At 64.3% G+C, this 56,134-nt stretch carries 58 protein-coding genes and 1 tRNA gene (2 of these 59 running past the window's edge); 31 read left to right on the plus strand and 28 right to left on the minus strand.

The features are described from left to right. Positions 1–118, minus strand: partial view of an SHOCT domain-containing protein gene (locus FOY53_RS05125; RefSeq protein WP_222435222.1) — the 5' end (the start) only. 206 nt of this gene lie to the left of the window's left edge; the window shows 118 of its 324 coding nt (coding positions 1–118); the start codon lies at positions 116–118; its stop codon lies beyond the left edge, outside the window. 184 nt (positions 119–302) lie between these two features. Here FOY53_RS05125 and FOY53_RS05130 point away from each other — a divergent pair, with 184 nt between their 5' ends. From FOY53_RS05130 to FOY53_RS05190, 13 genes are all read left to right on the plus strand, one after another. Continuing rightward, positions 303–788 (plus strand): VOC family protein, encoded by a 486-nt coding sequence (locus FOY53_RS05130; protein ID WP_146586403.1) that lies wholly within the window; start codon positions 303–305, stop codon positions 786–788. Between the two features lie 62 nt (positions 789–850). Then, entirely contained in the window at positions 851–1,717 is an 867-nt protein-coding gene (locus FOY53_RS05135) for a branched-chain amino acid aminotransferase (RefSeq protein ID WP_146586405.1), read from the plus strand. A 4-nt stretch (positions 1,718–1,721) separates the two neighbouring features. Continuing rightward, entirely contained in the window at positions 1,722–2,792 is a 1,071-nt protein-coding gene (locus FOY53_RS05140) for a hypothetical protein (protein WP_146586407.1), read from the plus strand. Between the two features lie 65 nt (positions 2,793–2,857). After that, on the plus strand, positions 2,858–3,313 hold the full coding sequence (locus FOY53_RS05145; RefSeq protein WP_146586409.1) for a universal stress protein: 456 nt from the start codon (positions 2,858–2,860) through the stop codon (positions 3,311–3,313). A gap of 822 nt (positions 3,314–4,135) precedes the next feature. Beyond that, complete coding sequence (locus FOY53_RS05150; protein WP_146586411.1) at positions 4,136–4,702, plus strand: NifU family protein; 567 nt, start codon at positions 4,136–4,138, stop codon at positions 4,700–4,702. A 92-nt stretch (positions 4,703–4,794) separates the two neighbouring features. Next, positions 4,795–5,229, plus strand: a complete 435-nt coding sequence (rimI, locus tag FOY53_RS05155; protein WP_146586413.1) for a ribosomal protein S18-alanine N-acetyltransferase — start codon at positions 4,795–4,797, stop codon at positions 5,227–5,229. Between the two features lie 136 nt (positions 5,230–5,365). Next, positions 5,366–6,370 carry a BMP family lipoprotein gene (locus tag FOY53_RS05160; protein WP_146586415.1) on the plus strand — a complete coding sequence of 335 codons (1,005 nt, stop codon included), beginning with the start codon at positions 5,366–5,368 and terminating at the stop codon, positions 6,368–6,370. Positions 6,371–6,452: 82 nt separating this feature from the next. After that, the gene (locus tag FOY53_RS05165; RefSeq protein WP_146586417.1) at positions 6,453–8,057 is read left to right on the plus strand and encodes an ABC transporter ATP-binding protein; all 1,605 of its coding nucleotides are present in this window, start codon (positions 6,453–6,455) and stop codon (positions 8,055–8,057) included. Positions 8,058–8,095: 38 nt separating this feature from the next. Further along, the gene (locus tag FOY53_RS05170; RefSeq protein WP_146586419.1) at positions 8,096–9,190 is read left to right on the plus strand and encodes an ABC transporter permease; all 1,095 of its coding nucleotides are present in this window, start codon (positions 8,096–8,098) and stop codon (positions 9,188–9,190) included. Next, positions 9,190–10,155, plus strand: a complete 966-nt coding sequence (locus FOY53_RS05175; RefSeq protein WP_146586421.1) for an ABC transporter permease — start codon at positions 9,190–9,192, stop codon at positions 10,153–10,155. The genes FOY53_RS05170 and FOY53_RS05175 overlap by 1 nt, the downstream gene beginning before the upstream one ends. Before the next feature lie 229 nt (positions 10,156–10,384). Continuing rightward, the gene (locus FOY53_RS05180; RefSeq protein WP_146586423.1) at positions 10,385–11,296 is read left to right on the plus strand and encodes a sulfite exporter TauE/SafE family protein; all 912 of its coding nucleotides are present in this window, start codon (positions 10,385–10,387) and stop codon (positions 11,294–11,296) included. Then, on the plus strand, positions 11,296–12,054 hold the full coding sequence (locus FOY53_RS05185) for a TIGR02186 family protein (RefSeq protein WP_146586425.1): 759 nt from the start codon (positions 11,296–11,298) through the stop codon (positions 12,052–12,054). The genes FOY53_RS05180 and FOY53_RS05185 overlap by 1 nt, the downstream gene beginning before the upstream one ends. Next, the gene (locus FOY53_RS05190) at positions 12,054–12,485 is read left to right on the plus strand and encodes an acyl-CoA thioesterase (protein ID WP_146586428.1); all 432 of its coding nucleotides are present in this window, start codon (positions 12,054–12,056) and stop codon (positions 12,483–12,485) included. Before FOY53_RS05185 ends, FOY53_RS05190 begins: the two co-directional genes overlap by 1 nt. A gap of 117 nt (positions 12,486–12,602) precedes the next feature. On the opposite strand, the gene uvrC is transcribed toward FOY53_RS05190, so the two are convergent. The 6 genes from uvrC to FOY53_RS05215 all read right to left on the minus strand — a co-directional run bounded on the left by uvrC (position 12,603) and on the right by FOY53_RS05215 (position 19,865). Continuing rightward, positions 12,603–14,477 (minus strand): excinuclease ABC subunit UvrC, encoded by a 1,875-nt coding sequence (uvrC, locus tag FOY53_RS05195; protein WP_146586430.1) that lies wholly within the window; start codon positions 14,475–14,477, stop codon positions 12,603–12,605. Between the two features lie 305 nt (positions 14,478–14,782). Further along, positions 14,783–15,550: an SDR family oxidoreductase gene (locus tag FOY53_RS05200; RefSeq protein ID WP_186766523.1), complete on the minus strand. Its 768-nt coding sequence runs from the start codon at positions 15,548–15,550 to the stop codon at positions 14,783–14,785. A 19-nt stretch (positions 15,551–15,569) separates the two neighbouring features. Beyond that, positions 15,570–16,517 (minus strand): calcium/sodium antiporter, encoded by a 948-nt coding sequence (locus tag FOY53_RS05205; RefSeq protein ID WP_146586434.1) that lies wholly within the window; start codon positions 16,515–16,517, stop codon positions 15,570–15,572. A gap of 1 nt (position 16,518) precedes the next feature. Continuing rightward, positions 16,519–16,686, minus strand: coding sequence for a hypothetical protein (locus FOY53_RS22995; protein ID WP_186766517.1), 168 nt, complete (start codon positions 16,684–16,686; stop codon positions 16,519–16,521). Position 16,687: 1 nt separating this feature from the next. Then, entirely contained in the window at positions 16,688–17,485 is a 798-nt protein-coding gene (locus FOY53_RS05210) for a S49 family peptidase (protein WP_146586436.1), read from the minus strand. Positions 17,486–17,672: 187 nt separating this feature from the next. Beyond that, on the minus strand, positions 17,673–19,865 hold the full coding sequence (locus FOY53_RS05215) for a primosomal protein N' (protein WP_146586438.1): 2,193 nt from the start codon (positions 19,863–19,865) through the stop codon (positions 17,673–17,675). Positions 19,866–19,968: 103 nt separating this feature from the next. On the opposite strand from FOY53_RS05215, the gene fsa reads away from it, so the two are divergent. From fsa to FOY53_RS05240, 5 genes are all read left to right on the plus strand, one after another. Continuing rightward, entirely contained in the window at positions 19,969–20,622 is a 654-nt protein-coding gene (gene fsa / locus FOY53_RS05220) for a fructose-6-phosphate aldolase (RefSeq protein ID WP_146586440.1), read from the plus strand. A 292-nt stretch (positions 20,623–20,914) separates the two neighbouring features. Next, positions 20,915–21,625, plus strand: a complete 711-nt coding sequence (locus tag FOY53_RS05225) for a DUF484 family protein (protein WP_146586441.1) — start codon at positions 20,915–20,917, stop codon at positions 21,623–21,625. Continuing rightward, a complete protein-coding gene (locus FOY53_RS05230; protein WP_146586442.1) occupies positions 21,622–22,545 on the plus strand; it encodes a tyrosine recombinase XerC in 924 nt (307 codons plus the stop codon). Before FOY53_RS05225 ends, FOY53_RS05230 begins: the two co-directional genes overlap by 4 nt. A 3-nt stretch (positions 22,546–22,548) precedes the next feature. Then, a complete protein-coding gene (locus FOY53_RS05235; RefSeq protein ID WP_146586443.1) occupies positions 22,549–23,169 on the plus strand; it encodes an FMN-binding negative transcriptional regulator in 621 nt (206 codons plus the stop codon). Between the two features lie 72 nt (positions 23,170–23,241). After that, complete coding sequence (locus FOY53_RS05240; protein WP_146586444.1) at positions 23,242–23,847, plus strand: glutathione S-transferase; 606 nt, start codon at positions 23,242–23,244, stop codon at positions 23,845–23,847. 115 nt (positions 23,848–23,962) lie between these two features. Here FOY53_RS05240 and FOY53_RS05245 read toward each other — a convergent pair whose 3' ends face one another. Next, the gene (locus tag FOY53_RS05245) at positions 23,963–24,628 is read right to left on the minus strand and encodes an outer membrane protein (RefSeq protein ID WP_146586445.1); all 666 of its coding nucleotides are present in this window, start codon (positions 24,626–24,628) and stop codon (positions 23,963–23,965) included. A 245-nt stretch (positions 24,629–24,873) separates the two neighbouring features. Between FOY53_RS05245 and petA the strand changes: the two genes are divergently transcribed. Genes petA through FOY53_RS05260 form a run of 3 tightly spaced genes read left to right on the plus strand, consistent with a single transcriptional unit; the run spans position 24,874 to position 27,609 of the window. After that, positions 24,874–25,437 carry a ubiquinol-cytochrome c reductase iron-sulfur subunit gene (gene petA, locus FOY53_RS05250; protein WP_146586446.1) on the plus strand — a complete coding sequence of 188 codons (564 nt, stop codon included), beginning with the start codon at positions 24,874–24,876 and terminating at the stop codon, positions 25,435–25,437. A gap of 11 nt (positions 25,438–25,448) precedes the next feature. Continuing rightward, a complete protein-coding gene (gene petB, locus FOY53_RS05255) occupies positions 25,449–26,795 on the plus strand; it encodes a cytochrome b (RefSeq protein WP_146586447.1) in 1,347 nt (448 codons plus the stop codon). 19 nt (positions 26,796–26,814) lie between these two features. Beyond that, the gene (locus FOY53_RS05260) at positions 26,815–27,609 is read left to right on the plus strand and encodes a cytochrome c1 (protein ID WP_146586448.1); all 795 of its coding nucleotides are present in this window, start codon (positions 26,815–26,817) and stop codon (positions 27,607–27,609) included. 83 nt (positions 27,610–27,692) lie between these two features. Here the strand turns inward: FOY53_RS05260 and FOY53_RS05265 are convergent, their stop codons facing one another. Genes FOY53_RS05265 through FOY53_RS05275 form a run of 3 tightly spaced genes read right to left on the minus strand, consistent with a single transcriptional unit; the run spans position 27,693 to position 30,845 of the window. Further along, positions 27,693–28,388: a thiamine ABC transporter ATP-binding protein gene (locus FOY53_RS05265; RefSeq protein WP_146586449.1), complete on the minus strand. Its 696-nt coding sequence runs from the start codon at positions 28,386–28,388 to the stop codon at positions 27,693–27,695. Next, complete coding sequence (locus tag FOY53_RS05270; protein ID WP_146586450.1) at positions 28,375–29,889, minus strand: thiamine/thiamine pyrophosphate ABC transporter permease ThiP; 1,515 nt, start codon at positions 29,887–29,889, stop codon at positions 28,375–28,377. Before FOY53_RS05270 ends, FOY53_RS05265 begins: the two co-directional genes overlap by 14 nt. Further along, positions 29,865–30,845 (minus strand): thiamine ABC transporter substrate-binding protein, encoded by a 981-nt coding sequence (locus FOY53_RS05275; RefSeq protein ID WP_146586451.1) that lies wholly within the window; start codon positions 30,843–30,845, stop codon positions 29,865–29,867. Before FOY53_RS05275 ends, FOY53_RS05270 begins: the two co-directional genes overlap by 25 nt. A gap of 342 nt (positions 30,846–31,187) precedes the next feature. On the opposite strand from FOY53_RS05275, the gene aroC reads away from it, so the two are divergent. Continuing rightward, positions 31,188–32,288 carry a chorismate synthase gene (gene aroC / locus FOY53_RS05280; protein ID WP_146586453.1) on the plus strand — a complete coding sequence of 367 codons (1,101 nt, stop codon included), beginning with the start codon at positions 31,188–31,190 and terminating at the stop codon, positions 32,286–32,288. A gap of 80 nt (positions 32,289–32,368) precedes the next feature. On the opposite strand, the gene FOY53_RS05285 is transcribed toward aroC, so the two are convergent. The 4 genes from FOY53_RS05285 to FOY53_RS05300 all read right to left on the minus strand — a co-directional run bounded on the left by FOY53_RS05285 (position 32,369) and on the right by FOY53_RS05300 (position 36,390). Further along, positions 32,369–33,238, minus strand: coding sequence for a DMT family transporter (locus FOY53_RS05285; protein ID WP_146586455.1), 870 nt, complete (start codon positions 33,236–33,238; stop codon positions 32,369–32,371). 456 nt (positions 33,239–33,694) lie between these two features. Beyond that, positions 33,695–34,810 carry a site-specific DNA-methyltransferase gene (locus FOY53_RS05290; RefSeq protein ID WP_146586457.1) on the minus strand — a complete coding sequence of 372 codons (1,116 nt, stop codon included), beginning with the start codon at positions 34,808–34,810 and terminating at the stop codon, positions 33,695–33,697. Positions 34,811–34,915: 105 nt separating this feature from the next. Then, positions 34,916–35,533, minus strand: coding sequence for a ribonuclease HII (rnhB, locus tag FOY53_RS05295; RefSeq protein WP_146586459.1), 618 nt, complete (start codon positions 35,531–35,533; stop codon positions 34,916–34,918). A gap of 230 nt (positions 35,534–35,763) precedes the next feature. Next, positions 35,764–36,390: a hypothetical protein gene (locus FOY53_RS05300; protein ID WP_146586461.1), complete on the minus strand. Its 627-nt coding sequence runs from the start codon at positions 36,388–36,390 to the stop codon at positions 35,764–35,766. Between the two features lie 198 nt (positions 36,391–36,588). Between FOY53_RS05300 and FOY53_RS05305 the strand changes: the two genes are divergently transcribed. From FOY53_RS05305 to FOY53_RS05315, 3 genes are all read left to right on the plus strand, one after another. Further along, positions 36,589–36,879 (plus strand): hypothetical protein, encoded by a 291-nt coding sequence (locus FOY53_RS05305; RefSeq protein ID WP_146586463.1) that lies wholly within the window; start codon positions 36,589–36,591, stop codon positions 36,877–36,879. Then, positions 36,851–37,555: a winged helix-turn-helix domain-containing protein gene (locus FOY53_RS05310; protein WP_146586465.1), complete on the plus strand. Its 705-nt coding sequence runs from the start codon at positions 36,851–36,853 to the stop codon at positions 37,553–37,555. Before FOY53_RS05305 ends, FOY53_RS05310 begins: the two co-directional genes overlap by 29 nt. 66 nt (positions 37,556–37,621) lie before the next feature. Further along, a complete protein-coding gene (locus FOY53_RS05315; protein ID WP_146586467.1) occupies positions 37,622–38,839 on the plus strand; it encodes an AGE family epimerase/isomerase in 1,218 nt (405 codons plus the stop codon). A gap of 260 nt (positions 38,840–39,099) precedes the next feature. On the opposite strand, the gene FOY53_RS05320 is transcribed toward FOY53_RS05315, so the two are convergent. Then, positions 39,100–39,176: transfer RNA gene (locus tag FOY53_RS05320), tRNA-Arg, on the minus strand. Positions 39,177–39,531: 355 nt separating this feature from the next. On the opposite strand from FOY53_RS05320, the gene FOY53_RS05325 reads away from it, so the two are divergent. From FOY53_RS05325 to FOY53_RS05340, 4 genes are all read left to right on the plus strand, one after another. Then, positions 39,532–40,557, plus strand: a complete 1,026-nt coding sequence (locus FOY53_RS05325; protein WP_146586469.1) for a LacI family DNA-binding transcriptional regulator — start codon at positions 39,532–39,534, stop codon at positions 40,555–40,557. Positions 40,558–40,560: 3 nt separating this feature from the next. Next, positions 40,561–41,769, plus strand: a complete 1,209-nt coding sequence (locus FOY53_RS05330; protein ID WP_146586471.1) for a winged helix-turn-helix domain-containing protein — start codon at positions 40,561–40,563, stop codon at positions 41,767–41,769. 148 nt (positions 41,770–41,917) lie between these two features. Then, positions 41,918–42,625 (plus strand): DUF1045 domain-containing protein, encoded by a 708-nt coding sequence (locus tag FOY53_RS05335; protein WP_146586473.1) that lies wholly within the window; start codon positions 41,918–41,920, stop codon positions 42,623–42,625. A gap of 234 nt (positions 42,626–42,859) precedes the next feature. Beyond that, entirely contained in the window at positions 42,860–43,975 is a 1,116-nt protein-coding gene (locus FOY53_RS05340; RefSeq protein ID WP_186766518.1) for an amidohydrolase family protein, read from the plus strand. A gap of 255 nt (positions 43,976–44,230) precedes the next feature. On the opposite strand, the gene FOY53_RS05345 is transcribed toward FOY53_RS05340, so the two are convergent. Genes FOY53_RS05345 through FOY53_RS05380 form a run of 8 tightly spaced genes read right to left on the minus strand, consistent with a single transcriptional unit; the run spans position 44,231 to position 51,194 of the window. Further along, positions 44,231–45,232, minus strand: coding sequence for an ABC transporter substrate-binding protein (locus FOY53_RS05345; protein WP_372834424.1), 1,002 nt, complete (start codon positions 45,230–45,232; stop codon positions 44,231–44,233). Between the two features lie 33 nt (positions 45,233–45,265). After that, positions 45,266–46,111, minus strand: a complete 846-nt coding sequence (locus FOY53_RS05350) for an ABC transporter permease (RefSeq protein ID WP_146586477.1) — start codon at positions 46,109–46,111, stop codon at positions 45,266–45,268. Further along, positions 46,108–46,968, minus strand: a complete 861-nt coding sequence (locus tag FOY53_RS05355; protein ID WP_146586479.1) for an ABC transporter permease — start codon at positions 46,966–46,968, stop codon at positions 46,108–46,110. Before FOY53_RS05355 ends, FOY53_RS05350 begins: the two co-directional genes overlap by 4 nt. Next, positions 46,965–47,417, minus strand: coding sequence for a GNAT family N-acetyltransferase (locus FOY53_RS05360; RefSeq protein WP_146586481.1), 453 nt, complete (start codon positions 47,415–47,417; stop codon positions 46,965–46,967). The genes FOY53_RS05355 and FOY53_RS05360 overlap by 4 nt, the downstream gene beginning before the upstream one ends. Beyond that, positions 47,417–48,214: an ABC transporter ATP-binding protein gene (locus FOY53_RS05365; protein ID WP_146586483.1), complete on the minus strand. Its 798-nt coding sequence runs from the start codon at positions 48,212–48,214 to the stop codon at positions 47,417–47,419. Before FOY53_RS05365 ends, FOY53_RS05360 begins: the two co-directional genes overlap by 1 nt. 14 nt (positions 48,215–48,228) lie before the next feature. Next, positions 48,229–49,683 carry a dihydropyrimidinase gene (gene hydA, locus FOY53_RS05370; protein ID WP_146586485.1) on the minus strand — a complete coding sequence of 485 codons (1,455 nt, stop codon included), beginning with the start codon at positions 49,681–49,683 and terminating at the stop codon, positions 48,229–48,231. A gap of 24 nt (positions 49,684–49,707) precedes the next feature. Further along, entirely contained in the window at positions 49,708–49,947 is a 240-nt protein-coding gene (locus tag FOY53_RS05375) for a hypothetical protein (RefSeq protein WP_146586487.1), read from the minus strand. Continuing rightward, complete coding sequence (locus FOY53_RS05380; RefSeq protein ID WP_146586489.1) at positions 49,944–51,194, minus strand: Zn-dependent hydrolase; 1,251 nt, start codon at positions 51,192–51,194, stop codon at positions 49,944–49,946. The genes FOY53_RS05375 and FOY53_RS05380 overlap by 4 nt, the downstream gene beginning before the upstream one ends. A 189-nt stretch (positions 51,195–51,383) precedes the next feature. Between FOY53_RS05380 and FOY53_RS05385 the strand changes: the two genes are divergently transcribed. After that, complete coding sequence (locus FOY53_RS05385) at positions 51,384–52,016, plus strand: TetR family transcriptional regulator C-terminal domain-containing protein (protein WP_146586491.1); 633 nt, start codon at positions 51,384–51,386, stop codon at positions 52,014–52,016. Between the two features lie 22 nt (positions 52,017–52,038). Here FOY53_RS05385 and FOY53_RS24045 read toward each other — a convergent pair whose 3' ends face one another. The 3 genes from FOY53_RS24045 to FOY53_RS05400 form a co-directional block, all read right to left on the minus strand. Beyond that, positions 52,039–52,302, minus strand: a complete 264-nt coding sequence (locus tag FOY53_RS24045) for a hypothetical protein (protein WP_222435223.1) — start codon at positions 52,300–52,302, stop codon at positions 52,039–52,041. A gap of 110 nt (positions 52,303–52,412) precedes the next feature. Then, positions 52,413–53,720, minus strand: a complete 1,308-nt coding sequence (gene preA / locus FOY53_RS05395) for an NAD-dependent dihydropyrimidine dehydrogenase subunit PreA (protein WP_146586493.1) — start codon at positions 53,718–53,720, stop codon at positions 52,413–52,415. Between the two features lie 34 nt (positions 53,721–53,754). Beyond that, positions 53,755–55,098 (minus strand): NAD(P)-dependent oxidoreductase, encoded by a 1,344-nt coding sequence (locus tag FOY53_RS05400; protein ID WP_146586495.1) that lies wholly within the window; start codon positions 55,096–55,098, stop codon positions 53,755–53,757. 281 nt (positions 55,099–55,379) lie between these two features. Here FOY53_RS05400 and FOY53_RS05405 point away from each other — a divergent pair, with 281 nt between their 5' ends. Beyond that, positions 55,380–55,595: a DUF1127 domain-containing protein gene (locus FOY53_RS05405; protein WP_146586497.1), complete on the plus strand. Its 216-nt coding sequence runs from the start codon at positions 55,380–55,382 to the stop codon at positions 55,593–55,595. Positions 55,596–55,709: 114 nt separating this feature from the next. On the opposite strand, the gene rpsD is transcribed toward FOY53_RS05405, so the two are convergent. Then, positions 55,710–56,134, minus strand: partial view of a 30S ribosomal protein S4 gene (rpsD, locus tag FOY53_RS05410; protein WP_146586499.1) — the 3' portion only. The gene runs 196 nt beyond the window's last position; only the last 425 of its 621 coding nucleotides appear in the window; the start codon falls outside the window, past its right edge; its stop codon occupies positions 55,710–55,712.

The raw sequence follows: 56,134 nt of genomic DNA on the forward strand, positions 1-56,134 counted from the left end.
CCATGCCAAATCCTCCGTCGAACATGTGCGGGTGGTAGCCCCCGCTCTCGAAACCCTGCGCAGCTGCGGCTGTCCCCAGCAGGACACCTGCGCCGATCATCCCGACAAATCTGTACATAGCGATTCTCCTGTTGCACTGGTCGGACGTTAGGCAAACGCCGGTCATGCTTCCTTGACCTGTGTCAAACCCCGCGCCGTTTGCCCGCGACAACCTGTGCGCCAGCGCACCCCAAGGGTCCGAAAACCGCAAATATACAGAGCGGGCCGGCACCCCTATGTTTCCTGCAGCGAAAGGACACATCATGCCACACACCACCCACCCTCAGACCAGCATCGGTCACGTCCACCTCAAGGTTTCGGATCTGGAACGCGCCATCGCCTTTTACCGCGACGTGATGGGCTTTGAGCTCCAGGTCAGATACGGCGCGCAGGCGGCATTCCTGTCGGCAGGCGGTTATCACCACCATATCGGCCTGAACACCTGGGAAAGCCGCGGCGGCACCCCACCGGCGCCGGGCACGACCGGTCTGTATCATGTTGCGTTCCTCTACCCGGACCGGGCCGCGCTGGCCGCCACCTTCAGGAGCGTGCTGGACGCCGGGGTCGAAATCTCGGGGGCCGCCGATCACGGTGTTTCCGAAGCCATCTATTTCAATGACCCCGACGGCAACGGCATCGAAATCTACCGCGACCGCCCGCAGCACGAATGGCCGCGCGAACCCTCGGGCGAGATCCGGATGTCGAACAGCCGCCTGGACCTTGATGCCCTTCTGACCGAGGCGCCCTGAGCCTCTGGACCTCGCTCTCTGCCGGGCTTAGTTTGCATGCCAACAGACCCAGGAGAGGCAGCATGGCGACAGGCACCCAGATCCGTACGTATTTCAACGGCCAGTGGCACGATGGCGACATCCCGGTCATCCGGGGTGCCGATCACGGTGCATGGCTGGGCTCCAACGTCTTTGACGGCGCGCGGTATGTAAACGGGCTGGCGCCGGACCTGCTGGCACATTGCGCCCGGGTCAACCGTTCTGCCGAGGCGCTGATGGTGACCCCGACCGTCACCCCGGAAGAGATGGTCGCGATCGTGTGGGACGGACTTGCCGTCTTTGCGAAAGAGACCGCCGTCTATATCCGGCCGATGTACTGGGCGCTGGACGGCGATGCGACGGCCATCGTGCCGAAACCCGGTGGCGGCACCGGCTTTGCCATCTGCCTCGAAGCCATTCCGATGGCGCCCGAGAGTGCCTCGACCACGCTGACCCGCACCCGGTTCCGCCGACCTGTGATGGAAGATGCGGTGGTCAACGCCAAGGCCGCCTGTCTGTATCCCAACAACGCCCGGATGCTGGCCGAGGCCCGCGCCAAGGGGTTTGGCAACGCTCTGGTCGCCGATGCCATGGGCAATGTCGCCGAATCCGCCACGGCGAACGTGTTTATGGTCAAGGACGGAACCGTTCTGACCCCGATCCCCAACGGCACTTTCCTCTCCGGCATCACCCGCGCCCGGCACATCACAAACCTGCGTGCCGATGGCACCGAGGTGATCGAGACGATCCTGACCTTCGACGATTTCCATGCCGCAGACGAAATCTTTCTGTCCGGCAACATGAACAAGGTCACCCCCGTCACCGCCTTTGACGACACCCAGTACCAGATTGGCCCCGTCACCCGCAGGGCGCGACAGCTGTACTGGGACTGGGCACGCTCTGAAAGTTAGGGCGATGCGGCGCTGGCTGTATCACCTGTTCATCGCCGCACAGATCCTGGTATTCCTGCTGGGCCTGCTGTGGTTCTGGCACACCAGTCCGTTTTCCGACCCGATCATCGAGCGCAGCCAGTCCGAAGTGCGTCAGGCGCTGGACCGCGCCATGGCCCGCAGGGTCGATCAGGACTGGCTGGACAACCGGCTGTCCGCGGCCCTGGCCGAAGCCGACATCGACCGCGCGTCCCTGCTCATCGCGATCGGTGCCGACAGGACACCGGCGGTGCTGCCCTCGCAACAGCTGCGCGACGAATATGACCGCCAGGCAAGGGTCGCGGGCAGTTATTGGGCTGCCGCCGGCGCATGCAGTCACTGCGCCGTGGATGCGACCTCGTGCAAAAGCGTCACCTATCTTGCCACCTGCCTCATTCCGTTCGAGCTTACCCCGCTGGGCGACCTCAATGCGCTGCGCGCCGAGGCCTGGGCCGCCCTGTCGGGCCAGGAGATCGATGAGCTCAACGCCGGGCTGGCAATTCTGGGTCTTGGCGCGACGACATTGATCGTGGTCAGCGGACCGGTGTCCGCCACCGCCAAGGTGGGTGCCACGACGCTGCGCATCGCGCGCAAGATCGGCAGCCTCACCACGCGGATGGCCGGCGAGCTGAGCGACATGGCACGGCTCGACATCAAGGCGGGCGGTCTGTTGCGCTGGGCGCGTGGCAGCGGGCCGCTGGAAGACGCACTGGATGTTGGTCGGCTGGCGCGGCTGGAAACGGTCAGCGAGTCGATGACGGCGGTGGCACGGCGCACCTCGTCGGCCGAGGCGCTGATCCTTGTGCGCCACGTCGATACTGCCGAGGATGCCGCCAGACTTGCTCGCGTGGCCGAAGCCGCCGGACCCGACACCCGCAAATTCTTTACTGCGCTGGGGAAAAGCCGGGTGTTCCGCGCGCTGGTGCGCCTCAGCGATACGGCGCTGTTCGGCGCGACGCTGATCTATGCGGCCATGATACATGTTCTGACCGGAATTGCGCACTTTGCGGGCGACAGGATTCTGCACGGCGTCAGACAGCTGCTGCGCCCCCGGTAACGGTCGAGGTTGCACAATTCGGCAACGCGCCCCATGATCCGCGCCAGTGAAAAGGATCCAGAGCAATGCGCAAGTTCCTCGTCGTGCTGGATGACAGCCGCGAATGCCTGAACGCCATGCGGTTCGCCGCCATGCGCGCCGCCAAGACCGGCGGCGGGGTCGCAATCCTGTCGGTGATCCCTCCGGACGAGTTCAACCACTGGATCGGGGTGGGCGACATCATGCGCGAAGAAGCCCGCGAACGTATCGTGGCGCACTTCGAGGTTTTTGCGAAATGGATGCGCGACAAGCAGGGCGTCGACCCCGAACTGGTGATCCGCGAAGGTGAACCGTTGCAGGAGATCATCGAACAGGTGAAGGACGATGCGGAGATCGGGGTACTGGTTCTCGGAGCGGGCAGCGACAAGTCGGGGCCCGGTCCGCTGGTGTCCCAGCTCAGCCGAAGCTCCGGCAGCCTACCGATTCCGATCACCATCGTTCCCGGCGACATGTCCAAGGAACGGCTCGAAGCCATCACCTGAACCTGAACAGCCCTGGCTGCGGCAACGGGGCCGCGCCTGTGCCTCAGCCACGACCACGCCGTCTGGATCGGTGTGTGAGGTCGGGCGGGCGGGAGGATGCCGGTCTCTGCGTTGCCTGAACGCCAGATGGCGGGGCATATTTGGCGGCATACGGGCACATGACGCCAGTTGGCGTCAGGGTGACGCGAAATTGCCCCAAAAACCTGTATGAAAATGCAGGTTTCGGTCAATTCACCGAAACTTAAGGAATACGGCAGTTTCGCCAGAATTGTGTCTGTTTTCCGCCCGGTTTCAATCTCAGGGTGAGTCCATCGGAACACAACAACCCACCACCCCATCCCTCACCGCCTCAGACTGAAAGGGTAGACACCATGCACATCGAACTTCACACCCCGCGCCTTCGCTGCCCTCACGCCCTGCGGCCACAGCGCTCCCGTGACCGGAACCTGCATCGGAATTCTTGCACATTCTCCCTGCACTTGCTGCCACAACGCCCGCTGATGCGCTCTCTGCATCAGCCGGACCTGAAAGGAGGCCTCAACGAACCCAAGCCCCATCTTGCATAGCGCCGCTTTCTTGCATCCACCGGATGGCGCTGCATCCCCCCGGCCAGGACCCGCATCACTGTAGGTCCGGCCCAGACGGCCCCGTGTGCTGACAGACGCACGGGGCCGTGCTTCGTTTCGAGGCCCGCCCAAAGTGAAACCGGCGCTGGCAATTGCTGCCGAACCCGTCGCGAGCCTTTGTTTAGAATCATTCCAAACCTTGACGCTTGACGGTCCGGGGCGCATATATGGGGGAACCCAGAAAGGTGCAGCTCAGATGTTTATCCAGACCGAATCCACTCCGAACCCGGCAACTCTGAAGTTTCTGCCCGGCCAGACGGTTCTTGACATGGGCACCGCCGATTTCCCCAGCGCCGAAGGCGCCGCGGCGTCGCCGCTGGCGACACGGCTGTTCGCCGTGGCCGGCGTCAAAGGTGTTTTCTTCGGCAATGATTTCGTCACCGTGACCAAGGCCGAGGAAACCGACTGGGACCACGTGAAACCTGCCATCCTTGGCGCCATCATGGAGCATTTCCAGTCCGGCCAGCCGGTCATGGCGGATGACGCGCAGCAGGCGGGCAGCGGGCACGCCGCCCATGACGGCGAAGACGCGGAAATCGTCGGCCAGATCAAGGAATTGCTGGACAGCCGCGTGCGCCCCGCCGTGGCCCAGGACGGCGGCGACATCACGTTTCATGGCTTTGATCGCGGCGTGGTCTACCTGCACATGCAGGGCGCCTGCGCCGGTTGCCCGTCGTCGACCCTGACCCTGAAGATGGGGATCGAAAACCTGTTGCGCCACTATATCCCCGAAGTCACCGAAGTGCGCCCCGTCGCCGTCTGAGGCTGCGCTGCGATGACTGCGGATGACCCGGCATATCCGCGCCCCGGCCAGCGACGTCGTGCCGCCGCGGCGCGGATTCCCTGTCGGCCAACATGACTCCGGCAGAGCTGTCGGCGCTGCAATCCCGCGCCTACCTGGACATGTCGCCGTGGTCGGTGCAGGATTTTCTGGACATCCTCAGTCAGCCCACGACCCTGCTGACGACGCAGCCCCATGGCTTCTGTCTCGGCCGGGTGGTCCTGGACGAGGCGGAAATCCTCGCCCTCGCCACCGACCCGGACCACCAGAGGCAGGGCTGCGCCACAGGTATCCTCGAACGCTTTCTGCAATCCGCCGCCGAACGCGGCGCGGTGACGGTCTTTCTCGAGGTCGCCGCTTCCAACGCTCCGGCGCGGGCGTTTTACCGCCGCCACGGCTTTGAACAGACCGGCCTGCGCCGGGGCTATTACCGCCAGCCGGACGGGACGCGGACCGATGCCCTGCTCATGGCCCGCCCAGTGACCCGAGGTCAGCACCCCGAGTTGTGACATCGCCTTTGGCTACAAGGCAAAAAGCTGTTGACCCTCCGACGCCGACACGTCCTTAATTGCACCTGATCTGCTTTGATCCACGAAACGCGGACCGGGCACGCCCGCCGCGTTACCAACATTCTGGGAGCGACCTATGACCCTCATGCAGAAATTCCTTGGCGCCGCCGCCACCCTGGCCCTCACCGCCGGTGCTGCGCATGCCGACCCCGCGCTGATCTATGACCTTGGCGGCAAGTTCGACAAATCCTTCAACGAAGCAGCGTTCAACGGCGCCACCAAATGGGCCGAAGAGTCCGGCGGCACCTTCAAGGACATCGAACTGCAGTCCGAAGCCCAGCGCGAACAGGCGTTGCGCCGCTTTGCAGAGGCAGGGTTCAACCCCGTCGTCACCACCGGCTTCTCGATGTCGACGCCGATCGCCGCCGTGGCCGCCGACTACCCCGACACCAAATTCGTGACCATTGACGGATATGTCGACCCGGCTGAACATCCCAACGTGCTGTCGATCCTGTTTGCCGAACATCAGGGCAGCTATCTTGTCGGAATGCTCGCGGCGATGGCATCGAAATCGGGCACCGTCAGCTTTGTCGGCGGCATGGACATCCCGCTGATCCGCAAGTTCGCCTGCGGCTACGCGCAGGGTGTCAAGGCGGTCAATCCCGATGCCACCATCATCTCGAACATGACCGGCACCACGCCGGCCGCCTGGAACGACCCGGTCAAGGGCTCGGAACTGACCAAGGCGCAGATCAGCCAGGGCTCGGACGTGGTCTTTGCCGCGGCCGGCGGCACCGGTCTGGGCGTGCTCCAGACCGCCGCCGACGAAGGCATCCTGTCCATCGGCGTCGATTCGAACCAGAACTACCTGTTCCCGGGCAAGGTCCTGACCTCGATGCTCAAGCGTGTGGACGTCGCGGTCGCGGAATCCATGGCCGCCGGTGCCGACCTTGAAACCGGTGTCAAGGCGCTGACCCTTGAGGGCAACGGCGTCGGCTACGCGCTGGACGACAACAACGCCAGCCTGATCAGCGCCGAGATGGAAGCCGCGGTCGAAGAGGCCAAGGCCAAGATCATCGCCGGCGAGATCGACGTGCATGACTATTCGTCCGACGACAGCTGCCCGGCCATCAACTTCTGAGCACTGCCGGGCCAACGGCACACAGCAGGGCCGCGCCAGTGCCGCGCGGTCCTGCCCCCTTCCGCCACAAACGGACAGACGCATGACCGACCCCGCCCCCGCGATCGAGCTTAAAGGCATCTCCAAGGCTTTCGGCCCGGTGCAGGCCAACAAGGACATCTCGATCCGCGTCATGCCCGGCACGATCCACGGCATCATCGGCGAAAACGGGGCCGGAAAATCGACGCTGATGTCGATCCTCTACGGATTTTACAAGGCTGATGCGGGCGAGGTGTACATCGCTGGCAAAAGGACCGAGATCCCCGACAGCCAGGCCGCGATCAGTGCCGGCATCGGCATGGTCTTTCAGCATTTCAAGCTGGTCCAGAATTTTACCGTCCTTGAAAACGTCATCCTTGGTGCAGAAGACGGCGGCCTGCTGCGCCCCTCGCTGGCCAAGGCGCGCGGCGCCCTGAAGAAACTGGCCGAGGAATACGAACTCTCGGTCGATCCCGACGCCCTGGTCGAAGACCTCAGTGTCGGCCACCAGCAACGGGTCGAGATCCTCAAGGCGCTCTACCGCCACGCGGACATCCTGATACTGGACGAACCCACCGGGGTGCTGACTCCGGCCGAGGCCGACCATCTGTTCCGCATCCTTTCGGGCCTGCGGGCGCAGGGCAAGACAATCATCCTGATCACCCACAAGCTGCGTGAGATAATGGAGATCACCGACACGGTCTCGGTCATGCGTCGGGGCGAAATGACCGCCACCGTCAAGACATCCGAAACCTCGCCCGAACAGCTGGCCGAACTCATGGTGGGCCGCAAGGTCCTGCTGCGGGTCGACAAGAAGCCGGCAAGACCCGGCGCCAAGGTTCTCGAGGTCGAAAATCTGCGGCTGGTGGACGAAAACGGGGTGGAACGGCTCAAGGGCATCTCGCTGGACCTGCGGGCGGGTGAGGTTCTCGGCATCGCCGGGGTGGCGGGCAACGGCCAGTCCGAACTGCTGGAAGTTCTGGGCGGCTATGCCAATGCCACCGGCACCGTACGCGTGAACGGCAGGGCTATAGCGCTGTCGGGCAAAGACTGCACCGGCCAGTCCCGTCGCGCCGACGGCATCGGCCATGTTCCCGAGGACCGCCACCACGAAGGGCTGATCCTGCCCTACACCGCTTGGGAAAACGCCGTTTTCGGCTACCATCGCGATCCCGCTTTCCAGTCGGGCCCTCTGATGAACAACGCCGCGATCCGCGAGGATGCCAAAGGCAAGATGGCGCGTTTCGACGTCCGCCCGCCTGATCCCAACCTGGCCGCGCGCAACTTTTCCGGCGGCAACCAGCAGAAGATCGTCCTCGCACGCGAGATCGAGCGCAACCCTGACATCCTGCTGATCGGACAGCCCACCCGCGGCGTGGATATCGGCGCCATCGAGTTCATCCATCAGCAGATCATCCGCCTGCGTGATGAAGGCAAGGCGATCCTTCTGGTCTCGGTCGAGCTGGACGAGATCTTTTCGCTTTCGGACCGCATCGCCGTGATGTTCGACGGTCAGCTCATGGGCCTGCGCAATGCCGCGGACACCGACCAGCGCGAACTCGGCCTGATGATGGCCGGCATCACCGAGGATCCGGGGGATGACAGCATCGCCGCGGTCGAGGCGCAACTTGCCGCCAAAAACGCTCGCGAGGCGGCCCACCATGGGTAACAAGACCCGCAGGTCCCAGAAAAAAAGGCCCCCCACGCATGGATAAGATGCCCGCCTGGGCCGATGCGGTCCTTGTCCCCCTGATTTCCCTGATCCTCGCGGCGCTGCTCTCGGCGTTGGTGATCATTGCCATCGGGGAAAGCCCGGCTGCGGCGCTGAAGCTGATGGTCGAGGGCGCGCTCATGCGCTCGGCCGGCTGGGGCTACACGCTGTACTACGCAACCAATTTCATCTTCACCGGTCTGGCCGTTTCCGTCGCCTTTCACGCGCGGTTGTTCAATATCGGCGGCGAAGGCCAGGCCACGCTGGGCGGGCTTGGCGTCGCGCTGGTCGTGCTCTACCTGCCCTGGCCGCACTGGTCGCTGGCGCTGGTGGGCGCCTCGCTGGGGGCCGCGGCCTTCGGCGCTCTCTGGGCCCTGATCCCGGCCTTTTTGCAGGCGAAACGCGGCAGTCACATCGTGATCACCACAATCATGTTCAATTTCATCGCCGCGGCGCTGCTCAACTATGTGCTTGTGAACCTGCTGAAACCGGCCGGAGCCATGGATCCTGCCAGTGCGCTGTTCCCCTCGGCCACCCACCTGCCGACGTTCCAGCAGATGTTTTCCTCCGCTGATGCGCCGCTTTTCCGGGGCGCGCCGGCCAACATCTCGTTCTTTCTCGCGCTGCTGGCCTGCGTCGCGGTCTGGCTGCTGATCTGGCGCACGCGGCTGGGCTATGAGATCCGCGCCCTTGGCCATTCCGAATCCGCCGCGCGCTATGCCGGCATCTCGCCGGTGCGCATCATCATCGTCACCATGCTGATCTCGGGCGGGCTGTCCGGCATGATGGCGGTCAATACCACCATGGGCGAATCCGAACGCCTTGTGATGAACGCCACCGAAGGCGCCGGGTTCATCGGCATCGCGGTGGCGCTGATGGGGCGGAACCATCCCTTCGGCGTGCTTCTGGCCGCCATCCTTTTCGGCTTTCTCTATCAGGGCGGTGCCGAACTGGCGCTCTGGACCAGCATCCCGCGCGAACTGATCGTGGTGATTCAGGCATTGGTGATCCTGTTCACCGGCGCACTGGACAACATGGTGCGGATGCCGCTCGAGAAACTGTTCCTGTCGATGCGGAAAGGCAGCACCTGATGGATTTCCTGACCCTTCTGCAGGTGCTCGATTCCACCGTGCGCCTTGCCACCCCGCTGTTGCTGGCCTGCCTCGCAGGATTGTTCAGCGAACGCGCCGGAATCTTCGACATCGGCCTTGAGGGCAAGATGCTGATGGCGGCGTTTTTCTCGGCCGCGGTCGCATCGCTGACCGGGTCAGTCTGGCTCGGGCTGCTGGCCGGCATCACCGGTTCCCTGGTGCTGTCGGGCATACACGGCCTCGCCTCGATCACCTTCCGGGGCAATCAGCTGATTTCCGGTGTGGCGATCAACTTCCTTGCCGCAGGTATGACCGTCCTGATCGCCCAGGACTGGTTTTCCCAGGGTGGGCGCACCCCCTCTCTCATGGGGGGCGGACGTTTCAACGATATCACCCTGCCTTTCGCGGATGCCCTCTCCGATGTTCCGATCCTTGGCCCGGTCTATGCGCAGCTGATCTCGGGCCACTCAATACTCGTATACGTCGCCTTTGCCTGCGTGCCGCTCAGTTGGTGGATCCTGTTCCGCACCCGCTTTGGCCTGCGCCTGCGCGCCGTGGGCGAGGCGCCCGAGGCGGTGGATACCGCAGGTGTGTCTGTCATCGGGCTGCGCTATGCCGCAGTGGCCATCTGTGGCCTGCTGTGCGGTGTGGCCGGTGCCTACCTTGCCACCGGGCTGCAGGCCGGTTTCGTCAAGGACATGACCGCAGGGCGGGGCTACATCGCCCTCGCCGCGCTGATCTTTGCCAAATGGCGCCCCTGGTACGCACTCGCTGCCTGCCTGCTGTTCGGCCTCCTGCAGGCGGTCGCGCTGCGTTATCAGAACATCGACCTCGGTGGTGTGATCATCCCGGTCCAGGTGATGGACGCCCTGCCCTACATCCTGACGGTCGTGATCCTGGCCGGCTTTGTCGGCAAGGCGATCCCGCCGCGCGCCGGGGGCGAGCCTTATGTCAAGGAACGCTGAAACACGGTCCGAGAGTCACCCCACCATTCCGGCGCTCTGACACCGGCCCGCGCCGCCACTGGTTTGTATGCGGCAGAAATATCCCGGGGGAGACGCCCGACGGGCAGCGGGGGCAGCGCCCCCGGGGACGGCGTGGCCGACGCACAGGACATGGGCAACGGCACAACGAAGCCAAGCAAAAATTGTCGCCACCGTTGCAAAGCCGGCGCCACCCACGCTAAGTGCGTTCATGCAGATCTATCTCCCCATTGCCGAGGTTTCGGTAAACCTCTTTGTCCTGCTCGGGCTGGGAGCAATCATTGGCATGCTGTCCGGCATGTTCGGGGTCGGCGGTGGCTTTCTGATCACGCCGATGCTGTTCTTTCTGGGCATTCCACCGGCGGTGGCCGTGGCCACCGGCGCCAATCAGATCGTTGCCTCCTCGATCTCGGCCGTCCTTGCCCATCTCAAACGCAAGACCGTGGATCTGCGCATGGGCCTGGTGCTGCTGATGGGCGGCCTGATCGGGTCGGGCTTTGGCGTTTACATCTTCAACATCCTGCGCGATCTGGGGCAGGTCGATCTGCTGGTCCGGCTGTGTTACGTGGTGTTCCTCGGCGTCATCGGCGCGCTGATGTTTGTCGAATCGCTGCGCGCGCTGCGCAACTCCCGACGCGGCAGCCCCCCGAAACGACGCCAGCATGTCTGGGTCCACGGCCTGCCGTTCAAGGTGCGGTTCCGCGCCTCCGGTCTTTACATCTCGGCCATTCCCCCAATGATGGTCGGTTTTGCCGTCGGCATCCTGGCGGCAATCATGGGGGTGGGCGGCGGATTCATCATGGTGCCCGCGATGATCTACCTGCTGGGAATGCCGACCAAGGTGGTCATCGGCACCTCCCTGTTCCAGATCATCTTTGTCACCGCCTTCACCACCCTGCTGCACGCCACCACCAGCATGACTGTCGATCTGGTGCTGGCTCTGGCCCTGATCATCGGCGGCGTGATCGGGGCGCAGCTCGGGACGGTGATCGGGATGCGCCTCAAGGCCGAACAATTGCGAATCCTGCTGGCGATGCTGGTGCTTGCCGTCTGCGGCAAGATTGCCCTGGAGCTACTGCTGCAACCTGCCGAAATCTACACCCTCGCGGCCGGGGGGCACTGATGCGCCTGCTTGCCGCTCTTCTTCTGCTTGCCGCCCCGGCACTGGCACAGGACGAAGAGGTCGTGCTTGGCCTCAGTCAGGACCAGGTCGCGATCACCGCCGATTTCGATGGCTCCGACATCCTGATCTTCGGGGCCATCAAACGGGAAACACCCATTCCCGACGGCCCGCCGATCGAAGTGCTGATCACCGTCGCGGGGCCTTCGGTGCCGCTCACCGTGCGCCGCAAGGAACGGCGGTTCGGGATCTGGGTCAACACCGATGCAGTCGACATCGACTCGGCGCCGTCGTTTTACGCCATCGCCACATCGGCGCCCTGGAGCCAGACCATTTCCGATGTCGAAGACCTGCGCCACCGCGTCTCGATCCGGCGGGCGATCCGGTCGGTCGGCGCGCCGATGACGGTGCAGGACAGCCAGAGCTTTGCCGCCGCCGTGATCCGCATCCGCACCGAAGAAGGTCTGTACCAACTGGCCGAAGACACCGTCGAGGTCAGCCAGCAGACGCTGTTCGACACGTCCATCGCCATGCCCGCCAACCTGACCGAAGGCGCCTACCGGACCCGGATCCTGCTCACCCGGGGCGGACGGGTGATTTCGCAGCGCGAAACCGTCATCGACGTGCGCAAGGTCGGCATCGAACGCTGGCTGTTCAACCTGTCGCGCGAACAGCCGCTTGCCTATGGCCTGCTGTCGGTGGCGCTGGCCATCGCCGCAGGCTGGGGCGCGTCGACCGCCTTCCGGATGATCCGCTCCTGATGCCCCGCCCCGAGCAGCCCCGTCGTGCGGGTTTCACCGCGCTGCGCAGCCTGCAGACCCGCTGGGCCGACAACGACAGCTACGGGCACCTGAACAATGCCGCATATTTTTCGCTGTTCGACACCGCCATCAGCCTCTGGCAGATCGATCAGGGCATCGTCATAGACGGCCCCGCGCCGACCCGCCTGCTGGTGGTCGAGAACGGCTGCACCTACTTTGCCGAATGCGGCTTTCCCGACGTGCTGCAGGTCGGCCTGCGTCTGGCGCATCTGGGCAGAACCTCGTTCCGCACGGACATCGCGCTGTTTCGCAACGATGACGACGCGGCCGCCGCCTGTGGTTTCTTTACCCAGGTCCATGTCGACGCCGCAGGCCATCCCGCACCGCTGCCGGACCATCTCCGCGCCTGCCTGAGCAGCCTCACGGCCTGAGCGCCACAACCTGGCCCCCCGCCAGCCTGTGAGCGTCAGGCGGCAGCTGGCGCCGAGCTCTGCGCCCCATGGGCGCGGGGTGAGACATCTGCGCGGCCGCAAGGCCGCTCCGCCAGATCAACCCGCCTCGTGGAAAAAACCGTAGATCCGTTCGGCCAGCGCCTCCGAGACCCCCTCGACCGCCTTCAGATCCGCCAGATTGGCGCGGGCCACAGCCTTGGCCGAGCCGAAGTGTGCCAGCAGCGCTCGCTTGCGGGCCGCGCCGACGCCGGGCACGTCGTCCAGCGGCGTTGCCCCCACGGCCTTGGCCCGCTTGGCGCGGTGGGTCCCGATGGCAAAGCGGTGGGCCTCGTCGCGCATCCGCTGGATGAAATACAGCACCGGATCATTGTGGCGCAGCGCAAAGGCGTGCTGCCCCAGCCGGTGGAACTCTTCCTTGCCGGCATCGCGGTCGACGCCCTTGGCGACGCCCACCATGGGAATGTCCTGCACCCCGTGTTCGGCCATGATCGACGCCACCGCCGACACCTGCCCGGCGCCGCCGTCGATCAGCAGCAGATCCGGCCACAGACCCAGGGTCCGGTCCGGGTCTTCCTTCAGCAGCCGCCGGAAACGCCGCTCGAGCACTTCCTTCATCATGCCGAAATCGTCACCCGGCACCAGTGCATCACCGCGGATGTTGAACTTGCGGTACTGGTTCTTCAGGAACCCCTCGGGGCCGGCAACGATCATCGCGCCGACGGCGTTGGTGCCCTGAATATGGCTGTTGTCGTAGACTTCGATGCGCTGCGGCGGCGCGTCGAGCCCGAAGGCCTCGGCCAGCCCCCGCAGCAGCTTTCCCTGGGTGGCGGTTTCGGCCATCTTGCGTGCCAGCGACTCGCGGGCGTTGCGCGCCGCGCCGTCGACCAGTTCGACCTTTTCGCCGCGCAGCGGCACAGCCAGTTCGACCCGTCGGCCCAGCTTGCCGGTCAACGCCTCTTCCATCAGGTCGGCGTTTTCGATGGCATGGCTCAACAGGATCAGCCGCGGCGGTTCCTTGGTGTCATAGAACTGTCCCAGGAACGCTTCCATCACTTCGGCCGCATCGACATCCGGACCGACGCGGGGGTAAAAGTCGCGGTTGCCCCAGTTCTGATTGGCACGGATGAAAAACACCTGGACGCAGGCCTGCCCGCCTTCGAGATGCAGCGCCACGACGTCCGCCTCGGTCACGCCGCGCGGATTGATGCCCTGTGCGGACTGCACCTGCGTCAACGCCCGGATCCTGTCGCGCAGAGCCGCCGCGCGCTCGAACTCCATCGCCTCTGACGCCTCCGCCATCTGCCGCGCCAGCCCTTCCTGCACGCCGCTCGACTTGCCCGACAGAAACTGCGCCGCATCCCGGACGCTCGCGCGGTAGTCTTCGGCCGAGATCCGGCCGACGCAGGGCGCCGAACAGCGCCGGATCTGGTGCTGCAGGCAAGGACGGGTGCGGGTTTCAAACATGGAATCCGCGCAATTGCGCAACAGGAACACCTTTTGCAGCTGGTTCAGGGTCCGGTTCACCGCGCCGGCGCTGGCAAAGGGACCAAAATACTGGCCCTTGTCCTTCTTCGCGCCGCGATGCTTGGTGATCTGCGGAAAATCGTGGTCCGTCACCAGAATGTTCGGGAACGACTTGTCGTCGCGCAGCAGCACGTTGTAGCGCGGCTTCAGTTGCTTGATCAGGTTCTGCTCGAGCAGCAGGGCCTCGGTCTCGGTCCGGGTGGTCAGGAACATCATCGAGGCGGTTTCGCGGATCATCCGCGCGATACGGCCCGAATGCCCCGCAGGCCGCGCGTAGTTGCTGACCCGGGCCCGCAGGTTGCGTGCCTTGCCGACGTAAAGCACCCGGCTTTCGCCATCCAGCATCCGATACACCCCGGGGCTGTTGTCCAGGGTTTTCAGGTAGGATTGAATGCAGGCGTGCCCTGTCGGCGCGACGCCCGAAGGTGTGTCAGTTGCGTCAGTCATGGAACCCCGGTTCGTTGCGGTTCAGTTGCGATTCTTGCCGGGTGGCTGCACTGTCCAAAAGGCGGGTGCAAGCCGGAAGGCATCCACGGAAGTTGTGGATAACTCTGAGTGTAACTTTCCGCCGTCCGGAAATTCTCGTTGTATTTAGCAAGCTTCCCTGATTTGCCTTATTTTTAATCAAAAACGTAATGCCTTGTTTTTATTTAAAACATTTTCCGGACACATGCAAAACTATGATTTCATTAAACCTTTTGTAACGATTTCGTCACTGCCCGCAGCCAGGTGCACAACTTTACCATGCGTCGTCACTCATTTCCTATGATGTCGGGTGTTTGCCATCCAAGGTGCTGTCCGCCGTCGGTGCAGAGCAGTTGACCGGTCACCCCGGGCGCATCCAGGAAATATGACAGTGCACCAACGATATCCGCCGGGTTGGATCCGCGCTGCAGAACTGTGGCCGCGCGTTGCCGGGCAAATTGGTCGTCACTCTGGCGGCCACCACGCAGCGTCGGCCCCGGGCCGATCGCATTGACCCGCACCCGCGGTGCCAGCGCCCGCGCCGCTGTCTGGGTCAGGGTCCACAGACCCGCCTTGGCCAGCGTGTAGGTCATGAATTCCGGCGTCAGCTTGCGCACCCGCTGGTCGATCATGTTGACCACCAGCGCCTGCGCCACCGGCTCTCCGAGCGCATCACTGACGGGGTCGGGCGCCTGTGCCGCCAGTGCCTGCATCAGCACAAAGGGCGCCCGAAGATTGCTTTCGAAATGGCGGTCCCAACTGCTGCGCGTGGCGGAGCCGATGTCGTCGTGCTCAAAGATCGAGGCGTTGTTCACCAGGCAGGTCAGCGGACCGCCCAGGCCCCTGGACGCGCGCGGCACCAGGTCCTGCACCGCGGCCTCGTCCAGCAGATCCGCCTGCAATGTGACGGCACGGCGCCCCATTTCGCGGATCCGCGCGGCGACTTCCTCCGCTGCCGTGCCGGAACTGGCGTAATGCACCGCCACGTCATGTCCGCGCTCGGCAAGGCACAGGGCCATCGCGCGGCCCAGGCGTTTTCCCGCCCCTGTCACCAATGCCCTCACTGCACACCTCTCAGCTCAGAAGTACGATCACCACGTAGACAATATACAATATTGTCAGCAAGATGCCCCAGACCCGGCCGATATTCTGCCGCAGAAAGACAAACGGGATCAGAAGCAGGCTGGAGGCCAGCATCACCCAGAGATCGAAACGCAGGAACGCGGCATCCACCCCGAGCGGCGCAATAATCGAGGCGATGCCGATGATGGCCAGCAGGTTGAACATGTTGGACCCGATGACATTGCCCAGCGCCACGTCGGCCTGACGGCGCAGCGCCGCCATCACCGTTGTCGCCAGTTCCGGCAGCGAGGTGCCGACAGCGACCAGAGTGAGGCCGATGACCGTGTCACTGACACCAAAGCGCTGTGCAATGACCGTCGCCGAGTCAACCAGGAGATCCGCGCCCAGAGGCAGGCCCGCCAGCCCCAGCGCCAGGTAAAGCCCGATTTTCCAACCGCGCATTTGCGGGTCGGCGCCTTCGATCTGCTCTTCGGCGGCATCCTTTCCGGCGCGCCGGTGTGCCCGCGACTCGCGTACCGCATCCCCCAGCAACAGTGCCAGCGCCGCCAGCAGACCCAGGCCGGCGATCTGGTCGAACACCCCCCGGAACGCCAGCGCGATGAACAGCACCGTCGCGCCCAGCATGATGACATAGCTCTTGCGCGTGTCATGCTCGGCCGTGTGCATCACCGCCAGCATGCCCGGTATGCCCAGCACCAGCAGCACATTGGCGGTGTTCGATCCCACCACGTTGCCCAATGCGATGCCCGGCACCCCGTCCAGCGCCGCCTTGACCGAAATCAGAAGTTCAGGCGCCGAGGTGCCGAAGGCCACAATTGTCAGGCTGACAATCAGCGCCGGAACACCGACGCGCAGGCTCAGGTTCACGGCGCCCTTGACCAGCGCATCACCGGCCAGCAGCAGGATCACCAGCCCCAGCACAACCGTCATCCAGACCATGTCAGGACGTTCCCTTGTCGCAGGGACACGGGCCCCGTCCGATGCGGTAACGCCCGCATCGCTTGCATTTTGCCGAAGCGAGCCGCTTCGCGCCCGGCATCCTGAGCTTGCCGAACATCGCCAGCACCGCCATGCCAATCAGGAAGATCGAGACAATCTTGACGATCACGTCACAACCCGAACCGGGCGTACTGCGCCCGTTCCTCGACACCGGCCAGCGCGTCCATCGCCAGGTTCGCCCCGAAACGGCGGAACAACGACCGTTTCATTTCGTAGCGGCGGAATTTCACCTTGTCGCCGAACCGCGCCTTCATGACCGGCACCAGATGGCCGATGCCGTCAGCCAGACCGACCCTGACCGCACTTTGCCCGATCCAGACTTCGCCCGTGAAAAGGTCCGGATCCTGAGCCAGCTTGTCGCCACGCCGGCTCTGGACATGGCCGATGAAATTCTCGTGCAACTGGCTGAGCAGACGGTCCAGCCGCGCCACATCTTCTTCGGTTTCGGGACGGAAGGGGTCATTCATGCTTTTGGACTTGCCCGCCGTGTGCACCCGCCGCTCAAGCCCCTGACGGGCCAGGAATACATGGGCGCCAAACCCGGCCGAGATCACCCCGATCGACCCCAGGATCGAACTGTCATCGGCAAAAATCTCATCCGCCGCAGAGGCCAGCCAGTACCCGCCGGAGGCGGCGACATCTTCGACGAAGGCAAAGACCGGCACTCCGGTCTCTATTGCCAGCCGTCGAATGCGTGTGCCGATCAGCGACGACTGCACCGGCGAGCCGCCGGGCGAGTTGATTTCCAGCGCGACCGCCACCGGCTTGCCGCGCCGGAAGGCTTTTTCCAACATGGTCCGCAGGCTCTGATCGCTCAGAGCGCCGCGAGCACCCATGCCAATGGCACCCTGCAGGCGCACGACGGCCACCATGGGGGTGGATTTGAGAAAGGGGATCCAGCGTTTCATGTTCTCGCATGTAGAGGGGTCACAGCTGACAAACAAGGCGCGAGGCGCAATGTTCCTCGGACGCGGTCCACCGGCACAACCGCCACAGCCGTGTCCCCCCGGGCGTCTGGCCGACCGGTGCGGCGGCACGTCAGGGTGATGCGGGGGCGGCACGCGGGCGATACGGGGCCACCGACCGGACAACGGCCTAGTAAAAGCTCTGCGGGTCGATATCGATCGCCAGCCGCAACTGGCCGCGCAGGCGGAACTGTCCGGCCCACTCTGCCAGCGCGGCCTGCAGAGCCACCCCCTTGGGCGCCTTCACCAGCAGACGCACCCGGTGCCTGCCACGCACCCTTGCTATCGGCGCCGGGGCGGGGCCGAAGACCTGTGCGCCGATCTTTCGCAGGGCACCGTCCTGCCGCGCCATGGCGTTGCCGAGATCGAACACTTCCTGCACGTCGGTCGAACTGAGGATGATCCCCGCCATGCGGCCATATGGCGGCACCCCGGCGGCACGGCGTTCCGCCGCTTCGGCGCGCCAGAACCCCTCTTCATCCCCGGCCAGGATCGAGCGGATCACCGGATGTTCGGGCTGGTAGGTCTGCATCACCGCTTCGCCGGGTTTTTCGGCCCGCCCGGCGCGGCCCGCCACCTGCCGCATCAGCTGGAACGTGCGTTCGGCCGCCCGCAGGTCCGACCCCTGCAACCCCAGATCGGCGTCGATCACGCCGACCAGCGTCAGCAACGGGAAATTATGCCCCTTGGCCACAAGCTGGGTGCCGATGATGATATCCGCCGCACCCTGAGCGATGTTCTCGATTTCGGCCTTCAGCGCCCGGGCCGAGCCGTACATGTCCGACGACAGCACCGCCACGCGGGCCTCGGGGAACAGGCCGGTGACCTCTTCGCCCAGGCGTTCGACGCCGGGACCGACGGCGGCCAGTTTGTCTTCGGCCTCGCAGGACGGGCAGATGTCCGGCACCGGTTTGCTTTCGCCGCACTGGTGACAGACCAGGCGTTTCAGGAACCGGTGCTCGACCATCCGCGCGTCGCAGTGGTCACAGCCGATCTGATGGCCGCAGGCCCGGCAGATCGTCACCGGGGCATAGCCACGCCGGTTGAGGAACAGCAAGGACTGCTCGCCCTTTTCCAGCCGCTGCGTCACCGAGCGCGCCAGGGACGGCGACACCCAACGGTCGCGCGGCAGATCCTCGGCCCGCATGTCTATGGTGCGCATCTTCGGCATCACCGCCACCCCGAAACGCGACGTGAGCTCGATCCGGTCGTACTTGCCGGCCTCGGCATTGGCCCAGCTTTCCAGCGACGGCGTGGCCGAGGCCAGCACCACCCGCGCGCCACAGATCGCGGCGCGCAACACCGCCATGTCGCGGGCATTGTACAACACGCCCTCTTCCTGCTTGTAGGATGTGTCGTGTTCCTCGTCGACCACCACCAGCCCGAGCTGCTGGAATGGCAGGAACAGCGCCGACCGCGCACCGACGACAAGCTGCGCGCGGCCCTCACCGACCATTTTCCAGACCCGGCGCCGTTCGGTCACGGTCACGCCGGAATGCCACTCGGCCGGTCGCGCCCCGAACCGCGCCTCGACCCGGGTCAGAAACTCGGCGGACAGGGCAATCTCGGGCAACAGAACCAGGGCCTGACGCCCGCGGCGCAGGCATTCCGCCACCGCCTCGAGATACACTTCGGTCTTGCCCGACCCGGTGACGCCGCGCAGCAGCGTGGTGCCATAATCCCCGGACCGCACTCCCGCCATCAGCGCCTCGGCCCCGGCCGCCTGATCGCCGGTCAGTTCCTTGCCGCCAAGATCCGGGTCAAGACGTGGAAAGGCCGTGTCACGCGGGCTTTCCTCTTCGGTGACGGCGCCCAGCTTGACCAGCCCCTTGACCACTGACGGGGTCACGCCTGCGGTTTCGGCCAGTTCACCGAGGGTCAGCGACAGCCTGCCCATGTCGCGCAACACGTCCAGCACCCGAGTGCGGGCGTCGGTCATCCGGCCCGGTTCGGACAGGCCCAGACGGTACACCTTGCGCATCGACGGCGGATCGCCCAGCCCCGGCGCACGCGTGCACAGCCGCAACATCGCGGACAGCGGTGTCAGGGTGTAGTCACCGGCGCGTTCCAGAAAGCTGCGCAACTCGTCGCGCATCGGTGCTGCATCCAGCACCCGGATCACCGCGCGGATCTTTGCCGGGTCGAAATCGCCGACCCCCGGCCCCCAGACCACCCCGAGCACCTTGCGGGGACCCAGCGGCACCTCGACAAAGGCCCCGAGGTGGCAGCCGCCCTCGGGCGCGCGGTAGTCCAGAGTGCTCGCGAAAGGTTGCGTGGTGAGCACCGCGATCAGATCGTCTTCTTTGAAAAAACCCGGGGACATTCACACATTTCATGTTAGCGCTGCCGGGAACAGGCTTTCTGCCCCCGTGTCTCTGGGGTAAGACAGCCGCAGCGAATTGCCAAGCGACCGGGAAGGAACGCACATGAAATTCTTCGTAGACACCGCCGATATCGACGCCATCTCTGAACTCAACGATCTGGGGATGGTGGACGGAGTCACCACAAACCCGTCTCTCATCCTGAAATCCGGACGCGACATTCTGGAAGTGACAAAGGAGATCTGCGACATGGTCTCGGGCCCCGTCTCTGCCGAGGTGATCGCGCTGGGATCGGACGACATGATCGCCGAGGGCCGCAGGCTGGCCGAGATCGCCCCGAACATTGCCGTGAAGGTGCCGCTGACCTGGGATGGCCTCAAGGCCTGCAAGGTGCTGACGGACGAGGGCAACATGGTGAACGTCACGCTCTGTTTTTCCGCCAATCAGGCTCTGCTGGCCGCCAAGGCCGGTGCGACGTTCATCTCGCCGTTCATCGGGCGTCTGGACGATCTGAACATGGACGGGCTGGATCTCATCGCTGACATCCGCACAATCTATGACAATTACGGCTACGAGACGCAGATCCTGGCCGCCTCGATCCGCACCGCCAACCACATGTCGGAATGCGCCAAGATCGGCGCCGACGTGGCCACCGCGCCTCCGGGCGTGATCAAGGCGATGGCCAACCACGTTCTGACCGACAAGGGGCTGGACCAGTTCGTCAAGGACGCCGCCCAGGCCGGAATCAAGATTCTCTGAGACTTACCGGCGCCGGGGCTGTTGCCCCCGGCGCCGCCACCCGTCGGCCGCGACAGCAGCGGCCCTTTGCCGGTGGCCGGTCCCGGGGCGCCGTGCCGTCTTGTCGTCTCAGGGCACGCATGACCGCGCGTGCAGTCATTGCAGATGCAGGTATCCGCGCGAATCCGGCCCCGGTGCAGACAGTTGACACATCGGCCACACCCCGGCAAAGAGGCGGAAACGCCCGGATAAAAGGGGCGAAAACGCAGGTACCCTCTGATAGGGTCCGGCCAGAAATCAAACAGAGACCGACATGAGCAGCAGCCCCCGCATCGACGATTCCCTACGTGACACGATCATCTCGCGCCCCGACGTTATCCTGGAAGATCAGGACGTTATGCGCGCATTGATCGCTGCAAACGAGCGGTCTATGGGTGGCAACATCATCGACTTGCGCGGCATCGCCATGGACCGGCTCGAAGCGCGGCTGGACCGGCTGGAAGACACCCACCGTTCGGTGATCGCCGCGGCCTACGAAAATCTTGCCGGAACCAATCTTGTGCACCGGGCCATCCTGCGGATGCTCGACCCGGTCGAGTTCGAGCCCTTTCTCAGGGACCTGGGCGGTGAGGTCGCCGAAATCCTGCGGGTTGATTCCGTGCGGCTGGTGCTGGAATCGGCGCAGAACGACGAAGACCCGACGCTCAGCCGTCTGGGCAGCGTGCTGTCAGTGGCCGAACCGGGCTTCATCGAAGACTATCTTGCCAATGGTCGCCACTCGGCTCCGCAACGCAGCGTCACACTGCGCCAGCTGCAATACGGCGACTCCCAGATCTATGGCGACAACGCCACGTACATCCGCTCCGAGGCCTGCCTTCGGCTGGACTTTGGCCCCGGCCGCCTGCCCGGTCTGCTGGCGCTGGGAGCCGAGGATCCGCACCAGTTCACGCCACAGCAGGGCACGGATCTGCTGGCGTTCTTTGCCGGCGTGTTCGAACGCACCATGCGGCGCTGGCTGTCATGACCCTGGCCATTTCTCCACAGGCCCGCGACGCCCTGGAGAACTGGCTTGCCGCGGCGCGCGCCCTGCATGGCGCCGCCGACAACACCCTCACCGCCTACCGCGCAGATGTGCGGGACTTCATCATCTTCATGACCCAGTACCATGGCGGCACAGAGGGGCTTGGCCCGCTGTCGCGGCTGACGGTAACCGACATGCGGGCCTGGATGGCGCATCTGCGCGGTGGCGGCGCCGGATCACGCTCGATGGCGCGCAAGCTTTCGGCGGTGAAAAGCTTTTACCGCTGGCTGGCCGAGCGCGAAGGGTATGAACCCACGGCGGTGCTGTCGACCCGCACCCCGAAGTTCCAGAAGAAACTGCCGCGCCCGCTGTCGCAGGACGCCGCCCGCGCCATGATCGACACCGTCGAGGTGCAGAACGTGACAGGCTGGATCGGCGCCCGCGACGCTGCCGTCATCACCCTGCTCTACGGCTGTGGCCTGCGGATTTCCGAGGCGCTTGGCCTGCGGGGCCGTGACCTGCCACTGGGGGAATCGCTGCGTATCACCGGCAAGGGCGGCAAGGAACGCATCGTGCCGGTGCTGCCGGTCGCCCGATCGGCGGTGGACCGCTATCTTGCCGCCTGCCCCTACACGCCCGAACCCGATGCGCCGCTGTTCCGTGGTGCGCGGGGCGGCGCGCTCAACCCCAGGCTGATCCAGAAAGTCACGGAAAATGCCCGGATGCAGCTGGGACTGCCTGCGACCGCGACCCCCCACGCCATGCGGCACAGCTTTGCCACCCACCTGCTGTCGGCCGGTGGCGATCTGCGGGCGATTCAGGAACTTCTGGGCCATGCCTCGTTGTCGACCACCCAGGCCTATACCGCCGTTGACACCCTGCATCTGATGAAGGTCTATGAGGCAACCCACCCCAAGGCCTGACCGATGCACCCCAATCCGATCTTTCATTCCGCCGACCACGCCAAGGACATCGCCTATGCGCGGCACCGCGGCTTCGGCGTGCTGGCCGTCAGCACCGCGGCGGTGCCGCTGCTGTCCCACATCCCGTTCCTGCTGGCCGAAGACGGCAGCCACGCCGACCTGCATCTTGTCCGCTCGAACCCGATTGCGCGGCTGAACGGCCCCCAGCAGGCGGTCATCGCGGTGAACGGGCCGGATGGCTATATCTCTCCCGACTGGTACGAGGTGCCGGACCAGGTTCCGACCTGGAACTATGTCGCCATCCATCTGACCGGCACGCTGGCCCCCCTGCCCGAGAGCGGGATGCGCGCCATGCTGGACCGCCAGTCCGAAGCCTACGAGGCCCGGCTGGCCCCCAAACCGGTCTGGCAGACCGAAAAGATGACACCGGACGTGCTGGACCGGATGATGCGGATGATCCTGCCGTTCCGGTTGCATGTCTCGAACATAGACGCCACCTGGAAACTGAGCCAGAACAAGGCCGACGCCGTGCGCCTCGCTGCCGCAGAGGCGGTGCGGCAGGCGCCGACCGGCGTGCAGACCGGTGCGCTGGCGGACCTGATGCGCCACCCCCCTGTGCTTTAGCCGCAGATCTTACCAAGCCCGCGCAAAGACCCTAGGGTTTGCGCACCCGTTCCGGTCGAAAGGATCCCACCGATGAAACTGCTGAGCTCCGGCACCTCGCCGTTTGTGCGCAAGGTTCTGATAACGCTGCACGAAACAAACCAGCTGGGCGATGTTGAAATCGTTCCCGTGTCGACCACGCCCTTTGCCGTCAATGCCACGGTGACCGCCGCCAATCCGATCGGGAAAATTCCTGCCCTGATCCGCGAAGACGGCCCAGCCCTGTATGACAGCCGCGTCATCTGCCGCTTTCTCGACCATCGTGCCAAAGCCGGACTTTACCCCGAAAACCGCGTCTGGGACGTCCTGACGCTCGAAGCCACCGCCGACGGACTGCTCGAAGCGGCGCTGCTCATGGTTTACGAGGCACGGCTGCGGGACGAAGAACAACGGTCGCCGGACTGGGTCGAGGCACAATGGGACAAGATCGACCGCGCCCTGACAGCGGTCAATTCCCTCTGGATGAGCCATCTGCATGGCCGCATGGACATGGGTCACATCGCCATGGGGGCCGCGCTGTCGTATCTCGACCTGCGTCACGACGCCCGAAACTGGCGTGCCGGGCGCGATGCGCTGGCAGCCTGGCACAAGAGCTTTGCCGAACGTCCGTCGATGCTGGCGACAGCACCGCAGGGCTGATCCGCAACCAGCGCGACCACACCCCGCCCGGCTCCCTGCCCGGACGGGGCGGCAGGAGCCATGAAAAAGGGGCCCCGATACGGAGCCCCCTCATCCGATGCTGTCGCTGTGTGGCTCAGAACTTCAGCGTCAGGCCCACGTTCAGCGCATTGGTTTTCACATCGGTCTCGAAATCGCCGCCGCCGTCCAGCTCGCCTTCGTTGCGCGAATAGACGAACTGGTATTCGCCGAAGACCGCCACACGGTCGCTGATGTCATAACTTGCCCCGGCAATCAGACGCACGGCCGGGCCGGTGAGCTGATAGCCGAACGTCTTGTCGCCCGCGAAGGTCTCGGCATCGACATGGGGCACGGCCACGCCCAGACCGCCGCCGACGTAGGGCGTCAGACCGTTCCACTGGTCCGGCCACCGGCGCATCGCGTTTGCGGTGACGATGTTCAGCCCGTCAGTGAACTCGAAACCCTTGAAGCCGATGGCGGCGGCTTCGTCATCGGGCGCGTAGACCTTGGAATGGGTGAATTCGAGACCGAAACCGATTCGCTCGTCCTGCCACCAGGTGCCGCGAACACCGTAATACGGCGGCATCTCAAACGACTTTCCCTGCCAACCGATCAGGCCATTGTACGACCCGCCGCCGGGATAATCGCCCTTCAGACGGCTGTGCGGCGCCGTCTGCCAGCCGGAATAGAAGGAAAGCTCCATTTCCGCGGCGACTGGCCCTGCCAGAAGCACGATTGCGGCCGCGCCAAGCGCACATTTTACCAGTGTAGCCTGTGTCATCGTCTCATCCTTGCGGCCCGTCGGCCCTGTGGCCGTACCCGTCGGCCGTGCTCTCCCCGGGCTGATATAGTCACATAGCACGCGTCAACAACCGCGACACATCCGCGCTTTTCACGAAGACGCGATTTTGAGTTCTGGACGCAACCCGGCGACCCGGCTAAATACCCGAACCATAAGGCCATGCAGCGTCATGGCAGATCTTTTTGCCCCGGCCAGTCCAACGGCCAAGGAATGGAGTAAACCCCGTGTCACACGCAGACGAACACGCAGGCACCCGGAGAGACTTTCTCTACTACGCCACAGCAGGGGCCGGCGCCGTCACTGCCGGAGCCGCCATCTGGCCGCTGGTAAACCAGATGAACCCCTCGGCCGACGTGCTCGCGCTGTCGTCGATCCGGGTCGACGTCTCGGGCGTCACCGAAGGCACCCAGCTGACGGTCAAATGGCTCGGCAAACCGGTGTTCATCCGTTCGCGCACCGCGAAGGAAATCGAAGAAGGCCGCGCCGTTGCGCTGTCCGAACTGGTCGACCCGATCGCCCGGAACGAGAACATCGCCGGCGAAGCCGATGCATCCGACGAGAACCGCACCCTGGACGCAGAGGGCAAGTGGCTGGTGATGATGGGTGTCTGCACCCACCTCGGCTGTGTGCCGCTTGGCGATGGTGCCGGTGAATATGATGGTTGGTTCTGCCCCTGCCACGGCTCGCACTACGACACGGCGGGCCGCATCCGCAAAGGCCCGGCCCCGCGCAATCTGCCGGTGCCCCCGGCCGAGTTCGCTGACGAAACCACGATCGTTCTCGGTTAAGGGAGAGAGAAATGGCTGGAATTCCGCACGACCATTACGAACCGAAAACAGGTGGCGAAAAGTGGCTGCACCGGCGCCTGCCGGTGCTTGGCATCCTTTATGACACCATCATGATCCCCACACCCAAGAACCTGAACTGGATGTGGATCTGGGGCATCGTGCTGACCTTTACCCTGGTGCTGCAGATTGCCACCGGCATTTCGCTGGTGATGCACTACACGCCCGACACCACCCTGGCCTTTGCCTCGGTCGAGCATATCATGCGCGACGTCAACGGCGGCTGGGCCCTGCGCTACATGCATGCCAACGGCGCCTCGCTGTTCTTTGTCGCCGTCTACGCCCACATCTTCCGCGGGCTCTATTACGGCAGCTACAAGGAACCGCGCGAGATCACCTGGATCATCGGCATCCTGATCTACCTGTTGATGATGGGCACCGCCTTCATGGGCTACGTTCTGCCCTGGGGCCAGATGTCATTCTGGGGCGCCACGGTCATCACCGGCCTGTTCGGTGCGATTCCCTTCATCGGCGAGCCGATCCAGACCTGGCTTCTGGGCGGACCGGCGGTCGACAACTACACGCTGACCCGCTTTTTCTCGCTGCACTATCTGTTCCCGTTCGTGATTGCGGGCCTGGTGATCGTGCACATCTGGGCCTTTCACACCACGGGCAACAACAACCCCACCGGTGTTGAAGTGCGCCGCACCTCGAAGGCCGAGGCACAGAAAGACACCGTGCCGTTCTGGCCCTACTTCGTGATCAAGGACCTGTTCGCGCTGGCCGTGATCCTGGCGGTGTTCTTTGCGGTTATCGGCTTCATGCCGAACTACCTCGGCCACCCGGACAACTACATCGAAGCGAATCCGCTCGCGACGCCTGCGCACATCGTGCCGGAATGGTACTTCCTGCCGTTCTATGCGATCCTGCGCGCCTTTACCGCAGACGTCTGGGTGGTGCAGATCGCCTCGTTCGTGACCGGTGGCATCGTCGACGCCAAGTTCTTTGGCGTGCTGGCAATGTTCGGCGCCATCGCTGTAATGGCGCTGGCCCCCTGGCTCGACACGTCGTCGGTACGCTCTGGCAAGTACCGTCCGATGTTCAAGTGGTGGTTCGCCCTGCTGATCATCGATTTCATCGTTCTGATGTGGGTGGGTGCCCGCCCGGCCGAGTTCCCCTATGACTGGATCTCGCTGATCGCGTCGGCCTACTGGTTTGGATACTTCCTGGTGATCCTGCCGCTGCTGGGCGTCATCGAAAAGCCGCTGCCGCGCCCCGAAACCATCGAAGATGATTTCGCCAGCCACTACGGCAAATCCTCGGAAACCGGCGGTGCAACTGCATCGACCCCGGCAGAGTAAGAAGAAGGACCCTGAACCCATGTTCAAGAAACTTGCCCTGACCGCCGCGATGGCACTGGCACTCACCACCGGTGGCGCCTTTGCCGCCGAAGGTGAGCAGCATATCGAGGATTACGACTTTTCCTTCGAAGGTCCCTTTGGCAGCTACGACCAGCACCAGCTGCAGCGCGGCCTGCAGGTCTACACCGAGGTCTGCGCCTCCTGCCACGGGCTGCGGTACGTCCCGTTCCGCGACCTGTCGTCGGAATCCGGCCCCGGCCTCCCCGAGGATCAGGTGCGCGCCTACGCGTCCCAGAACTTTGAGGTGTTCGACTCCGAGCTCGACGATTTCCGCCCGGCTACCCCGGCGGACAACTTCCCGGTGAACGACGGCGTCGGCGCGCCCGACCTGTCGCTGATGGCCAAGTCCCGCGCGGGCTTCCACGGCCCCTACGGCACCGGCATCAACCAGCTGGTCAAGGGCATCGGCGGTCCGGAATACATCGCCTCGCTGCTGGCGGGTTACACCGGTGAGACCATCGAACAGGCCGGCACGGTACTCTACGAGAACACCGCCTTTCCGGGCGGCTATATCTCGATGCCGCCGCCGCTTCTGGGCGACGACGTCGAATATGCCGATGGTCACGAGACCGACATTCACAGCGAATCAAAGGATGTGGCTGCCTTCCTGATGTGGACCGCCGAGCCCAAGATGATGGCGCGCAAGCAGGCCGGTTTTGTCGGTGTGCTGTTCCTGACCCTGCTGTCGGTGCTGCTCTACCTCACCAACAAGCGCATCTGGGCGCCGATCAAAGGCAAGAAGAACGCCACCTGATCCGGCCGACACTGCCGAGAATTGAAAAGCCCCGTCATATTGACGGGGCTTTTTGCTGTGGCGGGGGGGGCCGACCGGGCGGTTTATCCGAGATACGCGCGCAGCGCCGCGGGCGGGTCGGAAAACAGCCGCTCGGTCGCAACCGGCGCCGCCGCCACCCCGTCGGCCACCAGGACCACCCGTTGCGCGAAACGGCGCGCGTCCTCGGGGTCATGCGTGACCAGCACCACCAGGGCGCCAGCGGCCCCGGCCACTTCGGCCACCAGATCCAGCATCCCCGCCTTCAGCGCCGGCCCCAGCGCCGCAAAAGGTTCGTCCAGCAGCATGACCGGCCGGTCCTGTACCAGAACCCGCGCCAGCGCCGCCCGGCTTTGCTGCCCCCCCGACAGCGCGCCGGGGCGGCGCGCGCCCAGTCCATCCAGACCGACACGGGCCAGTGCCGCGTCAATCCGCGCCTGGTCCGCTGCCGTCAGCCGCCCGCCACCGGGCCGCATCGCCAGACCCAGGTTGCGCGTCACACTCAGATGCGGGAACAGGTTGTTGTCCTGAAACAGCATGCTCACGGGCCGCTGCCCCGGCGCCACGCGGGTCAGATCCCGATCGTGCCAAAGCACCCGCCCCGCCCTGGGCGCGTGGAACCCGGCGATCACATCCAGCAGCGTCGATTTGCCCGCGCCCGACGGCCCGATCACCGCCACCCGTTCGCCCGGGTGCAGCGCGAACCGCGCCGTGAGGCGGAAATCCCCCTCTGTGATCTCGACGCCCTCAAGCTTCAGCATCGACACGCCCCCCGCGATCAAACATCCAGAACAGCCCCAGACTGAGCGCCAGCAGCAGCAGTGCCGCCCCGGCCGCGGCCTCCATCCGGTAGGCCCCCATCAACCCGTATACCTTGAGTGGCAGGGTGGCATGGTCGGGATCCGCAAACAGTGCGATCACCCCCAGATCACCCATCGACAGCGCCGCCGTCAGTCCGGCGGCAAACCCCAACGGCCGACGCAGACGCGGCAGCAGCACCCAGCGCACCCAGGCCCAGCCCGACAATCCCAGCGCGGCGCCGAGGCGCGCATAATCCGCCCGCACGGCCTCGGCTTCGGGCCGCAGGATCCTGAGCGCAAAGGGCAGGGACACCAGCGCGTTCACCACTCCGGTCACAACCAGCGCATGATCCAGCGGGTTGACGTAGGGCCGCAGGATCAGAAACAGCCCGGTTCCCAGCACCAGCGGCGATACCGCAATGCCCGCCAGCCCCAGCAGTTCGCCGCGCCGCGTCGCCAGTGGCAGCGCCCAGACAAGGCACAGAAACGTCGAGCCCAGCGCCACCAGCACCGAATGACCGGCCGCCTGCCAGACCGCTGGCCCCAGCATGGCCAGTCCCGGCAGACCGCGCAGAACGACCATGCCCAGCGGCGCCAGCAGGAACGCCGCCACCAGCCCGATCCAGACGGCATCCAGACCGCGTGCCAGCCCGCCATCATCCCAGCGCTGCACCACCCGGTCGCGGCCGACCCCGAATCCCGTGCCCGAGGAAAGCCGCAGGGCAATGCCCCCGGCCACCAGCGCCAGTGTCAGCTGGATCACCGCCAGCATCGCGGCTCGGGCCAGGTCGAAGTCGAACCGCATGGCCTGATAAATCGCCAGTTCCACCGTTGTCGCCCGTGGCCCGCCGCCCAGCGTCAGGGCAATGGCGAAGGACGACAGGCAGATGACGAAGATCACCGCGAAGGCCCCCGGCGCGATGCGTGCCAGCATCGGCAACTCCAGCACCCGGAACACCTGGCCGGCAGTCAGCCCCAATGAGGCCGACAGGCGGAACCGTTCGGCCGGGACCGCAAGCCAGCCCTGCAGGATCATCCGTACCGCCAGCGGCAGGTTGAAGAAGACGTGCGCGATCACAACGCCATGCAGTCCGTATATCGTGATCCCGGGCAGGCCGGCCCAGCGCAGAACGGCATTCACCAGTCCGGACTGCCCGAACACCGCCAGCAGACCCAGCACCGCCACGATCACCGGCAATATGAACGGTGCGCCCAGCAGCGCCACAAGCACGCCGCGCCCGACAAACCGACGCCGCGCCAGTGCCCGTGCCACCGGCACCGCAACCAGCACCGACAGCGCCGCCGACAGCAGCGCCTGAACCAGCGTAAAGCGGATCGCCAGCCAGTCCCCCGGGGCCAGCGCCGACCAGGCCGCTCCGCGCCAGATCACTGCCGCCACGGGGCCAAAGGTCAGCCCCGCAACCAGCAGCCCGGCGGTTACTGCGACAGCGCCGCGCGCCATGCCTCGATCGCCTTGTCACGCAGGTCGGCGGCTTCGTTCTCGGAATAGAACAGCACCTTTTCCGGCAGATCCAGTTCCTTGAACCCCTCGGGCCAGCCCGCCTGCGGCAGTGCCGCCGGAAAGGACCAGTTGCCCGTCGCGATCATGCTCTGGAATTCCTCTGACAGGATGAAGGCCATGAACTGATCCGCCAGTTCCGGCTGATCCGTCCCCGCGACCTTGGCCGCCAGTTCGACCATGAAATAGTGCCCCTCGGGAAAGATCGCCGCCTTCTTGGTGCGGTCTTCCTCGGCGATGATGTGATAGGCCGGCGAGGTGGTGTAGGACAGTACCATGTCCGCCTCACCGTCGGTGAACAAGCCATAGGATTCCGACCAGCCCTTGGTCACCGTCAGGATCTTCGGCGCCAGCTTTTCCCAGGCCGACTGCGCCCCGTCGCCGTACACCGCCTGCACCCACAGGACCAGTGCCAGCCCCGAGATCGAGGTCCGCGGGTCCTGGATGACGATCTTCAGATCATCGGGCGCGTCCAGCAGCGCCTCAAAGGACGCAGGCGCCTCTGCCATCCGCTCGGTGTTGTAGATGAACGCCGTGTGCCCATAGTTGAATGGCAGGAACACCTCGTCGCTCCAGTCGATCGGCAGGGTCAGCGCTTCCAGCGTCTGGCCATGCGGCGCGAACAGCCCGCTTTCCCGCGCCTTTTTGGTGACATCGGTGTTCAGACCGAACACGATATCCGCTTCGGTCCGCGCGCCTTCCAGCAAGAGGCGTGGCAGCAGATCGCCGGGCTTGAACTGAAGGTCGCATCCGCACTGCGCCTCGAACAGCGCTTCGATCTTCGGCCCCGGTCCCCACTCCGAGGTGATGTAATCACCGGCGTAGACTGTCAGGACTGGTGTTTGCGCCAGAGCGGTACTGGCCGTCATCAAAGCCGCTGCAACTGTAAGTGCCTTCATGGCATCCTCCAAGATTGCGACGGATGGGCAAAGTGCGGAGCATGCGTCCAGACCTTCCCTCCGCCGGTGTTAACCGGTTCAGGTTCAACGGGTTCGCATCGCGCGTCTCAGCTGCCGTGTTGGTCGCCTCATCCGGGCGGGAAATTAGTCCCCACTTTCCCTGATGAGGGTCGACTGTCGCCTCATCCGGGCGGGAAACCGGTCCCCACTTTCCCTGATGAGACGCACGACAGCACCCCGAGGTGGGCAGACAGCTAGCGCCGCACCCGGTCGCATTCAAGCGAAATCCCTTGAGACCGTCCCCGCCCTGCCCTAACACCACGCCCAAAGGAGCCACCCGCCATGAGCCTCAACACCTTCGGTCATCTTTTCCGCGTCACCACCTGGGGCGAAAGCCACGGACCCGCGCTTGGCGCCACCGTCGATGGCTGCCCTCCCGGCGTCGAGATCACCGAAGACATGATTCAGGTCTGGCTGGACCGGCGCAAACCCGGCACCTCGAAATACACCACCCAACGCAAGGAACCCGATCAGGTCCGCATCCTGTCCGGTGTGTTCGAGGGACAGACCACCGGCACCCCGGTGCAGCTGATGATCGAGAACACCGACCAGCGTTCCAAGGATTACGGCGACATCGCCGAGAAATTCCGCCCCGGCCATGCCGACATCACCTACTGGCAGAAATACGGCATCCGCGACCACCGCGGCGGCGGACGCTCTTCGGCACGGGAGACCGCAGCGAGGGTGGCCGCTGGTGGCCTCGCCCGCGCCGCGCTGGACAGCCTCGCGCCGGGGATCGAGATCGAAGGCTACATGACCCAGATGGGCCCGCACCGCATCTCGGGCGCGCGCGACATGTCGCAGATCACGCAAAATCCGTTCTGGGTGCCCTCTGCCGAGACCGCGACGCTCTGGGCCGACTACCTTGAGACCCTGCGCAAGTCCGGCAACTCGGTCGGAGCAATGATCGAGGTTGTCGCCCGCAATGTCCCCCCCGGCCTTGGCGCGCCGGTCTACGGCAAGCTCGACACCGATCTGGCAGCAGCGATGATGAGCATCAATGCCGTCAAGGGCGTCGAGATCGGTGAAGGCATGGCCGCCGCCATGCTGACCGGCGAGGACAATGCCGACGAGATCTTCATGGGCGACGACGGACGGCCGGTCTACAGTTCGAACCATGCCGGCGGGATCCTTGGTGGCATTTCGACCGGTCAGGACATTGTGGTACGCTTCGCAGTGAAACCCACCTCGTCCATCCTGAAACCGCGCCAGACCATCACCAAATCCGGCGAAGCGGCGGAAATCATCACCAAGGGCCGCCACGACCCCTGCGTCGGCATCCGTGCCGTGCCAGTGGGCGAGGCGATGATGGCCTGCGTGATCCTGGACCACCTCCTGCTGCACCGCGGCCAGATCGGCCGGAATCGCGGCACGATCGGCTAGAGCGATCTGCCAGCCTCTCCGGGGTCCCGATACCCCGGGGTGAGGCCGCAGACCGAGGGGCAGCGCCCCTCCGAGAGCTTTCAGACAGTGCGCTGTCGGGACAGTTGCACCGCCAGAATGCCCAGCGCGATCACCACAACCCCGATCACGTCCCAGATTCCCAGCGCCTCGCCCAGCAAGGCCGCGGCGATCGCGACCCCGAAAAACGGGTTGAGGAAATGAAAGGTTGCTGCTTTCACCGCGCCGATCCGCTCGACCAGCAGGAACCAGACCAGCGTGGCGATGACCCCGGGCACCAGCGTGGTGTACCAGAAGGCCCAGACCAGCGGCCAGGACCAGGTGACTGCCAAACGTTCGAACGCCACGGCAGGCACGATCAGCGCCGCCGCGCCCACCAGCATCTGCAACCCGACTATCATCATCACATTGCCTTTTGACGTCGCACCGCGCAGGGTCAGCGTTGCCGCGGCCAGCGAAATGCCGCCCAGGATGCACAGGCCCAGCCCGTACAGGTCCACACCACCGCTGATCCGTGCGCCCATGATCAGCACCACACCAGTCACGCCGATGCACAGACCGACGATCCCCAGAGGCGCCAGCCGGTCGCGCAACAGCACCCACCCCGCCAGCGCCACCATCAGCGGCATGGTCGAGGCGATGATCGCGGCCAGCGACGCCTGCACCGTCTGCATCGCCACAAAGTTCAAGCCGAGGTACAGCGCGTTCTGGCAGATGCCAAAGATCACCACCGACCGCCATTGCCGCCGTGTCAGATGCCAGCTCTGCCCCATCAGGCGGGCAATCAGCACCGCGATCAGACCGGACACCAGAAACCGCAGCGCCAGCGCATAGAGCGGCGGCGCGGCAACGACGATGATCCGCGCCGAGGTAAAGGCCGAGGACCACATCGCGGCAAAGGCCAGCCCCATCAAGATCGCGCGCAGGTCCATGACTACTCCGGGGTTGTTTGCGCGCACATGATCCGCTCTGCGCGGCAAGGTCAACCCGGACAGCCGCGGCCAAACCGGCGTCGGACAGTCACCGAGACAGATGCAACCGCAGGGCCCGGGGGCTGAGCGGGATGGCCTCCGGGGGCGTCACCGGCTGAAATCCCACCAGCAGGGGCACGACGCTCCGGAACACCCTTTGCAACCCTGCCTGCCGAACCGTGACACCCTGTCGCTGGCGTGTGTGGCGTCGCACCGGCGGCCCGGTCAATGTTTCATCGCGGCCCCGGCCGACCGGCCCCCTACGCGGCAATCCGGCGCGCGATGCTTCGCCAAGGCAAAAAACCCCGCCTGCGGACAGGCGGGGCAAGTCAGCGCCTCAGCCCGAAGGCGAAGCGCGGCGGTACGCCGGTTGTTGTTGAAAACCCCGATGGGCGCCCGAAGGCCCCCGGAACCGGCCTAGTGCGGCCGTTCTTCCATCTCCGAGCGGATCTGCTGGCGCAGCACATCTATCGGGACGACTTTGCCGTCGCGCTTGAAATGCCAGTAGGTCCAGCCGTTGCAGGACGGTGCGTTTTCCAGATGCGCCCCCACCTGATGGATCGACCCCTTCACATCGTTGCCGATCAGCGTGCCGTCGGCCCGCACCTTGGCCTTGTGCCGGTTTCCGATCGAAAACAGCTCTTCGCCCGGACGCAGCATGCCGCGTTCGACCAGCTGGCCAAACGGCACCCGGGGTTCGCTGCGCTTGGCGCGGGTGACTTCCAGTGCCGCCTTGTCAAATTTGCGCACATCGGCGATCCGGCGGTTCGCCACCTCGCGGTAGGCTGCCTCGCGCTCGATTCCGATCCAGTCACGGCCCAGCATCTTGGCCACGGCCCCGGTTGTGCCTGTGCCAAAGAACGGGTCCAGCACCACGTCGCCGGGGTTGGTCGACCCGACCAGCACCCGGTGCAGCAGGCCTTCCGGCTTTTGTGTCGGGTGCGCCTTGTCGCCATTGGCATCTTTCAGCCGCTCGCCACCGTTGCAGATCGGCAAGACCCAGTCGCTGCGCATCTGGATGCCTTCGTTCAGGGACTTGAGGGCCTCGTAGTTGAAGGTGTACTTGCCGCCCTCGCCCTTTGACGCCCAGATCATCGTCTCATGGGCATTGGTGAACCGCTTGCCGCGGAAATTCGGCATCGGGTTGGCCTTGCGCCAGACGACGTCGTTCAGGATCCAGTAGCCTTCGTCCTGCAGAGCGGCCCCGACCCGGAAGATGTTGTGATAGGATCCGATCACCCAGATTGCGCCATTCGGCTTGAGCAACCGGCGCGCCGCCTTGAGCCATGCCTTGGTAAAGCGGTCATAGACCTCGAAACTCGCGAACTGGTCCCAGTGATCGTCAACTGCGTCCACGCGCGAATTGTCCGGCCGGTGCAGATCACCTTTCAACTGCAGGTTATAGGGCGGATCGGCAAAGATCAGATCGACCGACGCCTCCGGCAGACTGTTCATCACCTCGATGCAGTCCCCTTCGAGAATCGTGTTGAGCGGCAGCGTGGCGGCGCTCTTGATCTTGGTCATCTTCGTCATGTCTCAGCCTCTGTCCCCGGCGCAATGTCGCGCTCATTAGTTGCCCAAAGGATGATTCATCGGTGATTCGCGGTCAATTTCTTTTTTGAATCAGAGGGTTAAGATTTACCCTTGATACAAGATATTGTGCACCGGCTTGAACGAACGCCTATGGTGTGGGGTCACACCAAGATTTCGCAGCGCCTCTCTGTGGCTTTTCGAGGGATATCCCATATTCGTCTCCCAGCCATATCCGGGATAGTGTTGCGCCAAATCCCACATGACCCGGTCGCGCCTTGTTTTTGCCACAATTGAGGCCGCCGCGATCGACACCGACCGTGCATCCCCACCGATTACCGGAGTCGCGTCTAGGTTGAGTCCTCGGGGAATCAGGTTGCCATCCACAAGCACGTGATCCGGTACAAACCCCAGCGCCGCGATGGCCCGTTCCATGGCCAGGTGGCTGGCACGCAGGATGTTGTGAGTGTCTATTTCCGCGACGCTCGCCTCCCCTACGCCCACAAGGGCACACTCGAGAATTTGCAGGCACAGCGCCTCGCGCCGCCGCGCCGTCAGTTTCTTGGAATCGTTAAGGCCGTCGGGGATGCGGGCCGGGTTCAGCCAGACGGCAGCGGCCATGACCGGCCCGGCCAGGGGGCCGCGCCCGACCTCATCGACTCCGACGACACGGCCCATGCCACGGGCGTACAGGGTTTTTTCCAGCGAAAAATCAGGGATTGTCATACCCTTTTGAACCCGCTGCCAGCGATACTTGCAAGCGCCATGTGCCGAGCGGGTCTGAACCCCGAATGACGGCGACCCGTCCGGCGCTCCGGTGCGGCGGCAAACCGCGATGGCACTCCCCCGGTTGGACAAATGCCAAAAAACGGCGCGCGGGCCTTTTCGGAGCTCCGCGCGCCGTCCGGTGCGGCGGTCGAGGGCGCTACCGCCGCACCTCTGCTCGACTCATGATCTCAGCGGCGGGCGATCGTGTAGCCACTGTTGCGCAGGCAATTTGCGCCATATGCCAGCAGCTGGCCATGACGGGTGCGCACCGACGACAGGCAGACGTCGGGCAGGCGGCGGCTTTGCTCATAGCGGCGCGACAGGCAAACGGCGTCAAACACCTTGCTGCCGCGATATGTCTCGGTCAGACAGCTGCCGGGCAGCGGCGCACGCCCGCGGCCAAAGTCGACACCGTGACCGCGGTCGCGCCGACCCCTGTTGTCAAAGTCGCTGTTGTGGCCAAAACGGCCCCGGTTGTCGTAATTCCTGTGCTCGTCACCGCGTCCCGGGTGGTCGTAACGACCCCAGTTGTTGTAACGGCCCCGGTCGTCGTGGCGGCCCCGGTTGTCGTAATGTCCCCGGTCGTCAAAGTACGGGCGCGGATCGCGTTCGACATAGCGGTGCTTTTTCTTCTTTTTGTCTTCGTCCTCCTTGTCCTTGGCATTCTTGATCGTGGCGCCAAGGACCAGCAGGGTTGTACCGATGCCGAGCGTGCGCAGGAGCGCGTCGTTTTCCGCGGCGCGGACCGGGGCTGCGGTCAGGCCGGTCAGCACGACGGCGGCGGTCAGCACGGCTGCGATGAATTTGCGGGACATGATGGTCTCCTTCATTTCGTAGGGTGTCCGCTTGCGGACAGTTGCAGGGTCACGCACCTCCGGTTGGTCCGCGGCGATGTACCAACCCTGATCCGCCCTGCCGAAGTCAGGCAATATCGGCCCCCTGCTATCGGATATCCGCCCCATAAACTCGCATGGATATTGAATTTCCGTGGCATTGCGGTCAGCGTGGCAAGCATGAAAACCCTTGCCCTCATCCTCGCCCTTTCAGTCCCGTCGCTGGTCGCAGCCGGGTCTGCGCAGGCGGCCTGCTATGCCGATTACAAGGCCAAGCAGGACGACCCCCTGCGCCTGCACTACGGTGTCGCGGAACTCCGCGGCACCTGCTCGGACAAGGCCGCAAAGGCCGAACTCCAGACACGCCTTGCCGATCAGGGCTGGACTCTGCTCAATGTTGTCTCTGTCTTTGACGACAGTGGGCTGAACAAAAGGAAGGCCAGTGCCGGACCCTACTTCCTCCGCTTCTGAAACGCGCCGTACAGGCGGCCGTATCGTGACCGTCGGCATTGCCGCCATCGTGACCCTGCTCTTCACTGCGGGGGTGGTGCTGGTGCTGACCCTGCCCGATGCCGGCGCCTTCAATGCCCGGGTCGAACGGCTGTTTGTCGAAAATGACGACCTGACCGCGCAGGCGGAAATCAAGCTGCTGGAAATTCTCGCACAAAGCGGCACCGCCTTTGCCGAGACTCTGGCCAGCTACCGCATGGTGATCTTTGTGCTGCTGGTCTTTGCCACGGCGCTGATGGTCGCGGCGCTGGTGTTTCTGGTGATGCTGGTGACGCTCAACCGGCGCATGGCGCAGATCGAACGCTCTGGCATCCAGGTTTCGTCGCTGATCATTTCCCGCGAGGAAAACACCGTCTACCTCAACACCATGGGGTTCAAGCTGACCGAAGCGATGATGGAAACCATGGCGGTGCTGGCCGAAGCCCGCATGGACGGCGAATTGCTGAGCGGAGCGCAGATTGAGGCGGTGATTTCGGGGCGACCGGAACCCGATTGCGACGAGGCTGCCGGCGCCACCCGGATCAAGCGGTTGCGCGATGGCCTGGGCAACCAGCTTGTCAGCGAACTTCTGGTCAAGAACATCGCCCGCAAGGGCTATGTCCTGGCCATCGACAAGGCCGTGATCGAGGTGATCTGAGGCAGCGCCCGCCGCGCATTGACTGGCATACCAGTATGCTAGTATCAGGCGGGCAGGAGGCGCCGCATGCACACCCGAACCGATCACGATCCCGCCACGTCCCCAACCCGGCCCCGGAGTGCGCCCGACTGGATCGCCTGGTTTTGGAGCGACTTCCTGCCGGACTGGCTGGCACGCGTGCAGGATGGCGACGCGGGTGTCTTCGACGCGCTGGATGCCGCCGGAAATCCAGACGTCACCGCTGGCAAGTCGCTGCTCGCGCAGGCCCGCAACCTGTTCACCCTGTCCCATGTCGCCCTGCTGTCCGGGGATCCGGAGTTGATTGCCGCAGCGGGTCGGCAGGCCGCGTTTCTGGACCGTTTCCGCAAGGCGCCCGGTCTTTACCGTTGCAAGGCGCTGCGCGATGGCAGCCCGACCGGGCAGGCTGCGGACGCGGCTGCGCGCAGTTACGACCACACCTTTGTCATTCTGGGGCTGGTCACGTGGAACCGGCTGTCACCCGCACCCCAGACCGACAGGCGGATTGCCGAGTGCTGGGATGCGCTGCAATCACATCTGACCGACCCTGCAACCGGGCTGCTGCGCAACGACGATATCGCCGCCAGCCCACTGCCCGCTCAGAACCCGCACATGCATCTCTACGAGGCGTGCCTGCAAGCCTTTCGCATGACCGGCGCGGACATCTGGCTGAAGCGTGCCGCTGCGCTGCGCGCGGTGGGGCTGGCGCATTTCATGGATCAGGACAGCGGCAGCATCGCCGAATTCCTCACCCCCGAATTGCAGCCCCTGCCCGGTTCGGACGGCCTGCGTCGCGAACCCGGCCACCAGTGCGAATGGGCCTGGCTGCTGCTGGAAGAGGCCCGTCTTGCCCGCAGCGGCGAACTCGACACCCCGGCCGCCCGGTTGATGGAATTCGCCGAACGCCATGGTTTTGCCCGCCACGGCGCGCTGAAGGGGGCCGCGTTCGACGCGGTCTCGTCCACCGGGACCGTGCTTGAAAATACCTTTCTGTTGTGGCCCCAGACCGAAGCGATCAAGATGCTGGCCCTGCGACACACCGCCGGAGATCCGCAGGCAGGAGACCGCGCCCGCGCTCTGCTTTGCCTGATGTTCGAACGCTGGTTCCAGGACCGCCCGGTGTTCGTCAACCGGCTGGATGCCGACGGCAACAGCCTGTGGTCAGAGGCGCTGACCCGGCTGATGTATCACCTTGTGCTGGCACTGACCGAAGGTGCCCGGGCCGGGCTGTGGCCGGACGTGCCGCGCGCGGGCCAAATGGCTTGAGTCTGCCCCTCGGGTTCTGACGCACAGAAATTGCAGGCTGCTGCGGCTGGTAGTCGGATCGACTCGCGCCGTGCAAATCCGTTTGTCACCTCAGGTCGTCGGGTAAAGTATATCCCGCAAAAACAAGGGAGACGACGCCCCTGACGGGACCTGGCTCTGCATCCTGCCGTTTCAGCGGGTTGATGAGCGTATGGCGGGCTGTCCTAGGTTCAACGAACCAGACGGAAAACCCCGAATGCAGGCTAAGTTGTTGGTTTGTATGGTGACCCCGGCAGGACTTGAACCTGCAACCTATCCCTTAGGAGGGGATTGCTCTATCCAGTTGAGCCACGGGGCCATTATTGCGTCATACGGTCCGAAGTCTGGTCTGCGCAAGAACCGTCTTCGCCTTTCTGTCCTCTGGCTCCGGCACCATCACGATGAACCGGCATCGCGGACGTGTTGAAACCGGGAACCACGCGCCGGTCTTTTAGCCGGGCAAGAGTGCCCTGTCACCAGTACAACGCGCCCGGCATCGGTTTTCTGGGCCGCTGTGCCAGCGCGGAACCGCAACGCAGCCCGGCGCGGACGGATCACCCGGCAAAGAGGCAAAGTATCACACCCTGTCACCACGCCCGGATGGCGGAATATCTTGTGTCCGCGCAACCCATTACGTTAACGTCATAGCAGAGCAGAAACAGGACACCCGAACCGTGGCCCAGGACGACACCCGCCCGCTTACCCTCCGTGATGTTTCCGAAGCCTCCGGCGTTTCGGAAATGACCGTCAGCCGCGTGCTGCGCAACCGCGGCGATGTTTCACTGGCCACGCGCGAACGGGTGCTCGAAGCGGCCAAGACGCTGGGTTACGTGCCCAACAAGATCGCCGGTGCGCTTGCCAGCCAGCGGGTCAATCTGGTGGCGGTGATCATCCCGTCGCTGTCCAACATGGTCTTTCCCGAGGTCATGACCGGCATCAGCCGGGTGTTGGAACAGACCGACCTGCAACCGGTTTTCGGGGTGACCGACTATCTTCCCGAGAAGGAAGAGCGCGTGCTCTACGAGATGCTGTCGTGGCGTCCCTCGGGTGTGATCATCGCCGGGCTGGAACGCACCGACCCCTCGCGGGCCATGCTCAAGGCAAGCGGCATTCCGGTGGTCGAAATCATGGATGTCGATGGCACGCCCGTCGACGCCATGGTCGGCATCTCGCACCGCCGCGCCGGTCGCATGATGGCACAGGCGATCCTGAAGGCCGGGTATGAACAGATCGGCTTTATGGGCACCAAGATGCCGCTCGATCACCGCGCCCGCAAACGCTTTGAGGGCTTTACCGAGGCGCTGGCCAAGGGCGGGATCGAAATCCAGGATCAGGAATTCTATTCCGGCGGCTCGGCTCTGGCCAAGGGCCGGGAGATGACGCGCGACATGTTGCAGCGCAATCCGGAACTGGATTTCCTGTATTACTCCAATGACATGATCGGTGCGGGCGGCTTGCTTTACCTGCTGGAGCAGGGAATCGACATCCCGGGCCAGATCGGACTTGCCGGCTTTAACGGCGTCGAACTGCTGCAGGGTCTGCCGCGCCAGCTGGCGACGATGGACGCCTGTCGGCTGGAAATCGGCACCACCGCGGCACAGATCATCGCCAACCGGGTCGAAAACCCCGACGCGCCGTATCAGAAGATCACCGAACTGACCCCGACAATCACCTATGGCGACACGCTGAAACGGCGCTGAGCCGTGATCCCGACGCTGGACAACCGCGCCGCGCGTCGGCTGTTTCTGCATTGTCACGCGCTTGCCGAAGCTCCCACCGGCCCGTCCCGCGGCACCGATCTGCTGGCGCTGATCGAGCGTCTGGGCTTTGTCCAGGTCGACAGCATCAATACGGTGGAACGCGCCCACCACATGATCCTGTTCGCGCGTCGCGCGACCTACCGTCCCCACCACCTGCCGCCGCTGCTGGAACGCGACCGAACCCTGTTCGAACAATGGACCCATGACGCGGCGATCATCCCGACCGCGTTCTACCCGCACTGGCACCTGCGTTTTGCCCGCAACGCCGCGGCGATGCGCGCCCGCTGGCAGACCGACCGCCGCGCCGGGTTCGAGGAAAAATTCGACAGCGTTCTGGCGCAGATCGCGGCCCATGGCCCGGTCTGCTCGGCGGATGTCGGTGCGGGAGAGGCGCGCACCTCCGGCGGCTGGTGGGACTGGCATCCGTCCAAGACCGCGCTGGAGTTCCTCTGGCGCACCGGCGATCTCGCGATCTGCCACCGTGAGAATTTCCGCAAATTCTTCGATCTCAGCACACGTGTCATCCCCCAGGCGCGGCACAGCGCGCCGCCGGACCCCGCACAGAGCATCGACTGGCTCTGCGCCGGTGCGCTCGACCGGCTCGGCTTTGCCACGCCGGGCGAACTGGCGGCATTCTGGGACATCGTGACCCCGGCCGAAGCGCGCGCCTGGGCGCAGGATCAGCTGGCCCGCGCCGGGGTGATGGAGATCGAGGTGCAAAGTGCCGACGGCAGATACCGCCGCCACCTCGCCCGCCCGGACGTGCTGGAGCAGGCCCGGCAGGCGCCCACCCCGCCAAACCGTCTGCGCGTGCTCAGCCCCTTTGATCCGGCCCTGCGCGACCGCGCCCGTACCGAGCGTCTGTTCGGCTATCACTACCGGATCGAAGTGTTCACACCTGCCGCCAAGCGCCGCTACGGTTACTATGTCTTTCCGCTGCTCGACGGTGAGCGGCTGGTCGGGCGCATCGACATGAAAGCCGACCGCACCACTTCGACCCTGAACGTCAGCGCCCTGTGGCCGGAAGCCGGGATAAAGTGGAACGGCGCGCGTCAGCGTCGGCTGACCGCCGAACTGCGCCGCGTGCAACGGTTTGCGGGGCTGGATGCGCTGGCGTTTCAGCCGGACTGGCTGCGCTGTCCCCGCTCCTGACACCGATCCAGCTGCGGCCAGAGTGTGCCGCAGCGACCGCCCAAGGGCCACCAACGCGCAGGCCAGCCCCGTCCCTCGGACAAACCCATTCCCCCCCTGCTGCCGCTGTGGCATCCCTGCGCCACCGTCCCATTTCCCGGAGCCGCCCATGCGTTATACCCGCTATGCCATCTACTTGACCCTGCCGCCCGGCCCGCTCGCCACCTTTGGCGCTGCCTGGCTGGGCTGGGACGCCGCGGGCCGCCGGTCGCTGGACCCACCCGAGGTGCCCGACCTGCCCGCTCCTGTCGACGCCTTGACCGCAGCGCCGCGCAAATACGGACTGCATGGCACCATCAAGCCGCCCTTCCGCCTTGCCGAAGGCCGCACGGAAAAACAGCTTGAAACCGCCCTCAGCACGTTCTGCGCACAGCACCCACCCGTCGCTCTCGACGGGCTGGTGCTGTCCCGTCTGGGCAGCTTTCTCGCGCTGACCCCGGTCGGCGACACCTTCGCGCTCTCGGAGCTTGCCGCCAGTGTCGTGCATCAGTTCGACGGATTCCGTGCACCCGTCGAGGCCGCCGAGCTTGCCCGCCGCAAGGGCGCACGCCTCACGGCACGACAAGGCGAGTTGTTGGAGCTTTATGGTTATCCCTACGTGATGGAGGCCTTCCGCTTTCACATCACCCTGACCGGCAGGATGTCAGCCGGGCATCTGGCCCGGACCGATGCCGCCCTGCGCCCGCTGCTCGACCCGCTGTTGCCCGATCCTTTCCACCTGGATGCTCTGACGCTCTGCGCCGAGGCCGCTGATGGCCGCTTTCACGAAATCCGCCGCATTCCCCTGAGCGGCCAGCCACGCAAACAACACGTCTGACGCCCAGGTGACCGGGGCGGATGCCACGCGGGCACCGCAACTGCGGCTGCACCGGGGCACGGCGCTGCGGGTCGATACCAGCGCAAGCCGACCCCGCTGACGCTGGGCGACCGTCGGTAGCGCTTCCGGGTAATTCGACTTGAACCCAACGGCTTGGCCGGAGGAATGTCATGTGTGCGATACATTCCTGCGGTAGTCAGGGCAAAACCATGCAACCCCGGGCCACTACGGATGATGACCGCTCCGCTCTCCCTTCGCCTGACCGGCGCGTCCGTCCTGCGCGACGGCAAGATGGTCAACCGCTCGGTGGCGATCGAGGACGGGCGCATTACGAAGGGGCCGCTGCCCGAGGTCGACCTGCGGGGCTATTTCATCCTGCCGGGCATCATTGACCTGCACGGAGCGGACTTTCTGCGCCATGTCATATCCGGCCAGTCGCACAGCACCGCGCTGCGGGCCACCGATCAGGCCGCCGCGGCCAACGGCGTCACCACGGCCTGGCTGTCGCAGAACTGGAGCTGGGCCGAACAGGGACCGCACAGCCCCGCCGCCGCCGAGGCGCTGATGTCCGCGCTGGCCGCGTACCGGGCCCAGGCGCTCAGCGACCTGCGCATCCAGATCGCCTGCGAAACCCACACGGTCGACAGTGCCGATCGGCTGCTCGAGGCTGTGCGCCGCTTTCAGGTCGACCAGGTGGTGTTCCGCAATTCCCTGCCCCAGGCGCTTCTGCATCCTGACCCAAGACCGGACGAACGCGCCCGGCTGCACCGTGCCGAGGCACAGAAATCCGCCGTCCCGCGCTATCTCTGCCGTCTGGCCGAGGCCTTCGACACTCTTGGCGTGACCTATGGCAGTTTTGAAGATCCCGACGGTGAGACCCGCGAAACGTTTTCGATGATCGGTGCCAAGGTTTGCACCTGCCCGACCCGACGCGCCGCCGCCGCACTCGCCCGGGCTGTGGGTGACCCGGTGCTGCTGCGCGCAAGTGGCGTGACCTCGCCGGGCCCGGCCCTGCCAGTGACTGACTTGATCCGCGCCCGCCTGTGTGACGCACTGGTGTCCGACCTGTCCTATCCGGCACTGTCGGCGGCGGCGTTCCAACTGGCGATCAGGGGTGTGATGCCGCTGCCGGCCGCCTGGGCGTTGATTTCGCAGAGGCCCGCGGAAATACTGCGCCTGCATGACCGCGGTGTGATCGACTATGGCCGTCGTGCTGATCTGGCAATCGTCAGCCGTGCGACGCGGCAGGTCGAGGCAACGCTCTGTGGCGGTCGGATCTCGCATCTGTCGGGCCTGGCCGCCACCCGGTTTCTGGGTGCCCGTGCCGACATGGCGATGGCCGCCGAATAGAACCACCGCACCGACAGTCCGCAATATCGCAAAGCCGTCACGCCTGCGTCACGCAAGCGTCACGACTCCGGCCTATCCCTGTGCCAGCGTGAGTGATCGCAATAAGCCCGAATGTCCCCCGGGCACAGCATATTTCAAAAAAACCTTTTCAAAACCGAGGGGTGGCTCAGGCCACCCCTCATTTTTGTTGTGCAAGGCGGCCCCGGTCCTATGCCGCCTGTACCAAGCCACCAAAGCCGGGGTTCAGTTCAGCGCTCAGTTCAGCGCCTTGTCCGTGATGTCATGGGTAAATGCCCCGTCCGGCATCGCGGTGATCATCCCGCCCTCCAGGGTGATCTCGGCGGAGCGTTCGAACGCCGCCTCGTCCAGCTTGCCGTCCGAACCCATGGTCAGTTTGGCAATTTCGCCCATCATCCGTTTCTGGTGCTCTTCGGTCTGGGCCCCGGTCGAATCGTTCTCCAGCACGATTTCTGCCGCCTCGTCCGGGTTCTCTTCGGCATATTTCCAGCCCTTCATCGAGGCGCGCACAAAGCGCACGAGCTTGTCGACCTCGGCCGGATCGGCCAGCTTTTCCTCGGTGGTGTAGAGCCCGTCTTCCAGCGTCGAGATGCCCTCGTCCTCATACTTGAACACCACCAGATCGTCCGGTGTCAGACCCGCATCGATCACCTGCCAGTATTCGTTGTAGGTCATGGTGGTGGCGCATTCGACCTGCTTTTGCAGCAGGGGGTCGACGTTGAAGTTGATCTTCTGGATCGTCACCCCGCCCTCGGAACCGTCGGTGGCATACCCCAGCTTGCCCATCCAGGAAAACAGCGGGATCTCGTTGCCAAAGAACCAGGTGCCCAGCGTGTGCCCGGGAAAATCGGCGGGCGAGGTGATGCCATGCTCCTTGAGGCAGGTCAGCATCAGGCCCGACTTGGCAAAGGGCTGCGCGATGTTGACGATTGGCGCACCTTTTTCGCGGGCCGCCAGGGCGGAGGGCAGCCAGTCCACCATCACATCCGCGCCGCCACCCAGCAGGACCTGCACCGGGGCGATGTCGGGCCCGCCCGGCTTGATCGTGACGTTCAGATCCTCTTCTTCGTAAAACCCCTTGTCCAGCGCCACGTAGTAACCGCCGAACTGCGCCTGGGTCACCCACTTGAGCTGCAGCGTCAGGTCGTCCGCCGCCTGCGCCGCCCCGGCCCCCAGCGCCAGAGCTGCCGAGGCCGCAAGAGCCGTCCTTGCACGTCCCATAATATTACGGTGTGTCATCAGATCCTCCATGTTGATCCTGTTGTCATGTTATCATGCCCGTCCTCTCTGGGACGGGTGCCAGAAGGTCACCGCGCGTTCGATCAGCGCGACAGCCCCATAAAACGCCGAACCGGCCACCGCCGCCACAAGGATTTCCGCCCAGACCAGATCCAGCGCAAGCTGGCCGACCGAGGTCGAGATGCGGAACCCCATGCCGCGGATCGGCGAACCGAAGAATTCGGCGACAATCGCCCCGATCAGCGCCAGCGTGGTGCCAATCTTCAACCCGTTGAAGATGAACGGCATCGCGGCCGGCAGCCGCAGCTTGACCAAGGTGGTCCAGTAACCCGCGGCGTAGGTGCGCATCAGATCGCGCTGCATGGTGTCGGCGGCCAGCAGACCCGCTACCGTGTTCACCAGCATCGGAAAGAACACCATCACCACCACAATCGCCGCCTTGGACTGCCAGTCAAAGCCGAACCACATCACCATGATCGGAGCCAGGCCGATGATCGGCAGTGCGGCGACAAAGTTGCCCACCGGCAGCAGCCCGCGGCGCAGGAATACGAACCGGTCCGCCAGGAGCGCCACGCCAAAGGCGGCAAGACAGCCGATCACATAACCGCTCAGTGCGCCCTTGATCACCGTCTGGACAAAGTCTTCCCACAGCACCCCGGTCGAAGAGGCCACCCGCGCCGCGATGGCGGTTGGTGGCGGCAGCAGCACCGGCGAAATCCCCAGGCCGCGCACCAGACATTCCCACAACACGATCAGCGTCAGGCCAAAGATCAGAGGCACCGCCAGACTGCTGGCCGCCGACTCTGTCCGTGCTGCCAGCCAGACGTTCAGCGCCCAGCCGACGCCCCATACCGCGATGCCAAGCGCAAGCCAGATCATGCCATGCCCATCCGTTTCAGAACCAGCCGCTGCACCAGCCCGATCAGCGCCACGGCGGCTGCCGCCAGCACCGCCGCCATGATCAGCGCCGACCAGATCTGGATCGTCTGGCCGTAATACGACCCGGCCAGCAGCCGCGCCCCCAGCCCCGCCACCGCCCCGGTCGGCAGTTCGCCGACGATGGCCCCCACCAGCGAGGCGGCCATGGCAACCTTCATCGAGGTGAACAGATAGGGCATCGACGACGGCAGCCGCAGTCTGAGCAGTTCCTGCAGGCGCGAGGCGTTCCAGGTCCGCATCTGGTCAAGCTGCATCGCATCCGGGCTGCGCAGCCCCTTGACCATGCCGACGACGATGGGAAAGAACGACAGATACATGCTGATCATCGCCTTGGGCAGCAGTCCCGACAGCCCCACCGCGTTCAGAACGACGATGATCATCGGTGCAATGGCAAGAATCGGGATGGTCTGGCTGGCAATCACCCACGGCATCACGCTCATGTCCATCACCCGGTTGTACACGATGCCCAGCGCCAGCGCGAATCCCAGCGCCGTCCCCAGCGCAAAGCCCAGAAGCGTCGCGCTCAGCGTGATCCAGGAGTGATAGACCAGGCTGCGTTTCGAGGTGATCTTCTTGTCCACCACCGTGTCCCACAGTTCGACCGCCACCTGGTGCGGCGCCGGCAGCTTGGGTTTGTCCTGTGCCCAGGTGTCTGCCACCAGTTCCGGCAGGTCCAGTGTCACGTCCGCCCGCGCCGCCACGTCCCGGCTCCAGGGCGCATTCAGCCAGACGGCCGCAGCGTACCAGATCACGAAGATCGCGCCGACAACCGTCAGAACAGGAAGGATGGATTTCATCGCCGCCACTCCATCCGCAATTCGCGGATGCCGGTGGACACCCGATCCGCTGTCGGGCCGAGCGTGGCGACGGGATCCGGCTCTTGCTCTGCCACCGTCTCAAAGCCTTCGCGGGCATAGAACCTTTGCGCGCCGAGATTCGGCAGATGGGTGTTCAGCGACAGGTAGGCCCGCCCCGCCTTGGCACGGTCCATCAGCCGTTTGCCCAGCCCCTGGCCCGTCCGCGCGCAATAGAACCCCCAGATATGCGCGATTTTGCTCTCGATCGAGATATAGCCCTCGACCGGATCGCCAATCACCCACATTTCGCGCAGTGCCATCCCCCTGGCGATCAGCGCCTTGATCTGCCCTGCGGGCAGATCCCTCGGCATCCAGGGCGTGGCGTCGATCCAGGCGTTCACGATTCCGGCCATTGCAGGCACGTCCTGCGGTACGGCGCGTCGCGGCATCACTGCGTGGTTCCCGCGCGCAGTCCTTCGCGGACGCGGTGCGCTATCTCGATGAACTCCGGCGAATCGCGTATCTCCAACGGCCGGTCACGCGGCAAAGGACTGTCGATCACATCGGTGATCCGCCCGGGGCGGGGTGACATCACGACAATCCTAGTGCTGAGATAGACCGCTTCCGGAATCGAATGGGTGACAAAGGCGATGGTCTTGCCGGTGCGCTTCCACAGCGCCAGAAGCTGTTCGTTGAGATGATCGCGCACGATCTCGTCCAGCGCTCCGAAAGGTTCGTCCATCAGCAGAAGGTCGGCGTCGAACGCCAGCGCCCGCGCAATGCTCGCCCGCTGCTGCATGCCGCCAGACAACTGCCAGGGGAATTTCTTCTCGAATCCGGCGAGTTCGACCAGTTCCAGGACCCGGGTCACACGGCTGGCCTGCTCGGCGCGGGAATAGCCCATTATTTCCAGCGGCAGCCGGATGTTTCCCCCGATCGTGCGCCAGGGATACAGCCCGGCCGCCTGAAACACATAGCCATAGGCCCGTGCGCGCCGCGCCTCCTGCGGCGTGACGCCGTTCACCAGAATCTCGCCGGCTGTCGGCGTTTCGAGATCCGCCATCACCCGCAGGAACGTGGTCTTGCCACAGCCCGACGGCCCAATGAAGCTGACAAAATCCCCCTTGCCGATGTCGAGCGAGACATCGCGCAGGGCGTGCACCGGCCCGTCACTGGTCTGAAACGTCAGATCCACCCCGCGCGCCGAGATCACCGCCCCGGCCGCTGTTTTTGTTTCCACCGCCATTGCGTCTGCGCCGCTCACACCCCGGTTGCCGGAATGCCGGTCCGTTCCACCTTGCGCGGCGCGGTCAGTTCCTTCCAGGATGACAGCGCCCGGCTGACCGGCCCGGCAGGATCGCGCGGCACGAACTTGCCATGGCCCGATTCCGTGCGCACTTCGCCATCCATGACCGCGACCTTGCCCCGGGTCAGGGTATAACGCGGCAGTCCCTTGACGTGCTTGCCCTCGAACACGTTGTAATCAATGGCCGATTGCTGGCTGGCGGCAGTTATCGTCTTTTCCTTCTCCGGGTCCAGAACCACGATATCCGCATCCGCTCCGACCAGAATCGCGCCCTTCTTGGGATAGACGTTCAGGATCTTGGCAATATTGGTCGAGGTCACGGCGACAAATTCATTCGGCGTCAGCCGCCCGGTGCTGACACCGTAGGTCCAGAGCATCGGCAAGCGGTCCTCGAGCCCGCCGGTGCCGTTCGGGATCTTGGTGAAGTCACCGACACCAAAGCGTTTCTGCTCGGTGGTAAAGGCGCAATGGTCCGTTGCCACCACCGACAGCGACCCCGATTGCAGACCGGCCCACAGGCTGTCCTGATGCTGCTTGTTGCGGAACGGCGGCGACATCACCCGGCGCGCGGCATGGTCCCAGTCGGGGTTGAGGTACTCTGACTCGTCCAGAGTCAGATGCTGGATCAGCGGCTCGCCCCAGACCCGCTTGCCCTGCATCCGGGCGCGGCGGATCGCCTCGTGGCTTTCCTCGCAAGAGGTGTGCACCACGTAGAGCGGCACCCCCGCCATATCGGCGATCATGATCGCCCGGTTCGTCGCCTCGCCCTCGACCTGTGGCGGGCGCGAATAGGCGTGCGCCTCGGGCCCGTTGTTGCCGGCAGCCAGAAGCTGGGCCGACAGTTCGGCCACCACATCGCCGTTTTCGGCGTGCACCAGCGGAATTGCCCCCAGCTCGGCGCAGCGCTTGAAGGATGCATACATCTCGTCATCATTGACCATCAGCGCGCCCTTGTAGGCCATGAAATGCTTGAAGGTATTGATTCCGCGCTCTTTTACGACGGTTTCCATCTCGTTGAAAACCTGTTCACCCCACCAGGTGACCGCCATGTGAAAGGAATAGTCACAGTTCGCCCGGGTCGATTTGTTGTCCCACATCTGCAACCCGTCCAGCAGACCCTGCCCCGGCGACGGCAGGCAGAAATCGACCACCATCGTCGTGCCCCCCGACAGTGCCGCGCGGGTGCCGCTTTCGAAATCATCGCTGGAATAGGTTCCCATGAACGGCATCTCGAGGTGGACATGCGGGTCGATTCCGCCCGGCATGACAAAACATCCGGTTGCGTCCAGCACCTCGTCGCCGCTGAGATCCCTGCCGATTTCAGTGATCACGCCATTCTCGATCAGTACATCCGCCTTGTAGGTCAGATCCGCGGTCACGATGGTGCCGTTCTTGATGACTTTGCTCATGGGGTCTCTCCCTGTCGGATTGTCTTACTGTTCATTCAGGCAGGCCGGCGCGCCATCAGCGCCCAGGACCTTTTGCGGCGGGCCGCCATCCGCCGGAACCACCGTCTGGCAGCCATTCGGATCGACCACCAGCGACGCGCCGACCGTGTCCCTGACAATCAGCGACCCATCCGCGGCGCGCACCCGGTCGATGCCTTCCGGCGTTCCGGTGCCGGTGCAGCCGGCGATCAGAACAAGGCTGGCAAACAGGACCGCGCGGTTCACGTGATGACCTCTGCCGTCTCGATCACCGCATGCATCAGCACATCCGCGCCTGCCGCAGCCCACTCTTTGGTGATCTCTTCAGCCTCGTTGTGGCTGAGCCCGTCGACGCAGGGGCACATGATCATGGCCGTCGGTGCCACCTGATTGATCCAGCAGGCGTCATGCCCCGCCCCCGAGATGATGTTGCGGTGCGAATACCCCAGGCGTTCGGCCGCCGCCCGCACCGCCGCGACACAGCCCGGATCAAAGGTCACCGGGTCGAAGCCGCCAACCTTTTCGAACGAGACTTCAAGCTGCATGTCCTCGCAGATTTTCCGAGCCTGCTCCTTCATCTGCGTTTCCATGTCCTGAATGACCGCCAGGTCCGGCGACCGGAAATCGACGGTAAACACCACCTTGCCGGGGATCACGTTGCGCGAGTTGGGGTAAACATCGATATGCCCGGCAGCGCCCACCGCATGGGGCCCGTGCGCCCGGGCGATGGTTTCGACCGCCTCCAGAACCCGGGCCATGCCCAACCCTGCATTGCGCCGCATCGGCATCGGGGTCGATCCGGTGTGGGCCTCCTTGCCGGTGATCGTCACCTGGGTCCAGGACAGCCCCTGACCATGGGTGACAACGCCGATGTCCTTGCCCTCGGCCTCGAGAATTGGGCCCTGTTCGATATGCAGTTCAAAGAAAGCGTGCATTTTCCGCGCGCCCACCGGTTCGTCGCCGCGCCAGCCGATCCGGTCCAGCTCGGCGCCGAAGGTCTTGCCAGTCGCATCCTCACGCGCCTCGGCCCAGGACTGGTCATGTACTCCGGCAAATACTCCGGAGGCGAGCATCGCCGGCGCAAAGCGGGTGCCTTCCTCGTTGGTCCAGTTGGTCACCACGACGGGATGTCTGGTCTTGATGCCCAGGTCGTTCATTGTCCGCAGGATTTCGAGCCCGCCCAGAACCCCCAGAACGCCGTCGTACTTGCCACCGGTAGGCTGGGTGTCCAGATGCGAGCCGACATACACCGGCAACGCCTGGGGATCGGTTCCGGCACGGGCCGCGAACATGTTGCCCATCGCATCCAGCCCCATGGTACAGCCCGCTTCCTCGCACCATGAGCGGAACAGGGCGCGAGCCTCGGCATCGGCGTCGGTCAGGGTCTGGCGATTGTTGCCCCCGGCCACACCCGGGCCAATCTTGGCCATGTCCATCAGGCTGTTCCACAGCCGGTCGCCGTTGATCCGCAGGTTCTCCCCCGGTGCCGCCATCGTTGTTCCCCAGTCTCTGTCGTCTCGCAGGCGGAAACACTTGCCACCGCCGGAGATGTTTTTTACCATTTGGTCAAGCCACGATTGCAATGCGACGAACCACTGTCAAGGACTGACTTGGGCCACATCCCGGGCATCCCGCGTGCAAATTTTCAGCCTGCCCGGTCGGGCGGCACACCGGAGAGACCGATGCCACAGTCCGTTGACGCGCGTGCCGAAAAAAAGCCCAGCCGCATCCAGCTGCGAAACCGCCGCAAGATCCTCGAGGCCGCTCTGGACGTGTTTTCGCAGCATGGTTTCCGCGGCGCGACACTTGACCAGATTGCCGAGGCAGCCGGTCTGTCCAAGCCCAACATGCTCTACTACTTTGACAACAAGGAAGCCATTCATGTCGAGCTGCTGAGCGCCCTGATGGCAGAGTGGCTTGCGCCGCTGGAAGTCATGGACCCGGACGGCGAGCCGCTGGAAGAGTTGCTGGGCTACATTCGCCGCAAGATGCAGATGAGCCGCACTTATCCCCGCGAAAGCCGACTGTTTGCCAATGAGATCATCCAGGGCGCGCCGCGCATCGGACCTGATCTCAACCAGCGCCTGAAGCCGCTTTTCGACGAGAAATGCGCCTTGATCCGGATCTGGATGCAAGCCGGCAAACTGACGCCGATGGACCCCGGGCATCTGATCTTCTCCATCTGGGCGATCACCCAGCACTATGCCGATTTCGAAGCCCAGGTTCAGGTCCTCATGCCCGACTCAGCTGTTGCCTGGGACACGGCGATGCAGCATGTCGAGACCATGTTCCGAACATTGCTTTCCGCCGAATGAGCGACCGGGGTTTACTGGCTGTTTAGGTTTGTGCGTTTAGGGTCTCGTTATGGACGGGCAGGCACCACCACATTCGCAGATCATGCAGCTGCAAAACTCCGGGCGGATCAATCATGCCTGGTTGGCCCGAATTTTTTCCGCCAATGCCGCCAAAAATGGCGGAGTGGTCCGGCGTAAGATACGTGATGTCCACCGCGAAGTCGGTCGCGCGACCTTCATTGCCGAAGTGCAAAGACGCGGGTTTCACCTCATCACTTGCAGCGACCAGTACTTGGTCATCTGCCACGATGGACAGCTTCGCGTCATCTGCTGAGGCAAAGAAAATTCGGCCGAATTTTCTGAGTGACAGACCAGTGTTTCCCAAGATTTTTCGAACGAAAAATCTTGGGCTCCGCGCTAGACTGCCGCTTTCGCCGCCGCGGGATTGTTCGGATGTGTTGTCCAGTTGGCGTAGTCGGGAAGCACAGTCCGTCCGGTACGGGGGTCCACGGCCCCGGCGGCCATCTGCTCCATGGTGATACAGTCGTCGACCGGGCAGACGTTCACACACAGGTTGCAGGCAACACATTCGTCATCCTTGACGGTGAAGGTCCGGTCTGCGGACATTGCGATTGCCTGATGCGAGGTATCCTCGCAGGCCGCAAAGCACCGCCCGCAGGAAATGCACAGATCCTGATTTATTTTTGCCTTGGCAATGTAGTTCAGGTTCAGGTGCTGCCAGTCGCTCAGGTTTGGCACAGCCTTGCCGATGAGTTCGGACGTGGCGACCATGTCCTTCTTGTCCATGTAGTCGGACAGACCCGAGATCATCTCTTGCACAATCTTGAATCCATAGGTCATCGCAGCCGTGCAGACCTGCACGTTACCGGCCCCCAGCGCCATGAACTCGGCCGCATCCTTCCAGGTGGTCACGCCGCCAATGCCTGAAATCGGCAGGCGCGCCATCTCGGGCGTCCGGGCGATTTCCGCAACCATGTTCAGCGCGATCGGCTTCACCGCAGGGCCGCAATAGCCGCCATGGGCGCCCTTGCCGTCAATCGTCGGTTCGGGTGCGAACAGATCCAGATCCACCGAAGTGATCGAGTTGATCGTGTTGATCAGACTGACGGCATCCGCTCCGCCGCGCATCGCCGCCAGCGCTGGCTGCTTGATATCGGTGATATTCGGCGTCAGCTTTACGATGCAGGGCATCCGGGTGTTCTGTTTGACCCAGCGCGTCACCATCTCGATATACTCGGGAACCTGACCGACGGCGGATCCCATGCCGCGCTCGGACATGCCGTGCGGGCAGCCAAAGTTCAATTCGACGCCATCGGCGCCGGTCTCTTCGACAAGCGGCAGAATTGCTTTCCAGGCCTGCTCCTCGCAGGGCACCATGAGCGAAACCACAATTGCCCGGTCCGGATAGTCGCGCTTGACCGCCTTGATTTCGCGCAGATTCACTTCGAGCGGGCGATCTGTGATCAGCTCGATGTTGTTCAGGCCCAGCAGACGGCGATCGGCGCCCCAAATCGCGCCGTAGCGCGGCCCGTTGACGTTGACCACTGGAGGCCCGGCCTCGCCAAGTGTCTTCCACACCACCCCGCCCCAGCCGGCCTCGAAAGCGCGGCGGACGTTGTATTCCTTGTCGGTCGGCGGCGCCGATGCCAGCCAGAACGGGTTCGGGCTCTTGATGCCCACAAATTCGGTTGTCAGATCAGCCATTGTTCATCTCCTGCCACACGGTCCCGAACGGGGTTCAAGCCGTCACCGCCGCCGTCGCGCCCATCAGCGCGATGTGAATGTTCATCGCGGCATCCCGCCCCTGCGCCACAGCCGTCACCGTGAGATCGTCGCCGCCCGCAGCGCAGTCGCCACCGGCCCAGACCCCGACCACCGAGGTGCGGCCCTCCGCCGACACTGCAATCTTGCGCCCGTCGAGCTCGGGTAACGCATCGCCTTCCAACACCTGACCGATGGCCTTGAAAACCTGGTCGGCGGCAATCCGGAATCTCTCTCCCGTCGGCGCAAGCCCGTCGTCGGTATATTCGAATTCAACTTCACGCACGGCACCGTTGCCATGCACGGCGATGGGCGAGGCATTGGTGATGATCCGCACGCCCTTGGATGCGGCGAGGTCCTGCTCGAACCGGCTGGCGTTCATCCGGTCACGTCCGCGCCGGTACACCATGGTGACATTCGCGGCCCCGAGCAATCTGGCCTGCACCGCCGCATCCACAGCCGTCATTCCGCCGCCGATGACGACCACATCGCGCCCTACCGGCAGCGCCCCAAGGTCCGACGCCTGACGCAGGTCGGAAATGAAGTCCACGGCGTCGAGAACCCCGTCTTTGTCGGCACCCGGCACTTTCAGGGCATTCACGCCACCCAGACCGATGCCCAGAAACACCGCATCATATTCGGCCCGCAATTCCTGCAGGGTGATATCGCGACCCAGTGCCGTACCGGTCTCGAGCCGGATCCCGCCAATCTGCAGCAGCCAGTCCACTTCGCGCGCGGCAAATTCGTCGGTCGATTTGTACGCGGCAATACCATACTCGTTCAGACCGCCGGGCTTGGGGCGGGCATCGAACAGCACAACATCATGACCGAACATCGCCAGCCGATGGGCGCAGGCAAGGCCGGCCGGTCCCGCTCCGACCACCGCAACCGTCTTGCCCGTAAGCGCGGCGCGGGAGAAGGGATGCACTCCGCTCGCCATCAGCCCGTCCGTCGCATACCTTTGCAGCCGGCCGATTTCCACCGGTTTGCCTTCGGCGGCTTCGCGCACACAGGCCTGCTCACAAAGCGTTTCTGTCGGGCAGACCCGGGCGCACATGCCGCCAAGAATGTTCTGGCTCAGAATGGTCTTTGCCGCCGCATCCGGTGTCCCTGTGGCAATCTGGCGGATGAACAGCGGGATATCGATGTCTGTCGGGCAGGCCGTGATGCAGGGCGCATCGTGGCAGAAATAGCAGCGGTCCGCGGCGACCATCGCCTCGTGGTCCCCCAGTGCCGGGTGCAGATCGCCAAAGCCCGCCGCGAGATCGACCGGATCCAACCGTCCTGCCATCACGCCCGGTGCAAATGCTTTCGAGTGCATGTGAAACCTCCGATGTTCTGCTTTCGAAAAGCTGGCACAGCTATATTTTTTTATCAACTGGTAAAATTTAAGCGGCCAAAGAATTCCGTTCCGGTGTCCCTGGCGGACGCGGTCAGCAGCGGGGTTCACCGGGAATTGGAAAATCCGTGGAACTGCCTGATAATCAGGCATCTTTGCCATGCAGAAATGTGCCATCGGCTATTCGCAACGGTGACTGGTTGCTGCAACGCAGCAATACTATCTTACAGCCAACGGGAGGACCGTTAGCAAGGAATCACACCATGGCAATCGCCGCAACACATCCAGTCCGCAGCGCCGAAGCGTCGTCCGGCATTCTCCAAGGCATCTTTTCGTTTCTCGTGCGGATCGCCGAGAGCAATGGCCGCATGAAGGCCGTCGAGCGCCTGAATGCAATGAGCGACGCGGAACTGGCAGCGCGCGGACTTCAGCGCGAAGATATCGTGCGCCATGTCTTCCGGGACATGTTCTACGTCTGACACGCCGCAACGTCGGCACATCGACAGATGAAAAAGGCCGCGTTCCCTGAGGAACGCGGCCTTTTTGCAGGAATGGGGGTCCGCTGCTGCCCGTGTGGCAACAGCGGCTCCGTATCAGTTCTGGGCGTAGTATTCGATGACCAGGTTCGGTTCCATCACCACCGCATAGGGCACGTCGGACAGGCCGGGCGCGCGCACAAAGGTGCAGGTCAGCTTGGAGTTGTCCACGTCCATGTAGTCCGGAACGTCGCGTTCGGTCAGGCTGATGGCTTCGAGGATCGCGGCCATCTGCTTGGACTTCTCGCGCACTTCGATCACGTCGCCTTCTTTCACGCGGTACGACGGGATGTTCACACGCAGGCCGTTCACGGTGACGTGACCGTGGTTCACGAACTGACGCGCGGCAAACATGGTCGCGACGAACTTGGCGCGATAGACCACGGCGTCCAGGCGGCGCTCGAGCAGACCGATCAGCATCTCGCCGGTATCACCGCGCTGACGCTCGGCGTCGCGGAAAATGCGGCGAAACTGCTTTTCGG

The sequence above is a fragment of the Puniceibacterium confluentis genome, assembly GCF_007923445.1.
In the GTDB taxonomy this organism is placed as follows: Bacteria; Pseudomonadota; Alphaproteobacteria; order Rhodobacterales; family Rhodobacteraceae; genus Puniceibacterium; species Puniceibacterium confluentis.

Excerpts from the sequence above, each read along its gene's own strand:
- FOY53_RS05130 (WP_146586403.1), top strand. The coding sequence starts at position 303 with ATGCCACACACCACCCACCCTCAGACCAGCATCGGTCACGTCCACCTC.
- FOY53_RS05135 (WP_146586405.1), top strand. The coding sequence starts at position 851 with ATGGCGACAGGCACCCAGATCCGTACGTATTTCAACGGCCAGTGGCAC.
- FOY53_RS05140 (WP_146586407.1), top strand. The coding sequence starts at position 1,722 with ATGCGGCGCTGGCTGTATCACCTGTTCATCGCCGCACAGATCCTGGTA.
- FOY53_RS05145 (WP_146586409.1), top strand. The coding sequence starts at position 2,858 with ATGCGCAAGTTCCTCGTCGTGCTGGATGACAGCCGCGAATGCCTGAAC.
- FOY53_RS05150 (WP_146586411.1), top strand. The coding sequence starts at position 4,136 with ATGTTTATCCAGACCGAATCCACTCCGAACCCGGCAACTCTGAAGTTT.
- rimI (WP_146586413.1), top strand. The coding sequence starts at position 4,795 with ATGACTCCGGCAGAGCTGTCGGCGCTGCAATCCCGCGCCTACCTGGAC.
- FOY53_RS05160 (WP_146586415.1), top strand. The coding sequence starts at position 5,366 with ATGACCCTCATGCAGAAATTCCTTGGCGCCGCCGCCACCCTGGCCCTC.
- FOY53_RS05165 (WP_146586417.1), top strand. The coding sequence starts at position 6,453 with ATGACCGACCCCGCCCCCGCGATCGAGCTTAAAGGCATCTCCAAGGCT.
- FOY53_RS05170 (WP_146586419.1), top strand. The coding sequence starts at position 8,096 with ATGGATAAGATGCCCGCCTGGGCCGATGCGGTCCTTGTCCCCCTGATT.
- FOY53_RS05175 (WP_146586421.1), top strand. The coding sequence starts at position 9,190 with ATGGATTTCCTGACCCTTCTGCAGGTGCTCGATTCCACCGTGCGCCTT.
- FOY53_RS05180 (WP_146586423.1), top strand. The coding sequence starts at position 10,385 with ATGCAGATCTATCTCCCCATTGCCGAGGTTTCGGTAAACCTCTTTGTC.
- FOY53_RS05185 (WP_146586425.1), top strand. The coding sequence starts at position 11,296 with ATGCGCCTGCTTGCCGCTCTTCTTCTGCTTGCCGCCCCGGCACTGGCA.
- FOY53_RS05190 (WP_146586428.1), top strand. The coding sequence starts at position 12,054 with ATGCCCCGCCCCGAGCAGCCCCGTCGTGCGGGTTTCACCGCGCTGCGC.
- uvrC (WP_146586430.1), bottom strand. The coding sequence starts at position 14,477 with ATGACTGACGCAACTGACACACCTTCGGGCGTCGCGCCGACAGGGCAC.
- FOY53_RS05205 (WP_146586434.1), bottom strand. The coding sequence starts at position 16,517 with ATGGTCTGGATGACGGTTGTGCTGGGGCTGGTGATCCTGCTGCTGGCC.
- FOY53_RS05210 (WP_146586436.1), bottom strand. The coding sequence starts at position 17,485 with ATGAAACGCTGGATCCCCTTTCTCAAATCCACCCCCATGGTGGCCGTC.
- FOY53_RS05215 (WP_146586438.1), bottom strand. The coding sequence starts at position 19,865 with ATGTCCCCGGGTTTTTTCAAAGAAGACGATCTGATCGCGGTGCTCACC.
- fsa (WP_146586440.1), top strand. The coding sequence starts at position 19,969 with ATGAAATTCTTCGTAGACACCGCCGATATCGACGCCATCTCTGAACTC.
- FOY53_RS05225 (WP_146586441.1), top strand. The coding sequence starts at position 20,915 with ATGAGCAGCAGCCCCCGCATCGACGATTCCCTACGTGACACGATCATC.
- FOY53_RS05230 (WP_146586442.1), top strand. The coding sequence starts at position 21,622 with ATGACCCTGGCCATTTCTCCACAGGCCCGCGACGCCCTGGAGAACTGG.
- FOY53_RS05235 (WP_146586443.1), top strand. The coding sequence starts at position 22,549 with ATGCACCCCAATCCGATCTTTCATTCCGCCGACCACGCCAAGGACATC.
- FOY53_RS05240 (WP_146586444.1), top strand. The coding sequence starts at position 23,242 with ATGAAACTGCTGAGCTCCGGCACCTCGCCGTTTGTGCGCAAGGTTCTG.
- FOY53_RS05245 (WP_146586445.1), bottom strand. The coding sequence starts at position 24,628 with ATGACACAGGCTACACTGGTAAAATGTGCGCTTGGCGCGGCCGCAATC.
- petB (WP_146586447.1), top strand. The coding sequence starts at position 25,449 with ATGGCTGGAATTCCGCACGACCATTACGAACCGAAAACAGGTGGCGAA.
- FOY53_RS05260 (WP_146586448.1), top strand. The coding sequence starts at position 26,815 with ATGTTCAAGAAACTTGCCCTGACCGCCGCGATGGCACTGGCACTCACC.
- FOY53_RS05265 (WP_146586449.1), bottom strand. The coding sequence starts at position 28,388 with ATGCTGAAGCTTGAGGGCGTCGAGATCACAGAGGGGGATTTCCGCCTC.
- FOY53_RS05270 (WP_146586450.1), bottom strand. The coding sequence starts at position 29,889 with ATGGCGCGCGGCGCTGTCGCAGTAACCGCCGGGCTGCTGGTTGCGGGG.
- FOY53_RS05275 (WP_146586451.1), bottom strand. The coding sequence starts at position 30,845 with ATGAAGGCACTTACAGTTGCAGCGGCTTTGATGACGGCCAGTACCGCT.
- aroC (WP_146586453.1), top strand. The coding sequence starts at position 31,188 with ATGAGCCTCAACACCTTCGGTCATCTTTTCCGCGTCACCACCTGGGGC.
- FOY53_RS05285 (WP_146586455.1), bottom strand. The coding sequence starts at position 33,238 with ATGGACCTGCGCGCGATCTTGATGGGGCTGGCCTTTGCCGCGATGTGG.
- FOY53_RS05290 (WP_146586457.1), bottom strand. The coding sequence starts at position 34,810 with ATGACGAAGATGACCAAGATCAAGAGCGCCGCCACGCTGCCGCTCAAC.
- rnhB (WP_146586459.1), bottom strand. The coding sequence starts at position 35,533 with ATGACAATCCCTGATTTTTCGCTGGAAAAAACCCTGTACGCCCGTGGC.
- FOY53_RS05300 (WP_146586461.1), bottom strand. The coding sequence starts at position 36,390 with ATGTCCCGCAAATTCATCGCAGCCGTGCTGACCGCCGCCGTCGTGCTG.
- FOY53_RS05305 (WP_146586463.1), top strand. The coding sequence starts at position 36,589 with ATGAAAACCCTTGCCCTCATCCTCGCCCTTTCAGTCCCGTCGCTGGTC.
- FOY53_RS05315 (WP_146586467.1), top strand. The coding sequence starts at position 37,622 with ATGCACACCCGAACCGATCACGATCCCGCCACGTCCCCAACCCGGCCC.
- FOY53_RS05335 (WP_146586473.1), top strand. The coding sequence starts at position 41,918 with ATGCGTTATACCCGCTATGCCATCTACTTGACCCTGCCGCCCGGCCCG.
- FOY53_RS05340 (WP_186766518.1), top strand. The coding sequence starts at position 42,860 with ATGACCGCTCCGCTCTCCCTTCGCCTGACCGGCGCGTCCGTCCTGCGC.
- FOY53_RS05345 (WP_372834424.1), bottom strand. The coding sequence starts at position 45,232 with ATGACACACCGTAATATTATGGGACGTGCAAGGACGGCTCTTGCGGCC.
- FOY53_RS05350 (WP_146586477.1), bottom strand. The coding sequence starts at position 46,111 with ATGATCTGGCTTGCGCTTGGCATCGCGGTATGGGGCGTCGGCTGGGCG.
- FOY53_RS05355 (WP_146586479.1), bottom strand. The coding sequence starts at position 46,968 with ATGAAATCCATCCTTCCTGTTCTGACGGTTGTCGGCGCGATCTTCGTG.
- FOY53_RS05360 (WP_146586481.1), bottom strand. The coding sequence starts at position 47,417 with ATGCCGCGACGCGCCGTACCGCAGGACGTGCCTGCAATGGCCGGAATC.
- FOY53_RS05365 (WP_146586483.1), bottom strand. The coding sequence starts at position 48,214 with ATGGCGGTGGAAACAAAAACAGCGGCCGGGGCGGTGATCTCGGCGCGC.
- hydA (WP_146586485.1), bottom strand. The coding sequence starts at position 49,683 with ATGAGCAAAGTCATCAAGAACGGCACCATCGTGACCGCGGATCTGACC.
- FOY53_RS05380 (WP_146586489.1), bottom strand. The coding sequence starts at position 51,194 with ATGGCGGCACCGGGGGAGAACCTGCGGATCAACGGCGACCGGCTGTGG.
- FOY53_RS05385 (WP_146586491.1), top strand. The coding sequence starts at position 51,384 with ATGCCACAGTCCGTTGACGCGCGTGCCGAAAAAAAGCCCAGCCGCATC.
- preA (WP_146586493.1), bottom strand. The coding sequence starts at position 53,720 with ATGGCTGATCTGACAACCGAATTTGTGGGCATCAAGAGCCCGAACCCG.
- FOY53_RS05400 (WP_146586495.1), bottom strand. The coding sequence starts at position 55,098 with ATGCACTCGAAAGCATTTGCACCGGGCGTGATGGCAGGACGGTTGGAT.
- FOY53_RS05405 (WP_146586497.1), top strand. The coding sequence starts at position 55,380 with ATGGCAATCGCCGCAACACATCCAGTCCGCAGCGCCGAAGCGTCGTCC.